The organism is Burkholderia sp. 572 (assembly GCF_040545135.1).
GTDB classification, from domain to species: domain Bacteria; phylum Pseudomonadota; class Gammaproteobacteria; order Burkholderiales; family Burkholderiaceae; genus Burkholderia; species Burkholderia cepacia.
The window spans coordinates 1-56206 of sequence record NZ_JBEPLH010000038.1; the positions used below are offsets into that span (position 1 = coordinate 1).

Genomic DNA, 56206 nt, shown 5'->3' on the forward strand with positions numbered 1-56206 from the left:
GCCCTCTTTTCAATTAAATTGGGGGGGCGCCTAAGCTGATCATACGCCCCCGGCCCCAACCCCCCCCCCCCCCCCCGCCCCAACGGGGGGGGGGGGGGCCCCCCGGGGGGCCCCCGCGCCCGCCAGCCCCGAAAACCTGAAACCCTGAAGTCGCGCTACCGCGCTTCGTCGTAAGTCGTTCTCCGCAGCACCCCCGCTCTTCGCTGTCCCTCGCTCTTCGCTGCCCCTCGCTCTTCGCTGCACCCCGCTCTTCGCAGCACCCCGTTCTTCGCAGCACCCCGTTCTTCGCAGCACCCCGTTCTTCGCAGTCCCTCGCTCTTTTCCCGCGCCACGCCGGCAAGCGCGCACCGATTCCTCCGATTCCCGCGGCATGCGGCCACGAACGGCCGTCGCCCGTCCGTCTTGTCTACAGGAGCCTCGCCATGTCGCTCGCCGTGGTGCGCAGTCGCGCGCCCGCCTCCGGCCGTGCGCCGGACGTCACCGTCGAAGTCCATCTCGCCAACGGGCTGCCGTCGTTCTCGATCGTCGGCCTGCCCGATCTCGAGGTCCGCGAAAGCCGCGAGCGCGTGCGTGCCGCGCTGCAGAACTGCGGTTTCGAATTCCCCGTACGCCGCATCACCGTCAACCTCGCGCCGGCCGACCTGCCGAAGGAGTCGGGTCGGTTCGACCTGCCGATCGCGCTCGGCATCCTCGCCGCGAACGGCCAGATCCCGGCCGACGCGCTGGCCGGCCGCGAATTCGCGGGCGAACTGTCGCTGACCGGCGCGCTGCGGCCGATGCGCGGCGCGTTCGCGATGGCGTGCGGGGTCGCGCGGGACTGGCAGGTCGCGGTAAGTGGCGTGGCTTCCGGTTCGGGCAACGGTAATCAACGGGCCGCCCCCGATCCGGCCGCCGTCGCGTCAAACGCTCCCGAGCTGTACCTGCCGCTCGCCAGCGCCGCCGAGGCGGCGCTCGTGCCGGGCGTCACCGTGTTCGGTGCGCCGGACCTGCCCGCGCTGTGCGCCCACCTCGCCGGGGCGCCCGACGCCCGGCTCGCACCGGTCGCGGCGCCATGCCTCGACGGCCTGCCGATGCCGGCCGCCCCCGATCTCGCCGACGTGGTCGGCCAGCGCGGTGCCCGCCGCGCGCTGGAAGTCGCGGCCGCGGGCGGCCATCACATGCTGATGATCGGGCCGCCGGGCGCCGGCAAGTCGATGCTGGCCGCACGGCTGCCGGGCCTCCTGCCGCCGCTGACCGACGACGAGGCGCTGACGTCGGCGGCGCTCCTCTCCGCGAGCCGCCTCGGCTTTTCACCGGCACAGTGGCGCCGGCGGCCGTTCCGTGCCCCGCATCATTCGTCGAGCGCCGCCGCGCTGGTCGGCGGCCGCAACCCACCGCAACCGGGCGAAATCACGCTCGCCCATCTCGGCGTGCTGTTTCTCGACGAGCTCCCGGAATTCGACCGGCACGTGCTCGAAATGCTGCGCGAGCCGCTGGAAGCCGGCCGCATCACGATCTCGCGCGCGGCGCAGCAGGTCGACTTCCCGGCCGCATGCCAGCTGATCGCCGCGATGAATCCCTGCCCGTGCGGCTGGCACGGCGATCCGTCCGGACGCTGCCGCTGCACGCCGGACGTCGCCGCCCGCTACCTGCGCAAGCTGTCGGGGCCGCTCGTCGATCGCATCGACATCCAGATCGACCTGCCCGCGCTGTCGCCGGCCGAACTCGCGTCGCGCGCGACGGCGCCCGGCGAGCCGAGTGCCGCGGTGGCCGCACGGGTCGCGCACGCGCGTGCGCTGCAGCTCGACCGGCAGGGCAAGACGAATCACATGCTGAGCGGCCGAGAAACCGACGACCTGTGCCGGCCGACCGACGAAGGCGAGCGGTTGCTGCGCGAGGCCGGCGAGCGTTTCGGCTGGTCGGCGCGCGCGTATTTCCGCGTGCTGAAGGTCGCACGGACGATCGCCGACCTGGCCGGCGACCCGCTGCCGACGGCCGCGCAGATCGCCGAGGCGATCCGCTACCGGCGCGCGCTCACGGCGCTGTGAGCGTCCTCGGAGGACAAAATCCGGCTGTCAAGACTTGACTTATGCACAATTCCACGAATCCGGCCCCGGATCGGGGCTCGGCGGGACCTTTGCAGCACGGAATCCGTATCTCGTTGTTTTGATTGACTTTTCACAAAACGCGAGTGAGCGACCAAACGGGCCGGAAGGCCGTCCCGCGCGGCTTGGCAGGAAATTCGGGCAACTTTTCAACAAAGTTATCCACATGCGCTGTGGATAGCCGAAAAAACCTCGCAAAATCCGGCGACTAGCGCCGAAAGTTGCGAACGAACTTTCAGTTGTCAGGAGGCGTCCCGGCGCCCTCGCCGAGGCCGTCAGTCGAGCTTGAACGACCCGAAAAACTGGTCGAGCTGCTCCTGGGCAAGCGGCTCGTCGGCAATCACGACGGCCTGGTACGCATGCCGGCCGCGCGCGACAAGCCGTGCGACGATCGTCTTGCGCGCGCGATCGCCGCCGGCGGCTGCGCCCGCGATGCGCAGCTCGAGCCCGTTCACCGCGCCGCCGGCCGCAAGCGGCACCGGCACCGCGGCCGTCTGCGGCGCGCCGTCGAGGTTGCGCGACAGCCCGGTGCGCAGGAACTCGAGCGCCGCGCGGCGCGTGTCGTCGCTGTCGTCCGGCAGCGTCAGCGTGCCGACCGCGAACACCGCGCCGTCCACGTGCGCGGCCTGCATCCGCATCGGCATCGACGCGCCGCCGATCGCCACCGGCTGCTGCTCGACGGTCGGCTTCGCCGGCAGGTCGACGGTGTAGCCGGCGTCGTTGTGCAGCGTGCGCCAGTCATACGACGGCGAGCACGCGGTCAGCGCGACGCTCATGCACGCGAGCGCGGCGAAGTGTCGCAGCGGATGAAAAAGGGGGCGCAACGAATCGGTGACTTCCTTCGGCATGGCGTGGAGCGGGCAGGCAAAACGGGCATTATCCGCCGAACGTGAATTCCGGGATGCGTGGCCGCCGTCGGTGCACATCCCGCATTCGCGCTAAAATGAGCGCCGAATTTCGATGTCCTTTGCTTCGATCCGCGTCATCGACCGACTCCGAGAGCTCCAGATGAACACCACGCCTCCCGCCCGGCGCAGCACCGGCCCCGTCCGCTACATCGTCGCCGCCGCCGTCGTCGCGGCGATCGCCGTGGCCGGCTTCTTCGCGTTCAACGGCAAGTCCACCGTGCCGGACGCCACGTTCACGCTGCTGTCGGGCCAGAAGGTCTCGACCGCAGGCGACCTGAAAGGCAAGGTCTATCTCGTGAACTTCTGGGCGACGAGCTGCGCGACCTGCATGCAGGAAATGCCGCAGATGGTCGATACCTATAATCGCTTCAAGGGTCAGGGGCTGGAATTCGTCGCGGTCGCGATGAACTACGATCCGCCGATGTACGTCGCGAACTACGCGCAGACGCGCCAGTTGCCGTTCAAGGTCGCGCTCGACGACGGCAGCGTCGCGAAGCAGTTCGGCAACGTGCAGCTCACGCCGACGACCTTCGTCGTCGACAAGGACGGCAAGATTCTGAAGCGCTACGTCGGCGCACCGCAGTTCGCGGAGCTCGACGCACTGCTCAAGAAGGCACTCGACAGCAACGCGGCCTGAGCGCCGCCCGATCCGGCTCGAAGGGCCGCGCGCCGCGCCCTTCTCCGCACGACGGACCGCACGACCGGGCAACCCGGTTCTGCGGTCCGTTCGCTTTTCAGCGCTCGGTTTCGCCTTTCGCCGACAGCCCGTAGCGTTTCATCTTCTCGTACAGCGTCGCCTTGCCGACATGCAGCCGGTCGGCCGTCGCGGCAACCGCGCCGCCCGTCTGGTTCAGCGCCTCGGCGATCACCGCACGCTCGAATTGCTCGATGCGCTCCTTCAGCGTCTGCTCGTTGTCGGCGTCGCCGCCGTTCGCGCCCGTCTCCTGCGGCATGTCGGCCACGCCGAGCACGAAGCGGTCGGCCGCGTTGCGCAGCTCGCGCACGTTGCCGGGCCAGTCGCGCTGCATCAGGCTCGCGCGCTGCCGGTCGGTCAGCACCGGCGCCGGCCGCGCGTAACGCACGGCCGCATCGAGCATGAAGTGCTCGAACAGCGGCACGATGTCCTCGCGGCGCTCGGCGAGCGGCGGCAGCGCGATCGTCACGACGTTGAGCCGGTACAGCAGGTCGCGCCGGAACGTGCCGGCAGCGACGAGCTCGCTCATGTCGCCCTTCGCGGCCGCGACGACGCGGCAGTTCACGCGAATCGGCTGGTTCGAGCCGAGCCGTTCCAGCACGCCGTCCTGCAGCACGCGCAGCAGCTTCACCTGCAGCGCGAGCGGCATGCTTTCGATTTCATCGAGGAACAAGGTGCCGCCGGATGCGTACTCGAGCTTGCCGACCCGGCGCTTCGCGGCGCCGGTGAACGCGCCGGGCTCATAGCCGAACATCTCCGATTCGAACATCGGCTCGGGCAGCGCGCCGCAGTTCACCGCGATGAACGGCTTGTCGCGACGCGGCGACAGCTCGTGCAGGCTGCGCGCGATCAGCTCCTTGCCGGCACCCGTGTCGCCGTTGATCAGCACCGACGCGTCGGTCGGCGCGACGTTCGCGATCAGCTTGCGCACCTGCTCGATCGCGGGGCTGCGGCCGATGATGCGCGGCGCGACCACGTTCTGCCCGGCGAGCTCGCGCCGCAGCGCGTGGTTCTCGAGCACGAGCTCGCGCCGCTCGAGCGCACGGCGCACCGTCTCGATCAGGCGCTCGGCCGCGAACGGTTTTTCGATGAAGTCGTACGCGCCGTCGCGCATCGCCTGCACGGCCATCGAGATGTCGCCGTGCCCCGTGACGAGAATCACGGGCACGTCGGGCACGCGCTCGCGGCACTGCGCGAGCACGTCGAGCCCGCTCGCGCCGGGCAGCCGGATGTCGCTGACGATCGCGCCGGCGGTATCCGCGACGATCGCCTTCTCGGCTGCCTCGGCCGACTCGAAGCCGGCGACGTCGAACCCCGCCAGCTGAAGGCTCTGCACGCTTGCCCGGCGAACGAGCGCATCGTCTTCGATATAGATCACTTGCAGGCGGTTGGCCATCGTACTCACTTGCTCCTGACGGGCCGCGCGGCGGCAGCGCGCGCGGCGGCGTTGATACCGATCGTGCACCGATCGGGCGGGCGGCATGGCGCGCCTAGCGCGAGCCCGCCGGCTCGGACACGGAGTCCGGATGATGCGTGCGGGCGCGCCGCAGCGTCAAGACGAACAGCGCGCCGCCCGACGGCGCGTTGCGCGCGGTCAGCGCACCGCCCGCGTCGCTCGCGATCGACGACGAGATCGCGAGCCCGAGCCCGAGCCCGCGCCCCATTTCCTTGGTCGTGAAGAACGGCTCGAACAGGCGCGGCAGCAGGTCGGGCGCAATGCCGCAGCCGTTGTCGCGCACCTCGATCGCGAGCGTCGCCGCCGACACCGCGATCGTCACCTCGATCGCCGGCGCCGCCACGCCGGCGACCGCGTCGAGCGCGTTGCCGAGCAGGTTGATCAGCACCTGTTCGAGGCGCAGGTCCTCGCAGCGCGCGACGAGCTCGGGATAGTCGCGCGCCAGGTCGAGCGGCGCATCGTGCGCGGGCGACACGGTCGCATCCTGCAACGTCAGCGTGAGCGCGACGCCGCGCAGGCGCTCGTCGAGCAACGACAGCACGCTGCGCAGCGCGCGCACGACGAGCGCCTGCTCGTTGCGCGGCTTCGCGCGGCCGACGAACAGCTTCAGCTGGTTCGTGATCTTGCCCATCCGCTCCGTGAGCGCGGCGATCGCCTCGAGGTTCTCGCGCGCGGCCGCCTGTTCGCCGCGATCGAGCAGCACACGCGTGTTGTCCGAGAAACTGCGCAGCGCCGCGAGCGGCTGGTTCAGTTCGTGCGTGATGCCGGCCGCCATCTGGCCAAGCGCGGCGAGCTTGCTCGCCTGGATCAGTTCGTCGTGCGCGGCGCGCAGTTCCTGTTCCGCGCGGATCCGGTCGCCGACCTCCTTCTGCAGTTGCTCGTTCGCTTCCGACAGGTCGGCCGTGCGCTCTTCGACGCGCCGGTTCAACTCCGCGTACGCCTGCTGCAGCAGCGCGCGGCCGCGAATCATTTCGCGCACGCGCGCGCGGCGCATCCGCCAGTAGAACGCGAGCAGCGCGACCGACACGAAGCCGAAGCCCGTGACGATCGTCGCGTTGCGCGCGTCGGCGTCGACGGGCGCGATCGGCGCCAGCGTGACGAGCAGCCAGTCGGGCTCGCCGATCCGGCGCTTGCTCGCGAGGTAGCGCGGCGCCCGCAGGCCCGCGCCGAGACGCACGATCTCCGCATCGGGGCCCAGCACCTGCTCGATGCGCAGCGGCAACGGCGTGACGGGCTGCTGCGCGTACTGGCGCGTCTCGTAGATCGATGCGGCGACGGGCCCCGTCAGCGGCCGCAGCGTGTGGTACTTCCAGGCGGGCACCGACGACAGGAACACGACGCCGTGGTCGTCCGCGACGACGAGCGGCTCGGACGCATCGGCGCCCTGGAACCACTCGAGGTTGAGCTTCACGACGACGACGCCCGCGATCCTGCCGTCGCGCCACACGGGCTGCGAGATGTAGTAGCCGGGATCGCGCGAGATCGTGCCGATCCCGAAGAAGCGGCCGACCTGGCCCTTCATCGCATCGAGGAAATACGGGCGGAAGCGGTATTCGATCCCGACGAAGCTGTCGGGTGCGCGCCAGTTGCTGGCGGCGACGCACAGGCCGTCCGCGCCGATCACGTAGGTGACGGTCGCGTGCGCGTGTTCGTTGAGGTCTTCGAGATAGCGGTTGACGCGTGCGGTGTAGTCGGTGCGCTTCGGCTCGGCGAGCAGGTCCTGCACGTACGGATGGCTGCCGAGCAGATAAGGCAGCGATTCGTAGCGGTCGAGCGTGCTCTTGAGCGCGTTGGTGGTGCGGTCGACGCGCACCGCGGCGTTGCGCTGCAACTCTGCGACGCCGCGCCGCCAGGTGATCGTCCACGTCAGCGTGCACGCCGCGGCGAGCGCGGCGGCAAGCACGACGAGAATGAGCAGGCGGCGCGTCACGGTCGAGGCTTCCTGGCGATGCGGATCGCCTATTGTGTCATAGGCCTCCACCTGCCCGCCCTGGCCGCCGCGGGCCGCACCGCCCGCGGGCGATGCCGCCGCCTGCTCCTTCATGACGTCAGACGCCGGCCGTCTCGGTCGGCGTGACTTCGCCGCCGCCCTTCAGCGCCTGGCGTAGCTTGTTGCGGTCGAGTTCCTTCTCCCATGCCGACACGACGACCGTCGCGACGCCGTTGCCGACGATGTTGGTCAGCGCACGGCATTCGCTCATGAAGCGGTCGATGCCGAGGATCAGCACCATGCCCGACAGCGGGATCGTCGGCACGACGGCGAGCGTCGCGGCGAGCGTGATGAAGCCCGCGCCCGTGACGCCGCTCGCGCCCTTCGACGTCAGCATCGCGACCGCGAGCAGCGTGAGCTGCTGCATCCACGTCAGTTCGATGTTGGTCGCCTGCGCGATGAACAGCACGGCCATCGTCATGTAGATGTTGGTGCCGTCGAGGTTGAACGAATAGCCGGTCGGCACGACGAGGCCGACGACCGAACGCGAGCAGCCGGCCTTCTCGAGCTTTTCCATCAGCTGCGGCAGCGCGGCTTCCGACGAGCTCGTGCCAAGCACGATCAGCAGCTCTTCCTTGATGTAGGACACGAAGCGGATGATCGAGAAGCCCGTGACGCGGGCGATCGTGCCGAGCACGACGAGCACGAACACGACCGACGTCAGGTAGAACGTGCCGATCAGCTTGAGCAGCGGCACCAGCGAGCCGACGCCGTACTTGCCGATCGTGAACGCCATCGCGCCGAACGCGCCGATCGGTGCCAGCTTCGTGACGATGTGCACGATGCCGAACAGCACGCGCGTGAGCCCGTCGATGAAGTCGGTGACGACCTTGCCGCGCTCGCCGAGGTGCGCGAGCACGCTGCCGAACAGCAGTGCGATCAGCAGGATCTGCAGGATCTCGCCCTGCGCGAACGCATCGACCATCGTGTTCGGGATGATGTGCATCAGGAAGTCGACCGTCGACTGCCCGTGCGCCTTCGCCGCGTACGACGCGACGGCCTTGCCGTCGAGCGTCGCCGGATCGATGTTGAAGCCGACGCCCGGACGCAGGATGTGCGTGGCCGCGAGGCCGAGCACCAGCGCGAAGGTCGACACGATCTCGAAGTACAGGAGTGCCTTGCCGCCGACGCGGCCCACCTTCTTCATGTCCTCCATGCCGGCGATGCCGGTGACGACCGTACAGAAGATGATCGGGCCGATGACCATCTTGATCAGCTTGATGAAGCCGTCGCCGAGCGGCTTCATGTCGGTGGCGATCGACGGGTAGAAATGGCCGAGGATCACGCCGACGATGATGGCGAAGATCACCTGCACATAGAGCACTTTGTAGAAGGGTTTCTTCTTCACGATGGTTCCTGCTGAAGTAGATGAGCCGATGGAAACGGCGTCACGCGCGCGGACGAATGTCAGGGGAAACAAATCGCCCGCGCGGCTGCCGTGCCGCAACAAGCGATGCCTCAGGACATCCGACAGGGGAGGAAGGCAGTGGTCATCGATTGTCTCCTTGCTTGCTGTAGTAGTTCGGCCGGGGGGTTGGCCGTGCGCTTTATATCGCAAGGTCGATGCCAGGTTTCCGCAACCCCTCAAACCGTTGTTTTCATTGTATTTCTCATAATGCGGCAGGCAAGGAAATCCGGCTTTCCGGATTTCCGGAAAATATCCGTCCGGGGATTCGGACGGGATTGGCGCATTCTTCCGATGAATCAGTGCTGCACGGCCTCGCCCGCCAGCACCCCCGTCTGCGCATAAAACTCCTGCTGCGCGAACGCAGCGCGCTCGCGTCGCGCACGCTCGCCGCGATCCACAAGCGAGCCGACGACGATCCCGACGAACGCGAGCGGCACCGACACGAGCGCGGGGTTGTCGAGGAACACCGCCGCGTGCGCGTGATGCAGCACGTCGACCCACACCGACTTCGACAGCACCGTGAGCGTGACCGCCGACACGAGGCCGAGGCCGCCGCCGAGCACCGCGCCGCGCGTCGTCATCCCGCGCCAGAAGATCGACATCGCGAGCACCGGGAAATTCGCGCTCGCGGCCACCGCCGCGACGAGGCCGACCATGAACGCGACGTTCACGTGCTCGAACAGGATCGACAGCCCGATCGCGACCGCCGACAACGCGATCGTCGCCGCGCGCGAGATGCGCATCTCGAGGCGCTCGTCGGGCTTGCCGCGCGCCCACATCTGCGCGTACAGGTCATGCGAGATCGTCGTCGCGCCGGCGAGCGTGAGGCCCGCGACCACCGCGAGGATCGTCGCGAACGTGACCGCCGCGATGAAGCCGTAGAACCAGTTCCCGCCGACCGCCTGCGCGAGCTTCACCGCGACCATGTTCGAGCCGCCGAGCAGGTCGTGCGTCAGGTTGAAGGAACCGTCGGCACCCAGCTTGAAGAATTCCGGATGCTGCGCGAGCAGCACGATCGCCGAGAAGCCGATCACGAAGGTCAGCAGGTAGAAGTAGCCGATGAAGCCGGTCGCATAGAGCACCGACTTGCGCGCCTCCTTCGCGTTCGGCACCGTGAAGAAGCGCATCAGGATGTGCGGGAAGCCGGCCGTGCCGAACATCAGCGCGATGCCGAGCGACAGCGCGTTGGCGGGATCGCGGATCAGCTTGCCAGGGCCCATGATCGACAGCGCGCCCGGATGCACGGCCACCGCGCGGCGGAACATCTCGTCGACGCTGAAGCCGAATTCGGCGAGCGCGAGCAGGACGAGCAGCGTCGCGCCGCACAGCAGCAGCACGGCCTTGATCACCTGCACCCAGGTGGTCGCGGTCATCCCGCCGAAGAACACGTAGACGACCATCAGCACGCCGACGATCAGCTCGGCCGTGCCGTACGACAGCCCGAACAGCAGCTGGATCAGCTTGCCCGCGCCGACCATCTGCACGACGAGGTACAGCACGACGATGGTCAGCGAATTCGCGGACGTCAGCAGCCGGATCGGCCGCTGTGCGAAGCGGTACGCAACGACGTCGACGAACGTGAACTTGCCGAGATTGCGCAGCGGTTCGGCGATCAGGAACATCACGAACGGCCAGCCGACGAGAAAGCCGATCGAGTAGATGAGCCCGTCGAAGCCGAACATGAACACCATCCCCGACAGCCCGAGGAACGACGCGGCCGACATATAGTCGCCCGCGATCGCGAGCCCGTTCTGCAGCCCGGTGATGCCGCCGCCGGCCGTGTAGAAGTCGCGCGTCGAGCGCGTGCGGCGCGCGGCCCAGCGCGTGAGCGCGAGCGTCGCGAACACGAAAGCAAAGAACATCCCGATCGCGACCGGGTTCAGTTCGACCTTGTCGGGCATCGGGCCCGCGACCGATACCGCATGCGCGGCGGAGGACACGAGGGTCGCGGGAACGGCAAGCGCGCGGAGCGCGATCGAGATGCGTCGCATGTCGGCCTCCTTCACGAACGCTGCAGGAGCGCGTCGACGCGGCGGTCGAACGCACGGTTCGCGCGCAGCACGTAACACGCGGTCAGCCCGATCGCGACCAGGATGATCGCGACGCCCGCGGCGATCCCGACCGTCGTCGTCGCGCCGCGATACAGCGGCGCCGCGAGCACGTGCGGCGCGAGCGCGACGAGCAGGATGAAGCCGTAGTACGTGGCGATCATCAGTGCCGTCAGCGTGAAGCTGAAACGGCGCCGCGCCCGCACGAGCTGCTGATAGTCGCGGCGCGCCGTGACCGATTCGATGAAGGAAAGCTCCATGGTGTCTCCTGTCGACCAGAGTTAGCGCTTTAGCGCTTACTCTGGTCCCATGCTTCGCGGTCGACCTGAGTTGGCGCTTCAGCGCCTACTCAGGCCCCCGCAGGGCAAACCAACTCGTCATTGCGAGGGTGTTGTGTGGAATGATCGGCGCGCGTCGACTCCCCCGCCCGCGCCGTGGCGGCAAATCGAATTACACGACGCGATCCGCACGCAGCCGCGCGACCTCGTCGGCCGACATCCCGAGCCAGCCGCCGAGCACATCGTCCGTATCGGCGCCGAGCACCGGCGGCGCGCCGCGCACCGGCAGCCGCGCGCCGTCGAACCGGTACGGCGGCGCCAGCACGTCGACGCCGCCCGCGACCGGATGCGGCTGCCGCGTCACGAGCCCCGCGCTCGTCGCACGTTCCGACTTCAGCGCTTCGTGCAGCCCGAGCACTTCGCCGCACGGAATGCCCGCGTCGGCCAGCGCCGCGAGCAAAGTCGCGCGCGAACGGCGCGCGAGTTCGCGACGAATCTCGGGCAGCAGGTCGGCGCGGTTCTCCGAGCGGCCGAGGTTGGTCTTGTAGCGTTCGTCCGCGGCGAGGTCGGGCCGCTCGATCGCGTCGCAAAAGCGCGCGAACTGCGTGTTGTTGCCGACCGTGATCACGAGCGGGCCGTCGGCCGCGTCGAACACGCCGTACGGCACGATCGACGGATGCGCGTTGCCGTAGCGCGGCGGGTCCTCGCCCATCAGCAGCGCGTCGAGCCCGTAGTACGCGGTGATCATCAGCCCGCAGTCGAACAGCGCCATCTCGATGCGCCGCCCGCGCCCCGTCGCATGACGTTCGTACAGCGCCGCGAGGATCGCCTGCGCCGAATACATGCCGGTGAACAGGTCGACCGCCGCGACGCCGAACTTCAGCGGCGGCTGGCCGGCTTCGCCGTTCAGCGCCATCAGCCCGGCCTCGCCCTGCACGACGAGGTCGTAGCCGGGCCGCGCGGCCTCGGCGCCCGAGCGGTCGTAGCCGGAGATCGCGCAGTGCACGAGGCGCGGGTTCAGTTCGGCCAGCGCGTCGTAGCCGAGTCCGAGCTTCTCCGCGCCGCCGAACTTGAAGTTGTGAAGCACCACGTCGGCCTGCGCGGCCAGCTCGCGCGCGAGCCGCTGCCCCTCGTCGGTCTGCAGGTCGAGACAGATCGAGCGCTTGCTGCGGTTCACGCTGTTGAAGTAGGTCGTTTCGGTGTCGCCGATCCTCAAGCCCCAGTCGCGCGTGTCGTCGCCGCGCGCCGGATGCTCGACCTTGATCACTTCCGCGCCGAAATCGGCGAGCACCATCGCGCACCACGGCCCCGCGAGCACGCGCGAGAAGTCGAGCACTTTCACGCCGGCCAGCGGCAAAACGCGCGATTCGTTCGTCATCCTTGTCTCCTCCATTCGCGTCGTTCGTCTTTACTGTTTCGACAGCGCGATGTAGCGCGCGAGATGGTGATCCTCGTCGCCGAGCTGGTGATCGATCATCACGAGGCGCTTCGCGTAGTGCGACAGCGGCAGCTCCCACGTCATCCCGATCCCGCCGTGCAACTGGATGCTCTCCTCCGCGACGAGCGTGCCGATCCGCCCGATGCTGAATTTCGCCGCGGCCAGCGCGCGTTCGCGCACCACGCGCGGCGCATCGAGCTGCGCGGCCGCGTTGATCACGGCCGAGCGCGCCTGCTCGACTTCGAGCAGCAGGTCGGCCATCCGGTGCTGCAGCGCCTGGAAACTGCCGATCGGCAGCCCGAACTGCTTGCGCGTGCGCAGGTACTCGAGCGTGTGCTCCTTCGCGACGTCCATCGCACCGAGCGCTTCCGCCGACAGCGCGAGCAGCCCGTAGCCGAGCACGCGTTCGAGCAACTCGGCGCCCGCTTCGCCGTCGTGCGCGCCGAGCGCCGCATCGGCCGGCAGCACGACGCGCTCGAAGCGCACTTCGGCCGCACGGCCGCCGTCGATCTTCCGGTAGTCGCGCAGCGACACGCCCGGTGCGTCGGCCGGCACGACGAACAGGCCGATGCCGGCCGCGTCGTCGTCCTGCCCGGACACGCGCGCGCTGACGACGAAGAACGCCGCCTGCGCGGCCTGGTCGACGACGCCCTTCGCGCCCGTGAGCACCCAGCCGTCGCCCGAGCGTTCGGCGCGCGTGCGCACGGTCGTCAGTTCGTAGTGCGAGCCCGGCTCGTCGTGCGCGAACGCGGCGCTCGCGCTGCCGTCGATCAGCGCGGCAAGCCTGTCGCGATGCGCGTCGCCGCCGGCGAGCGACAGCGCGCGGCCCGCGAGCAGCGCGCCGAGGAACGGCTCGACGACGAGCCCGCGCCCGAGGCATTCGAACACCACGGCGATGTCGAAGCCCGCGCCGCCGAAACCGCCGTCGGCTTCCGCGAACAATGCGCCGACCGTGCCGAGTTCGGCAAAGCGCTGCCACATCGCGCGATCGAAGCCCTCGGCCGACTGCGCGATGCGGTCTCGCACCGGGAACGCATACTGTTCGGCGATGAAGCGGTTCAACGTGTCCGCCAGCATCCGGCGGTCTTCTGTGTGCTGGAAATCCATCGTCGCGCTCCTCGTTACAGCCCGAGCATCATCTTCGCGATGATGTTCTTCTGGATCTCGTTCGAGCCGCCGAAGATCGACAGCTTCCGGTTGTTGAAATACTGCTGCGCGGCGCTCGCCGCTTCGTCCGGGCCGACCGGCTCGCCGTCGTAGTCGGCATCGAGCGCCTCCTCGACGAACGGCTGCGCGTACGGCCCCATCGCACGCCGCATCAGCGCGGTGATCTCCTGGCGGATCTGCGTGCCGCGAATCTTCAGCATCGAGCTTTCCGCGCCCGGCACCCCGCCGCCCGCGACCGCCGCCAGCACGCGCAGGTTGGTCGTGCGCATGTTCTCGAGTTCGATCTCGACGCGCGCGATGCGCGCCGCGAAGAACGGGTCGTCGGCGAGCGGCCGGCCGTTCTTCGTGACCTTCGCGGCAACCGCGCGCAGCCGGTCGAGCGCGGCCGTCGAAAAACCGATTCCGGCGATGTTGGTGCGCTCGTACGTGAGCAGGTATTTCGCGTAGGTCCAGCCGCGGTTCTCTTCGCCGACGAGGTTCTCCGCCGGCACGCGCACGTCGGTGAAGAACACCTCGTTTACTTCGTGCTCGCCGTCGAGCGTGATGATCGGGCGGACCTCGACGCCCGGCGTGTTCATGTCGATCAGCAGGAAGCTGATGCCTTCCTGCTTGCGCACGTCGGTCGCGGTGCGCACGAGGCAGAAGATCATGTTCGCGTAGTGGCCGAGCGTGGTCCACGTCTTCTGGCCGTTCACGATGTAGTGCTCGCCCTGCGCGTCGAGCCCGCGCACCGCGCTCGTCTTCACCGACGCGAGATCGGAGCCGGCGCCCGGCTCCGAATAACCCTGGCACCACCAGTCGGTGCCGTCGAGAATGCGCGGCAGCCAGCGGCGCTTCTGCGCTTCGTCGCCGTACTTGATCAGCACGGGGCCGAGCATGTTCACGCCGAACGGCACGATGCGCGGCGCACCCGCGAGCGCGCATTCGTTGTCGAACAGGAACTTCTGCGCGACGCTCCAGCCGGGGCCGCCGTACTCGCGCGGCCAGTGGCTCGCGAGCCAGCCGCGCGCGTTGAGTATCGCGTGCCATTCGCGCATGTCGTCGCGCGTGAGATGCAGGCCGCCCTTCACCTTGCGCGCGATGCGCTCGGGCAGTTCGGCTTGCAGGAAGCGCTGCACTTCCGTGCGGAAGGCTTCCTCTTCGAGAGTGAAATTGAGGTCCATCGTCAGTCCGTGGCGAATGCGGTTGGCGTTCAGTCGAGGCGGTTCAGGCTCGCGAAATCCGCGCCGCGCGCGACGAGATCGACGAGCAGCGGCGACGGCTTCCAGAACAGCGGATCTTCCTTCGCGAACGCGCGGATATCGGCGAGCACGTTCGCGAGGCCGACCGTGTCCGCGTAATGCATCGGGCCGCCGCGATAACGCGGGAAGCCGTAGCCGTACAGGAACACCGCGTCGACGTCGAGCGGGCGCAGCGCGATCTTCTCGTGCACGACGTTCGCGCCTTCGTTGATCATCGCCGCGAGGTAGCGGCGCATGATCTCGTCGTGGGTAAACGTGCGCGGCGCGATGCCCTTCTTCGCGCGCTCTTGCGCGACGATCGCCTCGACTTCCGGGTCCGGCGTGCCGACGCGCGCGCCGTCCGGATACAGGTAGTAGCCGCGCGCCGTCTTCTGCCCGAACCAGCCGCGCTCGCACAGCCGGTCGGAAATCTCCACGTAGCGCGCGCGCGGGTCGCGCGTCGCCGCGCGGCGCTTGCGGGTCGCCCAGCCGATGTCGCCGCCGGCGAGGTCGACGACCTGGAACGGCCCCATCGGGAAGCCGAATTCGCGCACCGCGCGGTCGATCTGGTACGGTGACGCGCCGTCTTCCATCAGGTAGTCGGCCGCCGTGCGATAGACGGCGAGGATCCGGTTGCCGATGAAGCCGTCGCACACGCCGGCGCGCACCGGCGTCTTCTTCAACTGCTTCGCGAGCGCGAACGCGGTCGCGACCACTTCAGCGCTCACGCGCGCCGGCACGACGATCTCGAGCAGCTTCATCACGTTGGCCGGCGAGAAGAAATGCAGGCCGATCACGTCGGCCGGCCGGTCGATGCTCGCGGCGATCTCGTCGATGTCGAGATACGACGTGTTGGTCGCGAGCACCGCACCCGGCTTGCACGCGCGCGCGAGTTCGGCGAACACGGCCTTTTTCACGGCCATGTCCTCGAACACGGCCTCGATCACGACGTCGGCCTGGGCGAGCGCGTCGTACGACGTGCTGCCCTTGAAACGCGCGAGCCGCGCGGCGTGCGCGGCCGGCGTCATCCGCCCTTTCGCGACGAGGCCGTCGTACACCTTCTCGACGTGCGCGCGGCCGCGCGCGAGCGACGCTTCGTCGCGTTCGATCATCGTCACCGGCAGCCCGGCATCGAGCGCCGCGACCGCGATGCCCGCGCCCATCGTGCCGCCGCCGACCACGCCGATTCGCTCGACCGGCCGCGCGCTCGCGCGACGTGCCTCGGGCACCTTCGCCGCTTCACGCTCCGCGAAGAAGGCGTGCACGAGGCCCGCGCGCTGCGGGCTGTCGATGCACTGCAGGAACAGGCTGCGTTCGAGCTTCATCCCCGCGTCGAACGACTGCGTGAGCGCGGCCTCGACCGCGTCGACGATCTTCGCGGGCGAGAAAAGGCCACGCGACTTCTTCGGCAGATCGGCCCGTGCCGCGTCGATCGCGGCCTGCGCGGCCGCGCGGTCGGCCAGCCCCTGCGCGTCGCGCGTGCGGCGCACCGGTGCGCCGAGCGACACGAGTTCCTGCGCGTAGGCGAGGCCTTCGGCGAGCGTGTCGTCGCTGTGTGCGACGCGGTCGACGAGGCCGAGCGCGAGCGCTTCGTCCGCGCTCGCGTGGCGGCCCGTCAGCATCAGGTCGAGCGCGGCCTTCGCGCCGATCAGGCGCGGTGCGCGCTGCGTGCCGCCCGCGCCGGGCAGCAGGCCGAGCGTGACTTCGGGCAGCCCGAGCTTCGCGCCGGGCACCGCGAGCCGGTAATGCGCGGCGAGCGCGACTTCGAGGCCGCCGCCGAGCGTCGCGCCGTGCAGCGCGACCACGACCGGCTTCGCGCTGGACTCGATCCGCTCGCACACGTCGGGCAGCGACGGCGGCACGGGCGGCTTGCCGAATTCGCGGATATCGGCGCCCGCGATGAAGTTGCGGCCGGCGCCGACGATCAGCACCGCGCGGATCGCGTCGTCGGCCTGCGCGGCGTCGAGCGCGTCGGCGAGGCCGCGCCGCACGTCGGCGGACAGCGCGTTGACGGGCGCATGGTCGATCGTGACGACGAGCACCTTGTCGCGCCGCTCGCGCGTGACGGTGCCGGCCGGGCCGGTGGGGGAAGCGGGTGAGTTCATCGTGTCTCCTTGACGCGGCGGCAGGCGCGTCGACGCCGGTTCGTGGCTCGCGGCCACGCGAGCGGCGCCGGGGCGCCTGCCCCGGTCCCGCACGAAGCGGGACAAGATCCGGCCGTACGCCGGGCATGACCCGATTCTCGATTGATCGAGATTCATTGACAATTCCCTCCCGCTTTTACAAGCTGTCAAGTCTGCCTTGACACTGAATGCTTTCCGACCGTTAAACGGGACGGATCAGGAGACGCGACGCATGGACCTGAACGCGCTGACGCTGCTCGTCGAGATCCTCGACGCCGGCAATCTCAGCAAGGCCGCGCAGCGGCTCAAGATGAGCCGCGCGAACGTCAGCTACCGGCTGAACCAGCTCGAGCGCTCGATCGGCCAGCAGCTCGTGCGGCGCACGACGCGGCGCATCGAGCCGACCGAAATCGGGCTGAAGCTGTACGAGCACGGGCGGCGCATCCGCAACGAACTGCTCGCCGCGCAGGAATCGGTGACGACGCTCGGCCAGGACCTCCAGGGCCGCGTGCGGCTGTCGGTGCCGAGCGGCTACGGGCAGATGGTGATGTCCGACTGGCTGCTCGCGTTCAAGCGGCTGCATCCGGGCATCGTGCTCGACGTCGTGTTCGAGAACCGCGTGGAAGACCTGATGCGCGACGAAATCGACATCGCGGTGCGCGTGATGCCCGAGCCGCCGCAGAACCTCGTCGCGCGCGACATGGGCGCGGTGCGCTACGTCGCGTGCGCATCGGCCGCGTTCGCGGCCGAGCACGGGATGCCGGCGAGCCTCGGCGCGTTGTCGGCCTCCCCCGTCGTCACCGCGACGGTGATGGGCCGGCAGCTCAGGATCGCCGCGTATCTCGGCGACGAGCGCCACGAGGTGCTGCTTGAGCCCACGCTGATTTCGGAGAACTTCCTGTTCCTGCGGCAGGCGATCCTCGGCGGGATCGGCGTCGGCATCGTGCCCGACTACGTGGTGCAGGACGACATCCAGCGCGGCACGGTCGTCACGTCGCTCGACGCGTACCGGCTCAGCATCTTCGGCACGCACATGTACATGCTCTACATGCCGAACCGGCACCACACGCGCGCGACGTCGACGTTCATAGAGTTCATCCTCGAACAGGCCGGAAAGACCGGCCGGGGCGGGCCCGGCGCGATGCGTCAGGGTTTCCTGTCGGGTGACAACCCGCCGGCCGCGCGGCGACAATAGCGCGCCGGGGCGGGCAGCCGCGTTGCGCCGGCATCGTCGCCTCCTTCGAATTCACTGCTGCCGAGGGTTCAATGTCCGACCGGATTCGTCCGCATTCGCGCTCCTGGACGCTGCTCGCCGCCGTCGCGCTCGTCGCGTTCAACGCCGGCTGCACGTCCCCGTCCACGCCGCCGTCGGGCGCGGTGGTGCCCGTCGCCGCCGCATCGGGCGCCGCCGTGCCGCTGCCCGGCGTCCATGCGCCCGAGCTGTCGTCCGGCTGGACCGACAAGCCGGGCTGGACCTCGCAGCACTTCATGATCGCGGCCGCGAATCCGCTCGCGACGCAGGCCGGCTACGACATGCTGAAGGCGGGCGGCACCGCGATCGACGCGGCGATCGCCACGCAGATGGTGCTCGCGCTCGTCGAGCCGCAATCGTCGGGAATCGGCGGCGGCGCATTCATGCTGTACTTCGACGGCAAGGCGACGCAGGCGTACGACGGCCGCGAAACCGCGCCGGCCGCCGCGACCGACCGCCTGTTCTACGGGCCGACCGGCCAGCCGATGAGCTTCTACGAAGGTGTCGTCGGCGGGCGCTCGGTCGGCACGCCGGGCGTGCTGCGCATGCTCGACGCCGCGCACCGCGCACACGGCAAGCTGCCGTGGCGCCGGCTGTTCCAGCCGGCGATCCGGCTCGCCGAGCGCGGCTTCACGATCAGCCCGCGGCTCGCGACGCTGATCGCCAACGACAAGTACCTGAAGAACGACCCGGCCGCGCGCGCGTACTTCTACAACCCGGACGGCACGCCGAAGGCGGCCGGCACGGTGCTGAAGAACCCCGCGCTCGCGACCGTGCTGCGGCAAGTCGCCGACCGCGGCGCGAACGCGTTCTACAGCGGCGCGATCGCGCGCGACATCGTCACGAAGGTGCGCAGGCACCCGACCAACCCGGGCCTGCTGTCGCTCCAGGATCTCGCGCGCTACAAGGCGAAGGTGCGCGCGCCGCTGTGCGCGGATTACCGGCGCTCGGTGGTGTGCGGGATGCCGCCGCCGTCGTCGGGCGGCCTCGCGATCGCGCAGATGCTCGGCATCCTCGAAGCGATGCCCGACTGGCAGCAGATCGGCGCGCAGAAGCCGGTGCGCAACGACGTTGGCTACGAGCCGACGCCGTTCGCCGCGCACCTGTTCAGCGAAGCCGGGCGGCTCGCGTATGCGGACCGCGCGCGCTATGTCGCCGATCCCGATTTCGTGCCGCTGCCGGGCGGCAGCTGGGCGAGCCTCACCGACAAGACCTATCTCGCGCAGCGCGCGCACCTGATCGGCGACAGCAGCATGGGCGTCGCGCAGGCCGGCACGCCGCAGGGCGCGACGCTCGCGATGGCCGACGACCGCAGCCCCGAGTTGCCGTCGACGTCCGACATCGCGATCGTCGACCGCTACGGCCAGGCGCTGTCGATGACGACGAGCATCGAGGATGCGTTCGGATCGCGGCTGATGGTGCGCGGCTTCATGCTGAACAACCAGCTCACCGATTTCTCGTTCGTGTCGAACGACAACGGCCGGCCGGTCGCGAACCGCGTGCAGCCCGGCAAGCGGCCGCGCTCGGCGATGTCGCCGGAGCTCGTGTTCGACAAGAAGACGAAGCAGGTGACGATGATCGTCGGCTCGGCCGGCGGCCCCGCGATCATCAATCACGTCGCGAAGACGCTGGTCGGCGTGCTCGACTGGGGGATGACGATGCAGCAGGCGATCGCGCTGCCGAACTTCGGGTCGATGAACGGGCCGACGCAACTCGAACGCGGCCGCGTGTCCGATGCGCTCGCCGACGGGCTGAAGGGCCGCGGGCACGACGTGCGGGTGGTCGAGATGAACTCGGGGCTGCAGGGAATCCAGCGGCTGAACGTGCAGGGGCAGACGGTGTGGTTCGGCGGGGCGGATCCGCGGCGGGAAGGGATCGCGATGGGAGAGTGAGGGTGGCGGGCCGTGGCGGCACGCGGACGTCGCCCGCGCGCCTGCGTGGCGTCAGCCCCTTCCCTTCCACGGCACGATCCGCCGCTCGACCCACCGCATCGCGAGGTCGAACAGCCAAGCGATCGCGCCGATGATCAGGATGCCCATCACGACGATATCGGTGCGCAGGAAGCTCGATGCGTTGAGCACCATCTGCCCGAGCCCGGCTGTCGCGGCGACCATCTCGGCCGCGACGAGCGTCGTCCAGCCGAAGCCGATCGCGATCCGCAGCCCGGTGAGGATCTCCGGCAGCGCGGCCGGCAGCACCACGTGGCGCACGATCTGCGCGAAGCTGCCGCCGAGCGAATACGCGGCGTTGATCTGCTCGACCGTCGCCGCGCGCACGCCGGCGCGGGCCGCCATCGCGATCGGCGCGAAGCACGCGAGGAAGATCACGACGAGCTTCGCCGTTTCGTCGATGCCGAACCAGATCACGACGAGCGGCAGGTACGCGAGCGGCGGCAGCGGCCGGTAGAACTCCAGCAGCGGATCGAGCACGCCGCGCGCGATGCGGCTCACGCCCATCAGGATGCCGGCCGGCACGCCGATCGCGGTCGCGAGCAGGAACGCGCCGAACACGCGCGCGGCGCTCCACAACAAATGCTCGGACAACGGCAGGCCGCCCTGGATGCGGCCGTGCCATGCGTCGACGAATGCCGTCCACACGGCTTCCGGCGCGGGCAGGAACAGCGGCGGCAGCCACTGGCGATGGGTCGCGACCCACCACAGCAGTGCCAGTGCCGCGACCGTCGCCGCGCTCAGCCCGGCCGTCTTCCCCTGCCCCGGCAGCCGGTAGCGCTGCGATGCGCGAGCCGGACGCGCCGCGTGACGCCGTTGCGTCGCGCGTTGATCCTGCCCGGGCTTCGCGGCCGTGCGATCGGCCGCCCAAGAATCCTGCGTGCTCATGCTGTCCTGCCTGTGCAAGGTGCTGATCCGACCGCGTCCGACCGACGCGCCCTGTCGCGCGAGTTCGTGCATCACGCCGCCGCCTCGGCGGCCTCGTCGCGATGCAGGTACGCGATCAGCCGTTCGCGCCATGCGATGAAATCCGGTGAAGACTTCACCGCGCGCGCATCGCGCGATTCGACGTAGCGGCGCGCGAACGGCAGTTCGAAGGTTTCCGCGATCCGGCCGGGGCCGGGCGTCATGACGACGAGGCGCGTCGCGAGAAACAGCGCCTCCTCGACATCGTGCGTAATGAAGAACACCGTCTTGCCGGTGCGTGCCCATACGTCGAGCACGAGCGCCTGCATCGTGCCGCGCGTCATCGCGTCGAGCGCGCCCATCGGCTCGTCCATCAGCAGCACGCGCGGGTCGCTCGCGAGCGCGCGCGCGATGCCGACGCGCTGCTGCATCCCGCCCGACAGCTCGTACACGCGCGCATGCGCATGCCTGTCGAGCCCGACGAGCGCGAGCATCTCCCGCGCCCGCGCTTCGCGTTCGGCCTTCGACACGCGTGCGAAGCGCAGCCCGAGCGCGACGTTGTCGAGCACGTCGAGCCACGGCAGCAGCGCGTATTTCTGGAACACGACACCGCGATCGGCGCCGGGGCCCGTGACCGGGACGCCGTCGACGCGCACGTCGCCCGTCGTCGGCGCGACGAAGCCGGCCATGCAGTTCAGCAGCGTCGTCTTGCCGCAACCGGACGCGCCGAGCGCGACGACGAATTCACCGGCCTCGATGCGCAGGTCGACGCGCGCGAGCGCCTGCGTCGTCGGCCGGCCGCGTTCGCCCGGATAGTCGACCGATACCTGACGGACTTCCAGCGTGCTCATGTTCAGGACTCCGCGACGGGTGGGCTGAGTGGCCGCGCTCAGCGCGCCGCCTTCTGCACGAACTGCGGATCGACGCCGGCCGAGTAGTCGGCGAGCACCGTCTGGATCGTGCCCTGCGATTTGAGGAACGTGGCCGTGGCCGCGAGCGATTTCGCGGCGCCCGATTGCGCGCCGCCGCCGAGCCACGTCGGCGACGCCTGCTCGGCCGGCGTCGGGAACGCGTAGAGCGCGAGGCTGGCCGGTACGTCCTGCGCGTTCGCGCCCGACACCTTCGCGACCGCCGCGACCTGCGGCGAGCCGACCTTCCATGCGGCAGCGTGCGCGCGATAGTCGGCATCGGCGGCCGCGAGCACCTTCACGAAGCGCGTGACGAACTCGGGGTTCTCGCGCGCGAACTTGCGGCTCACGACGAAGCCGTCGAAGGTCGCCTTGCCGCTTTCCTTCGCAACCTGGCCCGACGTCGTGAGCACGGTGCCCGACTGCTTGACCTTCGCGAGCACCGGATCCCAGATGTAGGTCGCGTCGATGTCGCCGCGCGCCCACGCAGCCGCGACTTCGGGCGGACGCAGGTTGACGATCTTCACGTCGTTCGGATTGACGCCCGCGGCCTGCAGCGCGACGAGCGTATGGAAATGCGACGTCGACACGAACGGCACGCCGATCTTCTTGCCCTTCAGCGCGGCGATGTTGGTGACGCCCGAACCGTTGCGCGCGACGAGCGCCTCGGCGTCGTTGATGTTGTCGAGCACCCAGAACAGCGAGATGTCGAGCCCCTGCGACAGCCCGGCCGCGATCGGGCTCGAGCCGGCTTCGCCGAGCTGCACGGAGCCCGATGCGAGCGCACGGATCACGTCGGCGCCGCTGTCGAGCTTGCGGAATGTGACCTTGTAGCCGGTCGCCTTTTCGACTTCACCGCTCGCCTGCGCATAGCGCCACGGCACGACCATGTCCTGGTACGCGATCACGACTTCGCGCGATTCGGCGTGCGCCGCGCCCAGCGCGACAAAGGCGGTCAGCGCGACGACGGCGCGGCGGATGAAGCTGAAACGGGACATGCGGCTCTCCTTCGAATGCGGGCATTGCTGCGGGAGAGCCGACTATAGGAGCTTTGCGCGCGGCGGGAGCGAACTTATCCTGCGAAGCTATCGATGCTGTTTCAGCTTTGCTTTCCATGCTCGAGTGAATGGAGGTGACGATCGAGCAGCAATTGGCGCATGAAAACATGCCCTCACCGTTCTCCCTTGACCACCCGCTGGAATCCTGCACGCTCCTTCAAGCGTGCAACATTTCATACAAGTCCCATATCAATTCGCCAAAGAGAACGTTAGTTTTCCATATCGAACCGGGAGGATCGCCTCCTCAATTACCATCCAATAGAGCTCCATGAATACCAAGTACGGCTTACTGGAAATGAGGGATGTCTGGATCGATGCCTACGTGAACGGCGACATTGATCAACTAAATTTTGTAGAGAGCCCTCATTTCTTCGTCAAGCGAGGAAACCGGATACTAACCAGGCTCCAACAAATATCGTCTATACAACGGCACCTGTCCGAAAAAACTTGGCGCGGTTTTGCGTTGCATGTTCGTGATGAGATCACGGAATTCGAAGAAGGCCGGCTTTGGGCATCGATTTCAGGAACTGGCTCGATGCAACGTGGCGGAAGGATACTTAGCCGGTTTGATTTCCTGGAGCTATGGATAATCAGCGACGATCGGTGGCAGATTGCCGCGCTTTGTTATGAAGAGAAGAAATGCCAAGGCTGGGTGACGACGGATCAATTAGAGCCCGGATAAACATAGGCGGACGCATGTTTCGATCGCTTGATTCGAAAACCGCGGCTTCGCCATATCTCCGGACAAAAAGCAAAAAAGCCCGCATCGCTGCGGGCTTTTTTCGACTGCATGAGACTGCCGCGCGAACGCGACGCTCAGACCACCCCCGCCCCATGCGCCTGCAGGTCGGCGTGATAGCTCGACCGCACCATCGCGCCGACGGCCGCGTGCGTGAAGCCCATCTTGTACGCCTCTTCCTCGTACATCTTGAACGTATCGGGATGCACATACGCGCGCACCGGCAGGTGGTGCTCCGACGGCTGCAGGTACTGGCCGATCGTCAGCATGTCGACGTCGTGCGCGCGCAGGTCGCGCATCACCTGCAGGATTTCCTCTTCGGTCTCGCCGAGGCCGACCATCAGGCCCGACTTCGTCGCGACGTCCGGATGCAGCGCCTTGAAGTCCTTCAGGAGCTTCAGCGAGTGCGCGTAGTCCGAACCCGGGCGCGCTTCCTTGTACAGGCGCGGCACCGTTTCGAGGTTGTGGTTCATCACGTCCGGCGGCGCGGCGTTCAGGATCGAGATCGCGCGGTCGAGACGGCCGCGGAAGTCCGGCGTCAGGATCTCGATGCGCGTGTCCGGCGACTGCGCGCGCGTTTCGCGGATGCACTCGACGAAGTGGGCGGCGCCGCCGTCGCGCAGGTCGTCGCGGTCGACGCTCGTGATCACCACGTACTTGAGCTTCAGCGCGGCGATCGTGCGCGCGAGGTTCTTCGGTTCATCCGCGTCGAGCGGATCGGGACGGCCGTGGCCGACGTCGCAGAACGGGCAGCGGCGCGTGCACTTGTCGCCCATGATCATGAACGTCGCGGTGCCCTTGCCGAAGCATTCGCCGATGTTCGGGCAGCTCGCTTCCTCGCACACCGTATGCAGGTTGTGCTCGCGCAGGATCGTCTTGATCTCGTTGAAGCGCGAGCTGCCGGTAGCCGCCTTCACGCGGATCCACTCGGGCTTCTTCAGCTTTTCGATCGGAATGACCTTGATCGGGATGCGCGCCGTCTTCGCCTGCGCCTTCTGCTTGGCGGTCGGATCGTAGGCAGGGGTCGCGGCCGGATCGGCCGGTGCGGGGGAAGCGGTAACGTCAGTCATTCGAATGTTGTTCCAGTGCCTGCGGCTTGTCGGCGGCCGCGGATGCGCCGTCGAGGTTGGCGATCAGACGGCGCACCAGCGTATGGGCGACGTCGTTCCAGTCGGCGGCAACCTCGAGGCTCGCCATGTCGACAGTTTCCAGTCCGGCATAGCCGCACGGGTTGATCGCAAGAAACGGGCGCAGATCCATCTTCACGTTCAGGCTCAGCCCGTGATAGCTGCAGCCGTTGCGGATCTTCAGGCCGAGGGCCGCGATTTTCGCGCCCTCGTGCACGCCGGACGCCACGTAGATCCCGGGCGCGCCCGCCTTGCGGACCGAAGCGAGATTATACGCCGCGAGGGTTTCGATCACGGCCTCCTCGATCTTCGTCACGAGCGTGCGCACCATCAGCTTGCGCCGGCGCAGGTCCAGCAGCAGGTAGGCGACGATCTGGCCGGGGCCGTGGTAGGTGATCTGCCCGCCGCGGTCGACCTTCACGAGCGGCACGCCGCTGTCGGCCACCAGCAGGTGGGCCGGGTCGCCGGCCTGGCCGAGCGTGTAGACGGGCGGATGCTCGACCAGCCAGATCTCGTCGCCGGTATCGGCCGTGCGCGTGTCGGTGAACGCGCGCATCGCGTCGAAGCTCGTCTCGTAAGTCTCGACGCCCCGCCACCGCACGGTGACCGGCGGGGCCGGCTGATCCGGGGACCCGGCGGGCGATGCGGAAACGGCAACAGGCGTGGACACGATGGAAACCGGCGAAACGGACATGGGCGGTAGTTTACCGAAAACCCGTCGGTCTCGCCGGCCTCGGAGGAGGGACGGATCGCCGGTATCCGTCGGAGGAAATGATGGTCAGACGGTGCGCCATCCGTCGTGGAGCAGCGCGCTCACGCGTTCGCGCAGCCGTGCCAGCCCGCCGAGCGCGACTTCCCGGGGCGGCCGCGACACCGAGAACGCCACGCGCGCGCCCTCCCGGCCTTCCGCGCTGAGCCACAGCCGCTCGCCGCGGCGCAGCTTCAGCGTCTCGCCGTCGACCAGGAAGTAATCGTCGACGTCGTTGCTGCGTGTCGCCCACACCGGCCCGCACTGCACCACCAGCCGCGTGCTGCGTTGTACCTTCAACGGCACGGTTTCGCCCACCGGGATTTCGAACGTGATGCTTGAAGAAATTTCTTGCATGATCGACTCCGCCAATAAGTGCTTCGATGGCTACAATCGTAGTCACTTCAAGGCGTCCGACAAAACGACCAATTTTCACGTCGATGTGAGGAAAATTAGCAAATGGACCTCCGCCAGCTGCCTGCGCTGAACGCGATTCGCGCGTTCGAAGCCGCCGCCCGTCACGAGAATTTCTCGCGCGCCGCCGACGAGCTGTACGTCACGCACGGCGCGGTCAGCCACCAGGTGCGCGCGCTCGAGGAAGAGCTCGGCGTGCAGCTGTTCACGCGCAACGGCAAGCGGCTGTGCCTGACCGACGCCGGCATGCGCTACGCGCAGCAGATCCGCACCGCGCTGATGGTCATCGCCGACGCGACGCGCGACGTGCGCGCGAGCGACCGCGACCGGCGGCTCGTGGTGTCGATGCTGTCGTCGTTCGCCGCGCGCTTCATCACGCCACGCATCGGCTCGTTCATCGAACGGCATCCGGAAATCGACGTCGAGCTCCAGTCGACCAACTCGCTCACCGATTTCGCGCGCGACGACGTCGATCTCGCGATCCGCTTCGGCCACGGCAGTTATCCGGGGCTGCATGTCGAGCCGCTGTTCGACGAAGTGTTCTTTCCGGCATGCGCGCCGACGCTGAACGGCGGCAAGCTGCCGCAAACGCCCGCCGATCTCGCGCACTACAACCTGCTGCGCTCGGACGACGAGCTGTGGCGGCCGTGGTTCGACGCGGCCGGACTCAAGACGCTGACCGAGCCGAAACGGGGGATTCTGTACCAGGATTCGTCGAACCTGCTGCTGGCCGCGATCGACGGCCAGGGCATCGCGCTCGTGCGCCGCTCGCTCGCGGTGCACGACCTGCTCGACGGGCGCATCGTGCGCCTGTTCGACATCGACGGGCCGAGCCCGTGGCACTATTTTTTCGTGTGTCCGCCGCCGCTGCTGAACGCGCCGCGCGTGCAGGCGTTCAGGACCTGGCTGCTTGAGGAAGTCGCCGAATACAAGCGGCTGTGCGACGAGCTGGACGCGCGGCGCGCGGCGGGGAAGACCCCCGCCGAGTGCGCGCAGGAAGGAGGATGGAAGGCGCTTAAAGTACGACCTTGACCATCGGATGGCCGGTCAGTGCGCGGTAGATGTTGTCGAGCTGTTCCTGGCTGGTCGCCCGCACGGTGATCGTGAGGCCCGTGTAATTGCCGCCGCTCGACGCGCGCTCCTCGATCTTCTCGACGTCGATCTCGTTGTCGTGAACGGCCACGACCTTGAAGATCGTGTCCTTGAACTCGGGGTGCGCCTTGCCCATGATCTTGATCGGGAAATCGCACGGAAACTCCAGCAGCGACTCCTTCCGGGTATCGATCGCGCCGGTCACCTCGATGGTTTTGGTCGGTTCGCTCATCATTTTCTCCGGGTTAGGTCAAACTGTTCAAACTCGCGTGCCTTCGCACGCTGGTACGCGTCATACAACGCCGCGAATACGGGGCCCGGCTTGCCGCCATGGACGGGCAGATCGTCGAGCGACGTGACGGGCAGCACTTCCTTCGTGGCCGACGTGATCATGATCTCGTCGGCCGCGCGCAATTCGACTTCGCTGATCTCGCGCGCGACGAACGGGATCTTGCATTCGTCGGCCAGCTCCTCGATCAGCGCGTAGCGGATCCCTTCGAGGATCTTGTTGCTGCGCGGCGGCGCGAGCAGCTCGCCGTTCTTCACGATCCACACGTTCGACGACGAACCTTCCGTCAGGTTGCCGTCGCGCAGTTGCAGCGTCTCGAACGCATCGCGTTCGGCCGCATGCTGCGCCATCAGCACGTTGCCGAGCAGCGAGATCGACTTGATGTCGCAATGCAGCCAGCGGCGATCCTCGGCCGTCACGCAGCGCACGCCCTGCGCGCGTTCGTCGGCGGACGGCAGGCGCAGCGGGCTCGTCATCACGAACACCGTCGGCACCGCGTTCGCCGGGAACGCGTGGCCGCGCTTCGCGACGCCGCGCGTCACCTGCAGGTAAACGAGCGCGTTGCCGTCGCCGAGCCCTTCGGCATTCGCCGCGACGACGCGCTCGATCAGCGCGCGCCAGCCCGCGTCGTCGTGCGGGCTGGCGATGCCGATCTTCTTCAGGCTGCGCTCGAGCCGCGCCAGATGCTGCTCGATCCGGAACGGCACGTGCGCGCCGTCGTGCGCATAAACGGGGACAACCTCATACACGCCATCGCCGAAGATGAACCCGCGGTCGAGCACCGGTACACGGGCTTCCGACAGCGGCACCATTTCCTCCTGCGACGACACGCTGAGGTAGACGATCGGTTCGAATTCGGCTTGGCTCATGGCTATGACAGATGGGGATGAAGTCGTGAAAACAAAGGCCCGTCGTGCTTACTTCTTCTTGCTGAACATCAGCAGGATCGAGTCCCAGATACGCCCGAAGATACCCGCTTCCGGCACGGCCTGCAGTGCGACGACCGGGAATTCGGACAGCGTCTTGCCGTCGGCGACGATCTTCACGGTGCCGACCTGCTGGCCTGCCGCGAGCGGCGCGATCAGCGGCGCGTTGACGTCGACTTCCGTCTTGACCTTGTCGCCGAGGCCGCGCGGCACGGTCGCCCACTGGTCGCCCTTCACGCCCACCTGCACGGTGTTTTCCTTGCCCTTGTAGATGCGCGGCGTCGACATCGCCTGGCCGCCCTTGAACAGGCGCACCGAATCGAACGCGCTGTAGCCGTAGTTCAGCATCTTCATGCTGTCCTGCGTGCGCTCGCTTTCCTTCTGCTCGCCCATCATCACCGACACCAGGCGGCGCTGGCCGTCCACACCCGGGATCGCGCGCTTCGCCGACGCGATCAGGCAGTAGCCGGCCGCCTGCGTATGGCCCGTCTTCAGGCCGTCGACCGTCGGATCCAGCCACAGCAGGCGGTTGCGGTTGCCCTGGCGGATGTTGTTGTACTTGAATTCCTTCTCCGAGAAGATGCTGTAGTACTGCGGAAAATCGCGGATCAGGTGGGCGGACAGCTTCGCGAGGTCGCCGGCCGTCGTGTAGTGGTTCGGGTCGGGCATGCCGTTCACGTCGGCGAAGTGCGTGCCCTTCATGCCGAGGCGCGCCGCCTCGTCGTTCATCATCGTAACGAACTGCCCTTCGCTGCCGCCGACCAGTTCGGCCAGCGCGATCGCGGCGTCGTTGCCCGACTGGATGATCATCCCGTACACGAGGTCGTGCACCGACACCGGCTTGTTCGCCTCGATGAACATGCGCGACTCGTCGCGGCCGACGCGGCGCACGGCTTCGCTCGGCGTGACGATCTGCTCCATCGAGATCTTCTTCTTGTCGAGCGCCTCGAACACGAGGTACGCCGTCATCAGCTTCGTCAGCGATGCGGGCTCGACGCGTTCATCGGCATTGCCCGATGCGAGCACCGTGTTGCTGGTCGCATCGACGAGCACCCACGAGCGCGCATTCACGCCCGGCGGCGGCACCGCGCCCGGCATGTAGGTCGCGGGCGCGCCGGTGAACTGCTCGGCGGCCGGCGCCGCATGCGCGGCCTTGGCCTTGGCGGCCGGCTTGGCCTCGGCAACGACGATCGTCGACGCGAGCGCGACAGGCAGCATCACGCCGAGCGCGACGTTGCGCGCGGCGGTGCCGAAGGCGATGGAGGAAGCGAGGGACTTGAGGCCTTGGGAAGACAGACGCATGATCGATTCAGGCTGATGGCAGAAAGTGCGGTGCGAAACGCGCAGGGTTGAACGGCAAGGCGGCGGGCGTTTCGGGCACTCGCCCGAAATCGTCGGGCGACGCGAAACGCGCCGGTTGGACTCGTGCGGACGCGTTCGGTTCGCGGCCGTCGCGAGCGGGCGGACAGGCGGCGAAACGAGCGCCGCATGGGCCCAGCCGGGCCGCGGGCGACGCGGAATCCGGCCATTATACGTGGCCGCGCAGCGCGTTTTCGCGAACCTGGCGCAGGATCGCCGTCCATCTTCATCGGGCGCGGGGTGCCGGCAAGCTGCGCGTCATCGCACGCGAAGGTGTGCGAAAGGTGTGCGCAGGCGAAGGAGAAGTCGGGTCGCGCCGCACGCCGCGGCGCGATGTCGCGAGAAGGGAAACGCGCATCCGGCGCCGGCCGGAGCGCGTGCATGCAACACCGTGCGGGCCGCCGGCGTCACGCCGGCCGCCCGCGCGCCGGCTAGCGCCAGGCGTCGACGATGATGCGTTTCAGCACGTGCAGCTTGCGATGCAGGAAATGCTCGGCGCCGGGGATCACGACGACCGGCAGTTCCTGCGGCCGCGCCCAGTCGTACACCGACGCGATCGGCACCGTGTCGTCGGTTTCGCCGTGGATCACGAGCGTGTTCTCGGGCACGTCGGCCACCTGCCAGCGGCTCGCTGCCGTGCCGACGAACACCATCCGTTCGATCGTCTCGCCCGCGTCGCGCAGCCGCTTCGCGACGTGCGACAGCACGAAGGTGCCGAACGAGAAGCCCGCGAGCACGAGCGGCAGGTCCGCGTACGCGGGCTGCGCGCGCATGTGCGCGAGCACCGCGAGCAGGTCGTCGGCCTCGCCGGTGCCGTTGTCGTGCACGCCCTCGGTCGCGCCGACGCCGCGGAAGTTCGACCGAAACACCACGTAGTTCAACTGCACGAGCGTGCGCGCGAGCGTTTGTGCGACCTTGTTGTCCATCGTGCCGCCGAACAGCGGATGCGGATGCGCGACGAGCGCGATGCCGCGCGGCGCGGCGCCGCCTTCGCGCACGGCATCGGGGAGGTCGACCGCGATTTCGATCTGCCCGACCGGGCCCGCGATCAGCGATTTCTGCGTATGAACGTTCATTCGGCCGGCCCGCTCAGATCTTCAGGCGGTCGACGACCTTGCCGTCGCGCAGGTGCGATTCGACGATCTCGTCGATGTCGGCCTGGTCGACGTACGTGTACCACGTGCCTTCCGGATACACGACCATCACCGGCCCTTCCTCGCAGCGGTCGAGGCAGCCGGCCTTGTTGATGCGAACCTTGCCGGGCCCCGCGAGGCCGAGCTCCTTCACGCGCTTTTTCGCGTATTCCTGCATGGTCTGCGCGTCGCATTGCGCGCAGCTCGGGCGTTCGGCGCCCGGTTCGCGCTGGTTCAGGCAGAAGAAGACGTGGTGCTGGTAGTAGGAATCCATGGTGGTGGCGAGCTGCCCGGCGCGAGGCCGTGCGGAAAGAGGAGCGGTTGCCGCTGCGCGGGGCAACGGGCGTGTAGTGTTCGGTGCCAGGCGGCGCTTGCGTGCCGGCGGATTCGTGCTCGCGGCAACGCGCAAACCGCAGCGATACCTGGCGGCATCGCGAGGATTTGCAACGCGGCCACGGGGGCGAAGGCGCCGCACACAAGTGCCGATTGGTGCCGAACACTGCACTCGTGCGGACGATTATAACGAGGGGCGCACGCCGCTGCCCGCGGTACCGCCGCGGCCATCGCGGCGTAACCGCCGCAGCCTTCGCGTCAGCGGCGCAGCACGGCCGGCAGCCACGCGTGCTCGACGCGCTGGCCGAGCCAGATCAGCGCCGCGTAGGGCCAGATCCACGCGAGCCAGCGTGCGAGGCTGTTGAAGTGCACGTAGCGGCCCTGCCGCCAGCCCGACAGCGTGAAGTCGAAGAACGGGTTGACGGGCAGCAGGTTCACGAGCGCCACGCCGGCCAGCAGCGCGAGCGCCGCCAGCGTCGCGCGCCACGTCGCCGGCACGTGCAGCGCGACGAGCGCGGCCGCGAAGCCGAGCTCGATCCCGAGCCGCGCGCCGGGCGTCGCCCACACGACGACGAGGCCGGTGGCCGACTGCATGAAGGTCGCGGCCGCCTTCAGCACGAGCGTCGCGGCGACGAGCGCGATCAGCAGCCGGATGCGCGGTGCGCGCGGCCGCATCGCGAGCGACGCGATCGCCAGCGCGGCGAACAGCATCAGGCCGCCGAGCGCGGCCTCCCACCCGGAGTCGGACAGCCAGCCGTCGACGCGCTCGGGCCATTCGCCCACGCGCCACGTGGCCGGCAGCCACGCGAGCAGCGCATCCTGCATCGACGCGTCGGCACGCTCCCACAGCGCGGCCGGCCAGTCGCCGATGCCGAACAGGAATGGCGACGGGAACAGGATCGCGAACGGCCACAGCCCGGCGAGCAGCAGCGGCGTCGCACCGTCGTCCTCGAACCACGCGAAGCGCAGCCGGCGCAGCGCGCCGCGATCGAGCAGCGCACCGGTGGCCGGCGCGACGAGCGCCGCCCCCAGCAGCGCGCCGAGCGCGTTGGCCGCGAGATCGAGATTCGACGCGACGCGCGCCGGCAGGTAGGTTTGCAGCGCTTCCATCGCGCCCGACAGCAGCACGCCGAGCCCGGCCACGATCAGCGTCGCGGCCACGCCGCGCCAGCGCGGGTGCAGCGCGAGCACGCCGAGCGCGCCGAACGGCAGGTAGCCGAGCACGTTCGTGACGACGTCGAATGCGGTCACGTAGCGCTGCATCGGCGCGAACAGGTAGTCGAACGGCCCGATGCCGAGCGACACCCAGCCTGCGAACGGATACAGAGACGCATAGACGATGAGCGCCGCGTAAGCGGCAAAGGCCTGTCGCGCGAGCGGCGATGCGCGAGGCGTGCCGGTCGCGCTCATCGCGGCTGCGCGGCACGCGTCACGGCGTGCCCGCGTACGCCTGGACGCCGACCCATGCGGCGATCTGCGACACGAGCTCGTTGCTCGCCGCCGCGAGCGCGCGGGCGCCGCCCGCCGCGTCGGGCGTGCTAGACGGCGCGCGCGCGACGAACGTGCGCTGGCCGAGCACCTTGCCGTCCAGCATCAGCGTCGCGCGCGCGGTGACGGCGCCGTAGCTCTGCGACTGGCCGTCGAACACCTGCTCGAATTCGTTCAGGTCGACCTTGAGGGTCGGCGCGCGCACGCCGTCGGCCCCTTCGAGCACCGTGCCGCGCGACGACAGCGCGCCGCGCAGCCGCTGCGTGAGCAGTTGTGCGGGCGGTGCCGTCCAGCGGCTGTCGCGATAGACGGCCACGTGCTGCGCGTCCACGTACGCGAGGCGGTACGCGAATTTGTCGGAGTCGAGCGCATCGGGCACGACGACGTCGAGCACCTTCAGCGCGGGGGCCGAGCCCGCGGTCGCGACCTGCGTGGCCGGCCCGAGGTCGTAGCGGACATTCGACAGCGCCGCGCTGTTGCCGGCGCAGCCGGCCGCGAGCGTCAGCGTCAGCACGGCAAGCGCGGCCGCGGCCGGACGCAGCGCGCGGTCAAGGATTCGTGGCATGGCGTGTTCCTGCATGATGTTTCCGGTTTCGATGGGTGTCACTGCCCGGCCGTCGCGCCCGGCCAGACGAAGCCCGGCTCGCCGGGCCCCGGCGCCGCGCCGGGCGAACCGAACAACAGACTGCGCGGGTTGCGGCCAAGTTCACCGGCCACGTCCTTCAATTGCCGCGACGCATCGCCGACGCTGCCGGCCAGCGCGTTGAAGCGCGGCAGCGTGTCGTACTGCACGCGCGCGTTGAGATCGTTCAGCGCGACGCCGACCTGCTCGGCGGCCGTGCCGGCCTTGTTCAGGTTCGACACGAGCGGCCCGTTCGGCTGCAGCAGCGTGTTTGCCGACGCCATCGCGCGATTCACCTCGTGCATCGTTTCCGGCAGCGCGGTGACCGCCGGGCCGAGCTGCTTCGTCAGCGTGGCGGCACCGTCGGCCGCGTGCTGCAGGCTTTCGGCGGTCGCGCGCAACTGCTCGCGCATCTCGGGCGACATCAGCGCATTCGCGCTCTTCGCGGCCAGTTCGAGCTGCCGCAGCAGCACGTCGCCGCGCTCCTGGATCTGGTCGAACAGGCTCGGCCGCATCGGGATCTGCGCGATCGCCTTCGGCGACGACGGCAGCGGCGCCAGGTCGCGCCCCGTGTCCTCGAGCTGCACGAACGCGATCCCCGTCACGCCCTGGAAGCCGAGGCTGCCGTAGGTCGACTGCGTGATCGGCGCGTCGTGGTCGACGAGGATCCGGATCCGGATCTGCCCCGGGTGCGCGCGGTCGAAGCCGATCGACTGCACCTTGCCGACGTCGAGGCCGCGAAAGCGCACGGCCGCGTCCGGGAACAGCCCCGTCACGTTGGTGCGCGCGAGCAGGTCGTACGGCACGCGCACGGTGCGGTCGACGTTGAACCAGAACACGGTGCCCGCGATCGCGAGCGTCAGCGCGATCGTGAACAGGCCGGCCCAGAACGCATGTGATTTGTTTTCCATTCGCGGATTCCTTCGTTCCTACAGCTCGACGCTCGACAGCGCCGGTTCGAGGGCCGCCTTCGGCAGCTTCGCGCGCCGCTCGGGCGGCAGCGCCTGCAATGCGCGGCGCCCGCGCAGCCCCAGGAAATATTCGTGGATGAACGGATGGTCGACGTTCGCGGCCTCCTCCACCGGCGCGGCGACCAGCACCTTGCGGTCGGCCAGCACCGCGACGCGCGTCGACAGCGCGACCATCGTGTCGAGATCGTGCGTCACCATCACGACGGTCAGCCCGAGCGTGCGGTGGAGCGTCGCGATCAGCTCGACGAATTCGTCCGACGCCTGCGGATCGAGGCCGGCCGTCGGCTCGTCGAGGAACAGCAGCTCGGGCTCGAGCGCGATCGCGCGCGCGATGCCGACCCGCTTGACCATCCCGCCCGACAGCGCGGCCGGCATCTTCGACGCGTGCTTGCACGGCAGCCCGACCATCTCGAGCTTGAGCATCACGATGTCGTGCAGCAGGTCCGGCGGCACGCGGCCGAGCTCGCGCAGCGGCTGCGCGACGTTGTCGAACACCGTCATCGACGAGAACAGCGCGCCCTGCTGGAACAGCATCCCGGAGCGCGTGCGCATCATCCGCGCGCTCGCGTCGTCGATCGTCGCCGTATCCTCGCCGAACACCTTGATCGTGCCCGACGTCGGCCGCTCGAGGCCGAGGATCTGCCGCACGAGCGTGGTCTTGCCGGAGCCCGAGCCGCCGACGATCGACACGATCTCGCCGCGCCGCACGTCGAAGTCGAGCTTCTGGTGAATGATGTTGCGCCCGTAGCGCTTGGTCAGGTTGCGCACCTCGATCACGAGATCGCCGGGATCGGCCGCCGCGGCCGGCCGCTCGCCGACCGACCCGGCACCGATGGCCGCGGCGTGCGCGGTCGTTTCGTTCGATGCGTTCATCCGAGCCCCACGTTCTGGAACAGGATCGCGAACACCGCGTCGGCGAGGATCACGACCGTGATCGACGTCACGACCGACGTGGTCGTGCCTTCGCCGAGACTCTGCGAGTTCGCCTTGATCCGGAAGCCGAAATGGCAGGCGACCAGCGCGATCAGCATGCCGAACACGACGCCCTTGCCGACCCCGATGTACAGGTTCGCGATCGGCACGACGCCCGGCAGCGAGCGCACGAAATAGTTGACGTCGATCCCGAGCACGAGCTTCGCGGCGAGCGCGCCGCCCGTCAGCGCGATGATGTTGGTCCACATCACGAGCAGCGGCATCGCGACGCCGAGCGCGAGCACGCGCGGCAGGATCAGCCGCAGCCCGTGCGGGATGCCCATCACGCGCATCGCGTCGAGCTCCTCGGTCACGCGCATCACGCCGATCTGCGCGGTGATCGCCGAGCCGGAGCGGCCCGCGACGAGAATCGCCGACAGCACCGGGCCGAGCTCGCGGATCACCGACAGCCCGAGGATGTTCACGATGTAGCGGTTCGCGCCGAACATCTGCAGCTGCTGCGCGGACAGGTAGCTGAGCACGATGCCGATCAGGAACGCGACGAGCGCGGTGATCGGCAGCGCCTGGGCGCCCGCGCTGTAGATGTTCGCGGAGGTCTCCTTCCACGGCATCGTCTGCGGACGGCGCAACACCGACAGCGCATCGAGGATCACGAGGCCGAACAGCGCGATGCCGCCCTGCAGATGCTCGCCGAACCGGAAGATCGCCTGGCCGAGCCGCGTGACGGGATCGACGCGCACGACGCGCTCGGGCGCCTCGCGCTCGCTGTCTAGCCGCTCGATGCGCTCGAAGATCGTGCGCTGCGTGGCGCTCAATGCGACGCCGTCCGGCAGCTTGCGGCCCCACACGCGCCACAGCGCCTGGCCGCCGACGTGGTCGAGCCGCTCGATGCCGGACAGATCCCATTCGCTCACGCGCCCGGACGCGATGCTCGCGACCCGGCGCGCCACCGCGCCGCGATTGCGTGCAAGCGAGAGCGCGGTCCACTGGCCGGTCAGGCGCACCGTCTGGCCCTGGCCGCCGGCGTCGACCGACAGGCCGGGAGGAGTCTCGAAGTCCAAGGGCGGGTTGTTTGCAAAAAGGTGACAGCGGCCATTGTAGCGAACCGCCCGGCGCCGCGACGTGAGGATTTCCGTGCGGGCGGCGAGCTCGGGGCGCGCAGCCGGGGGCGGCCGGGCGCCCGCCCCCGCGTGCGCGGGGAAGCCGCCGCTCGCCGCCCGATGCCGACGTCACCACCTTTCATTCTTCCGTCACGTTTCCTTTCGATACTCTCTCGCGCCGCACATCAGGCCGTCGGCGCCCCGCGCCGCCAATCGTTGCGCACCTCGCGTTTCATAAAACAGAACACCGAACAGGACAACCGATGCGTCTCCCCCTGCTTTCCCGCCGTCGCGTGCCGGCCATCGCCGCGCTCGCCAGCCTCGCCTTCATCCTCGCCGCCTGCGGCGGCGACGACGTCACCTCGCCGCCGTCGACGCCGCCGGCAGCCCAGGCGCCCGTCGGCACGACGGCCACGCTCGCCCTGCTCGAGACGACCGACCTGCACACCAACGTGCTGTCGTACGACTATTTCAAGCTCGCCGCCGACAATTCGCTCGGCTTCGAACGCGTGTCGACGCTGATCGCGCAGGCGCGCAAGCAGTACCCGAACACGCTGCTGCTCGACAACGGCGACACGATCCAGGGCACCGCGCTGTCCGACTACCAGGCGCTCGTGAAACCGGTCGGCTGCGACCAGACGCTCGCGATCTACAAGGTGATGAACGCCGCGAAATTCGACGGCGGCGGGATCGGCAACCACGAATTCAACTACGGGCTGCCGTACCTGTCGCAGGTGACCGGCAACACGTTCGAGGTCGACGGCCTGCCGGCGCCGGCCCAGCAGAAGAAATGCGCGGGCCCGAACTTCCCGCAGGTGCTCGCGAACGTGATCAGCGCGAAGACCAACGCGCCGCTGTTCACGCCGTACACGATCCTGACCCGCACCGTGACCGCCACGACGCCGGACGGCAAGACGGTCAGCGCGCCCGTGAAGATCGGCATCATCGGCTTCACGCCGCCGGCGATCATGAACTGGGACAAGCGCTGGCTCGACGGCAAGGTCTACACGACCGGCCTGAAGGAAGCGGCCGAGAAGTACATTCCGGAGATGCGCGCGAAGGGCGCCGATCTCGTCGTCGCGATCTCGCACGGCGGCCTCGACAATTCCGCGTATTCGCCGACGATGGAGAACGGCAGCTGGTGGCTGTCGAAGGTGACCGGCATCGACGCGATGCTGATCGGCCACTCGCACCAGGTGTTCCCGGACGCGAACAGCACCGTGTCGCAGTTCAACCTGCCGGGCGTCGACAAGGTCAAGGGCACCGTCAACGGCGTGCCGACCGTGATGGCCAACTACTGGGGCAAGCACCTCGGCGTGATCAAGCTCGGCCTGAAGTTCGACGGCAAGACGTGGAGCGTCGACAAGTCGCAGACGACCGTCGAGGCGCGGCCGATCCAGAACGCCGACAAGAGCTACGTGGCGGCCGATCCGTCGGTTTCCGCCGCGATCGCCGCCGAGCACCAGGCGACGATCGACTACGTGAAGACGCCGATCGGCTCGACCGACTACCGGATGAACTCGTACTTCGCCGATGTCGGCGATCCGGGTGCGATCCAGATCGTCAACGAGGCGCAGGCCGACTACGTGAAGACCTACGTGCAGGCGAACCTGCCGCAATACGCGTCGCTGCCGGTGCTGTCGGTCAGCGCGCCGTTCAAGAGCGGCTTCGGCGGCGGCACCGACTACACCGACGTCGCACCGGGCGCGCTCGCGATCAACAACGCGGCCGACCTGTACCTGTATCCGAACACCGTCTATGCGGTGAAGGTCAGCGGCGCCGACGTGAAGAACTGGCTCGAAACCGCCGCGAAGCGCTTCAACCGGATCGACCCGACCAAGGCGACCGTGCAGCCGCTCGTCGGCACCTTCCCCGGCTACAACTTCGACATGTTCACGTCGGCCGATCTCGCCTATGAAATCGACGTCACGCAGCCGGTCGGCAGCCGGATCAGGAACCTGACGTACAAGGGCGCGCCGATCGACCCGAACGCGCAGTTCATCGTCGCGACCAACAACTACCGCGCAAGCGGCGGCGGCAACTTCCCGGGCCTCGACGGCAGCAAGACGATCTTCGCGTCGCCCGATGCGAACCGCGACGTGCTGATCGCGTTCATCAAGAAGCGCGGCGCGATCACGCGCACGGCGGACGGCGCGCAGCGCAGCTGGCGCTTCACGAAGCTCGCGAGCTCGGTCGCGCACGTGCAGTTCGCGTCCGCACCGAACCGCCTCGGCGACGCGGCGGCGGCCGGCCTGACCGGCATCACGCAGGTCGCGGCCGACGACGGCTCGGGCAAGAACCTCGCCACCTACGAGATCGACCTCACGCAATGAGACACGCGACGCAACCGATCCGGACGATGCGGCCGGCCGAATCCGGCCTCGCCGCTGCCGCGCGGCGCGTGCTGCGCGCGAAACTTCCGCCGGCCGCGCTGCTCGCGGCGGCGGCCGTGACCGTCGCGGCCGTCGTCGCCGCGACCGGCCTGCGCGGCGCCGGCTCCACGCCGAGCGCCGCGCAGCTCGACGAGTGGCAGGCAATGGTCACGCAGGCCACCGAGCCGCACGCGCTCGCGCAGTTGCGCACGCTGGCGCGCCGCGGCTCGGGCGACGCGCAGGCGGCGCTCGGCATCGCGCTCGTCGACGCGCGCGAACCGGGGCTGCGCGACGAGGGGCGCGGCTGGCTGGAAACGGCCGCGACGGCGAACGGCAAGGCCGACGCGCCGGCCGCCCGGCGGGCGCAGCTCGCGCTCGGCAAGGCGTTGCTGCTCGGCAGCAGCGACATGCCGAAGGACTATGCACGCGCCCGCACGCTGCTCGGCGAAGCGGCCGCGCAAGGCGACCCGGCCGCCGCGTATTACCTCGGGCTGATCTATCGCAGCGGCTACGGGATCGCCGCCGATCCCGTGCAGGCCGCGCACTGGTTCGAGGTCGCGTCGCGCGCGGACATCCCGGCCGCGGACTTCATGCTCGCGAACGCGTACCGCGACGGCAGCGGCGTGCCGCGCGACGACGCACGCGCGCTCGCGCTGTATCGCCGGGCCGCCGAGCACGAGTTGCCGGAGGCCGTGCAGACGCTCGCGATGGCCTATCGCAACGGCGAGCTCGGGCTCAAGCCCGACGCGGACGAATTCCACGCGCAGTGGATCGAGACCGCGCATGCGCTGAAGCATCCGGTCGTCGCGCCGTAACGCGAACCCGCATCGCACCGGCTGCCTGACGGGCAAGCCCCGACGCTCCGCGCATCGATCATCCGGCAACGGAATCGATCGCGGCGCGCGGGTGCGGGCCTGTTGCATTGCCGCCACCCGGCCGCTCCCCGTCGATCGGCCGGCGTGCGGCGATGCATTAACATGCAGCCTCACAATAAAACCTGAGAGAACTGCATTCATGTCCCTTCGCCTGTCCGGGCGTCGCACCGCTGCCGTCGGCGCCGCCGCCATTGCCATTGCCCTCTCCGCCGCGCCGCTCGCTGCATTCGCCGCGCCGCCCGCCCAACCCGACATCTTCAACGCCGCGATCTGCAATCCGCCGTTCACGTCGGACCTGATGGACTCGATCTACAACACCGTCAAGGCCACCGATCCGAAGCCGGACGAATCGATGCTGGGCGCCGCGGTCTTCCGTCTGCCGGAGCCGATCCACCGGGACGGCTTCACGACGCAGCATGTCGTGTTCACCAGCACCGGGATCGGCGTGCTCGTGGACGGCGAAGTCGCCGGCCAGCTCGCGCAACGCTACACGCTCGCGCCTGAAAAGGGGCACCTGCTGGGCGCGTCGTCGGCAGGCTATTCGCGCCGCCTGACGGTGCGCGGCCCGGGCGGCGCGCTGATCCTCGTGTCGGCCCGCCAGGGCCCGGCGCTGAAGGGCAAGACGCTGCTCGCGTGCGAAATGACGTCCGAAGAAGACATCAAGGCGCTGGAGCAGATGGAAAAGCATTGAGTCGTGCGGCGGCACGCCGACGCCGCGCGTATGCGGGCGGCCGTGCGCCGCCTTGGTGGTGGATGCTGGTCGGTCACCGCCGATTGGTCACTGCCGGTTCGTCGCTACCGGTCGGTCGCTGCCGATTGGTCATTGCCGGTTGGTCATTGCCGATCGGTCGCCGCCGGTCAGTCGCCGCCGGTCAATCACTGCCGATCGATCACTGCCGATCGATCACTGCCGGTGGCGCGCGCCGCTCGACGCGCGCCACCGCCCCCTGTCGCTACAATAGGCGCCATGAACGCCCCCACCTCCTCCGACACGCCCGATTCCGGCGACGCGCACATCGCGCGCAACCGGCTCGAGGCGCACCTGGACGCCGCGCCGCGTGCGTGGCCGCTCGACATCGTCGCCGCCACCGGCTCGACCAACGCCGACGTCGCCACCCGGCTCAAGGCGCTGCCGCGCCACGCGAACGCGCTGCCCGCCCCGCTCGTGCGCGTGGCGTTCGAGCAGACGGCCGGCCGCGGCCGGCAAGGCCGCCCGTGGTTCGCACAGCCCGGCAACGCGCTCCTGTGCTCGGTCGGCTGCATCGTGCCGCGCCCCGTCGACGCGCTCGGCGGCCTCAGCATCGCGATCGGCGTCGCGCTTGCGGAAGGGCTGGCCACGCTGCCGCTCGACGCCCGCTCGCGCGTTGCGCTCAAGTGGCCGAACGACCTGCTGCTGACCGCCACCGACGACGGCACGCCGCGCATCGTCGGCAAGCTCGCCGGGATCCTGATCGAAACCGCCTGGGCCAGCGCCGACGCGACCGCCGTCGTGATCGGTTTCGGCATCAACGTCCGCGGCGCGGAAGCCGTCGCCGCGCAGGTCGACGCGCTGCGCGCGCGCGAAGCGACGCTCGCGAGCGGGCTGCCGCCTGCTGCGCTGTCGATCGCGTGCGCATCGGCCAACCTCACCGATACGCTCGCCGCGTCGCTGAACGCGCTCACGCCCGCGCTCGCGCAGTTCGGCGCCGAAGGGCTCGCGCCGTTCGTGCCGCGCTGGCATGCGTTGCACGCGTATGCGGGGCGCGAAGTCGTTCTGCTCGAACAGGGCGTCGAACGCGCGCGCGGCATCGCGACGGGCATCGACGCGACCGGCCAGCTGCTGCTCGACACGCCGGACGGCATCCAGGCGATCGCGGCCGGCGACGTGTCGCTGCGCGAAGCGCAATGAACGAGCCGCACCTGCTGATCGACGCCGGCAACAGCCGGATCAAGTGGGCGCTCGCCGATGCGCAGCGCGCGCTCGTCGAGACGGGCGCCTTCGGCCACACGCGCGACGGCGGCGCCGATCCCGACTGGTCGAACCTGCCGCATCCGCGCGGTGCGTGGATCTCGAACGTCGCGGGCGCCGATGTGGCCGCCCGGCTCGACACGCTGCTCGACGCGCGCTGGCCGGGCCTGCCGCGCACGACGATACGCTCGCGTCACACGCAATGCGGCGTGACGAACGGCTATACGACACCCGAACAGCTCGGCAGCGACCGCTGGGCCGGCCTGATCGGCGCGCACGCGGCGTTTCCGGGCGAGCACCTGCTGATCGCGACGTTCGGCACCGCGACGACACTCGAGGCACTGCGCGCGGACGGCCGCTTCACCGGCGGGCTGATCGCACCGGGCTGGGCGCTGATGATGCGTGCGCTCGGCACGCACACCGCGCAGCTGCCGACGCTGACCACCGATATCGCGAGCGGCCTGCTCGCGGGTGCGCAGGCCGATCCGTTCCAGGTCGATACGCCGCGCTCGCTGTCGGCCGGCTGCCTGTACGCGCAGGCCGGGCTGATCGAGCGCGCGTGGCGCGACCTTGCCGACGCGTGGCACGCACCCGTGCGGCTCGTGCTGGCCGGCGGCGCGGCGGACGACGTCGCGCGCGCGCTGACGGTGCCGCATACGCGGCACGATGCACTGATCCTGTCCGGGCTCGCGCTGATTGCGGCCGAATCCGCGCAGGATTGACGAAACCGGCGCCGGCATCGCGCCGGCGTGCGGCGACGCGGGTCCGCACGGACCTGCGGCACGCTGACGAAGCGGTACGCGCGGGGCGGCGGCAACGGCCCGTGCACTCGACCGGCGGAAGCCATGAAAAAGCCGGCCATGCGGCCGGCTCGACTGAATGACGTGAACGACGTCGATGACGACAAGGAGGTTCGACGATGCTGCGCTGGCTGATCGCTGTTCTCTTTCTCGCCAACATGCTCGCGTTCGTGGTGGCGCGCGGCGTGTTCGGGCCGCTGCCGTCGGCCGGCCCGCGCGAACCCGGCGTGCTGTCGCGGCAGGTCCGGCCCGATGCGCTGCGCGTGACGCCGCTCGCGCAGGCGACCGACCAACCCGTCGTCGGTGGCCCGATCGCGCCGCCGGCCGTCACGACGGCCCCGCTCGCGGCATCCGCGCCCTGACGGCGCCGGGCCGTACTCAGGACTGCTGCGCGCGCACCTTCTTCAGCAGCGCGGTGGTCGAGCGGTCGTGCTCGAACGGAATCGCCAGCGCACGGCCGCCCCAGCCGCGCACGAGCGCCGATTCCGGCAGCGCGTCCATGTCGTAGTCGCCACCCTTCACGAGGATGTCCGGACGGACGGCCTCGATCAGCGACACCGGCGTCTTTTCCCCGAACGTCACGACCCAGTCGACGCTTTCCAGCGCCGCGAGCAGTGCCGCGCGGTCTTCCTCGCGATTGATCGGCCGGTCGTCGCCCTTGCCGAGCATGCGCACCGACGCATCACTGTTCACGCCGACGATGAGGCACGCGCCGAGCGCTTTCGCGTCGGCGAGATACGTGACGTGGCCGCGGTGCAGGATGTCGAATACGCCGTTGGTGAACACGACGGGCGACGGCAGCGACGCGCGCAGCGCGACGAGGGCATCACGGGTGATCAGCTTGCGTTCGAAGGTGGCGGACATGGTGAAGGTCGGACGGAATGAGCAACGGCGCGCGCGACGGCGGCGCCAGATAAAAAGCCCGCCGGGCTGGCCAGGCGGGCTTCATGCAACGGATACGGCACGGCGGCGCTACCGGCCGGCGCGATTCACGCCGGCGGCGGCGCCTGCCGGCCTCAGGCCGGCTGCGCGGCCGACGACGGGCCGCTTTCGGCCTGCAGGCGGCCGGTGACTTCCTTGCGGTAGCGGTTCAGCTCCTGCGCGGTCGCGAACGTGCGCTCGAACAGGATCGACAGGTTGTGCAGGATCCGCTCGACGACCTTCTTTTCCCACTCGCCGTCGAACCGGATCTGTTCGTCGAGCCAGCGCTCGAGCCATTCCGGATCGGGCAGGCGCGACTGCACGGTATCGCGCGGAAACAGCGCCTGATTCACGTGCAGGTTGGTCGGGTGCAGCGGCTTCTCGGTGCGGCGCGCCGACGCCATCAGCACGCCGATCTTCGCGAACGCCGCGCGCGCGACGTCGCCGCAGTTGTTCAGCGCCTTCTTCATGTAGCGCAGGTAGGCGCCGCCATGGCGCGCTTCATCGCGCGAAATCGTTTCGTAGATCTGCTTGATGACCGGTTCGGTATGCCAGTCGGCCGCGCAGCGGTACCAGTGGTTCAGGCGGATCTCGCCGCAGAAGTGCAGCATCAGCGTCTCGAGCGGCGGCGCCGGGTCGAATTCGAAGCGCACCGCGTGCAGTTCCTCTTCGGTCGGCACCATCTCCGGCCGGAAGCGGCGCAGGTATTCCATCAGCACGAGCGAATGCTTCTGCTCCTCGAAGAACCACACGCTCATGAACGCGGAAAAGTCGCTGTCGTGCTGGTTGTCGCGCAGGAACATCTCCGTCGCGGGCAGCGCCGACCATTCGGTGATCGCGTTCATCTTGATCGTCTTCGCCTGCTCGTCGGTGAGCAGCGAAGCGTCGAACTTGTCCCACGGAATGTCCTTCTCCATGTCCCAGCGGACAGCTTCGAGCGACCTGTAAAGTTCCGGATAAAGCATGGTGTTCATGATGGTCCCACCCCTGTTCTGCGCAATGCGACTTCTCTAAACGTGACTGTTGCCGCAAAGGCGCGCCAAGCGCGCTTTTTGCGGCCAAGACTGTAATTTTACGCGTGAAACCGACCGGCCGGACGCCGATTGCTCGTCCGGCAGCCGGGCGGCCGCGCCGCCGTTGCGGCATGCCGCAGCCACGCTCCGTGCGAACGGAACCGGCTACGCGCTTGCCTGAGTGGGGGCCGGCGCTGGCCGGCTCGCTGACGAGCCCGTCCCCTGCCCCAGGCGGGTTCCCCGTAGGGCCCCGTGCGGATGCCGGATCGGCGGGCTGTTCGATATGGTGTATACGGCGGCGGCCATGATAGCACGCGTGCATGACGGTTCCGAGACGCCTGCCCGGTCGCGCGCCGCCAATCGCGGTGCGGCGATCGGTCGCGGCCGGCCGTCGCGAAAATGCAACCCCGCCCCCCTCCCGGCGCATCAGACCCGTATTTCGCCGGTCGCGAGACCGTCGTCCCGCGGCAGGCCCATGCCGGCAGCCGGCGCGCTGCCGCCGTCCGCCAGCGCGATCCAGCCGGCCAGCGTGTCGCGCTGCGCACGCCCGTCGCGGTAGCCGAGCTCGATCAGTTCGCGCGTGAACGCCTCCTCGAACAGCAGGTAGCTTGCAAACGACGCGCCGGCCGGCTGGCTGCCGCCGATCGCGCCGAGCAGCCCGCGCATCGTCGCCGGCATCTGCTTCAGGTGTTTCGCGGCGATCAGCTCGATACGCTCGGACGGCGCGATCGCGAGCACGTCGACGTGCCGCCAGCCGCTGTCCACCTCGACCTGATGCGGCAGGTGCTCGATCATCCGGTTGATGTGCTCGATGCGCTCGATGTCCGAGCCGATCGAGTCGAGGAACACGCTCGCGAGCACCTGCTGGCCGATCTGCGCGAGCGTCGGGTAGCCGCGTACCAGCCCCGTGCCGTTCGCGGCCGGAATCTCGGGCCGCGGGTCGGCCGCACCGACCACGACGATCCGGTGCGCGCCGAAGTGGATCGCCGGCGACAGCGGCGCGATCTGCCGGATCGACCCGTCGCCGAAGTACTCGATCTGCCCGTCGAGCACGAGCGGCACGGCCGGGAACACGAACGGAATCGCCGACGACGCGAGCAGGTGCGACGCCGACAGGTCGACGAGCCGCGCGGTGCGCTGCGCGCGCCGCCACGCCTGGATCGGCTCGGCCGCCTGGTAGAACGTGAGGTGCCGGCCGCTCGAATAGCTGAGCGCCGTGATCGACAGCGCGTGCAGCAGGCGCGCCTCGAGCATCTGCTCGATCCGGTGGAAGCTCAGCTCGCGCTGCAGCAGGTGCGCGAGCGGCGCGTTGTCGAGCAGCCCGCGCGGCGAGCGGCGGGCCGCCCAGCCGAACGTCATCGTCGCGAGCCAGCGTGCACCGGCAGCCGCGATGCCGAGCCAGTCGGTGCGATACACGTAGTCGGCACGCAACGGCTCCCAGAATTCGAGCAGGCGCCGCACGCCATGGGAAAAGTCGTCCGCGTGGCTCGCGATCGACGTCGCGTTGATCGCGCCGGCCGACGAGCCGCACACGACCGCGAACGGCAGCGTATGCCGCTGCGGATCGGCCTCGCGCGCGATCTCGGCCAGCGCCTTGAGCACGCCGACCTGATAGGCGGCACGTGCACCGCCTCCCATCAGAACGAGCGCGAGCCGCATGATCGACCTGCTACCTGCGCCGCGTCACGTCGAACGCTTCGGCGGACGGGTTTCGGGCGACGATGCGGCCGCCGCGCGCGCCGCGGCCGAACCGGTCGCGTCGGCCGCGCCGGTCGCGCCGGTCGATTTGGCACGCTTCGCGGCAGGCTTGCGCGGCGCGGCGGCGGCGGCCGGTGCCGGCTTCGCGGCCTGCTCCGGCGCAGCGGCCGCGTCCGGCGGCGCATCGCCCGGCGCGGCGGGCTGCATGCCCGGCTGCGCCATCGCGAGGCTCGCGAGCTGGTTGAACTGCGACTGCAGCAGGTTCCACCAGCCTGCGGGATCGAAGGCCTGCGCGGCGTCGCCCGCGGCTGCATCCGCGGCGGAAGCATCGGCATCCTCCGCCGGCGGCGCATCGCCCGGCGCGGCCGACGCGGATTTCGCCGCATGCGCCGCCGCGACGGCCGCTTCCTCGGCCGCCGACATCGAGCTCTGCGCGAACGCGCCGAACGCACGCAGCGTCGCGAGCGTCGCGCGCTGCACCTCGAGCGCCTGGATCGCCGACTGCAGCATCCCGAGATTGAGCTTCAGCCACTGCTCGACCGCGCGCAGGTCGGTGATGCGCTTGTCGAGTTCCTCGACGCTCGTGAGCGGCGCCATCATGTCGGACATGCTCGACAGCGACGGCGGCAGCCCATGCGCGCCGCCCGGAAACGGCGTCATCGCGCCGAACGGCGACATCCGCATCATGTCCCACATCCGGTCCATCATGTCGGCGGGCTTGAAGCCGGCAAAGCCGGCGAAAGGATTGGAGCCGGGGGCATCGGTCGTCATACGGGCATCCTGGTTGACTGGGTGAGGACGAGGCGGCCGCCATGGGTCGCGCGAGCCGCGCCTGGATCGATCATAGCGCCGGCGCGTGTCAGAACGGGGCGTCGCCGGGGAACTCGGGTGGGCGCCGCTCGCGCAACGACCGGAGGCCTTCCTGCACGTCGGGCCCGGCAAACCCCATGAATTCGAGCGCAAGCGACGTATCGAAGGTCGGCCCGGCCGAGCGCAGCCAGTTGTTCAATGCGTACTTGGTCCAGCGGATCGCCGACTGCGAACCGTGCGCGAGCCGCTCGGCCACTTCGTACGCCTTCGGCAGCAGGTCGGCCGGCTCGACCGCGAGCGACACCAGCCCGATCCGCTCGGCCTCCTCGCCGCTCACCGGTTCGCACAGCAGCAGGTAGTACTTCGCCTTCGCCATCCCGCACAGCAGCGGCCACACGATCGCCGCGTGGTCGCCGGCCGCGACGCCGAGGCGCGTGTGGCCGTCGATGATGCGCGCGTCCTTCGCGGCGATCGAGATGTCGGCGAGCAGCCCGGCGACGAGCCCCGCGCCGACGGCCGGGCCATGCATCGCCGACACGATCGGCTTGCTGCAGTTGATCACGTTGTAGACGAGGTCGCGCGCCTCGCGCCACACGCGGGAGCGCACGTCGAAGTCGTTCGCCATGTCCTCGACGAGCGCGAGATCGCCGCCCGCCGAGAAGCCCTTGCCTTCGCCGCGGATCACCGCGACGCGCGTGTCGGGATCGCGGTCGACGTCGCGCCAGATGTCGGCGAGCTCGCGATGCATGCGCGCGTTCGCGGTCGCGAGGCCGCTGCGGTTCGCCCCCTCGCCGCTCATCACGATGTCGAGCACGCCATGGTCGCGGCGCGTCACCTTCAGTGCTTCGTAACCGCCGTATGCGGCGAGATCGGCCATGTGCCGCTCCTTCGAGTCGAGGCTCTTGAATCGAGTGTAGCCAAGCCCGCGCGGGCAAACATCAGGCGAAACCCGGCGCGCAGGCCGAAGCCGGGTTTCGCGCAAGCGCCGCGCCGCTTACGCCGCGCCGTCGGGCGGTGCGACCGACTGCTCGATCGCACCGAAGATCGACTTGCCGGCCGCGTCGAACATCTCGATGCGCACGGTATCGCCGTAGCGCATGAATTCGGTCTGCGGCGCGCCGTGCTCGATCGTCTCGAGGCAGCGCTTCTCGGCGATGCAGCAGTAGCCGCGCTTCGCGTCCTTGTTCGACACCGTGCCCGAGCCGACGATCGACCCGGCGCGCAGGTTGCGCGTCTTCGCCGCGTGCGCGACCAGCTGGCCGAAGTGAAACACCATGTCGGTGCCCGCATCGGGCTGGCCGACCTTCCTGCCGTTCCAGTGGACGATCATCGGCCGGTGCACGCGGCCTTCGCGCCATTCGTCACCGAGCTCGTCGGGCGTCACGGCGACCGGCGCAAATGCGGTGGCCGGCTTGCTCTGGAAGAAGCCGAAGCCCTTCGCGAGCTCGGCCGGAATCAGGTTGCGCAGCGACACGTCGTTCACCAGCGTGACGAGCCGGACGGCCTTCAGCGCTTCGTCGGGCGACGCGCTCATCCGCACGTCGCCGGTGATCACCGCGACTTCCGCCTCGAAATCGATGCCCCACTCCTCCGACGGGCACACGACGTCGTCGCGCGCGCCGAGGAAATCGTCGCTGCCGCCCTGGTACATCAGCGGGTCGGTCCAGAATTCGGGCGGCATCTCGGCGCCGCGCGCGCGGCGCACGAGCTCGACGTGGTTCACGTACGCGGAGCCGTCGGCCCACTGGAACGCGCGCGGCAGCGGCGCCATGCAGTTGGCCGGATCGAATGCGAACGCATTGCGCGCGCGGCCGTGGTTCAGCGCGTCGTACAGGTCGCGCAGCTGCGGCGCGTAGAACGCCCAGTCGTCGAGGACACGCTGCAACGTCGGCGCGATCGCGTCGGCGATCGCCGCGGTGTGCAGGTCGCGCGACACGACGATCAGCTGGCCGTCGCGCGTGCCGTCCTTCAGCGAAGCAAGTTTCATAAGGGGGACTCTGCCGTTGTAGTGACGATGGAGGGAATCTATTTTACGATGGTGAATCCCGGCGGCGCGCCACGATCGTGCACGCCGTTTTCGCCCCGATTTTTCGCCCCCGATTTTTCACCCCCATACCTGCCGCATTTTCGCGCACCCGCCGCCCATGCCCGCCAGCCCGCTTCCCGATGACGATCTCGCCGACTCCGACACCGACGACGCCGCTTCCGGCGAGCACGGCGAAAACAGCGAGAAAGTCCGTTCCGGCATCCAGTCGATCGAGGTCGGCTTCCGCCTGCTCGACGTGCTGACGAGCGAGCCGCGCGCGATGATGCTGCGCGACCTCGCGCAGCGCGCGGGCATGAGTCCTGCGAAGGCGCACCGCTACCTGGTCAGCTTCTCGCGTCTCGGCGTGGTGTCGCAGGATCCCGTCTCGGGCCGCTACGAGCTCGGCGGCTTCGCGCTGCAGATGGGGCTCGCGCGGCTCGCGCGCGTCGACGGCGTGAAGCTCGCGCGGATCGCGCTGACCGAATTCCGCGACCGCCTCGACCAGACGGTCGGCATCGCGGTGTGGGGCAACCAGGGGCCGACGATCGTGCACTGGATGGAATCGAGCCACCCGGCGAAGGCGTCGCTGAAGCTCGGCGACGTGATGCCGCTGCTCGGCTCCGCGACGGGCCTGCTGTTCGCCGCGTACCTGCCGCGCAGCAAGACCGCCGCGATGCTCGAGCGCGAACTCGCCGATACGCGCCGTTCGCCGCACCATGGCGGCCCGCGCACGCTCGACGAGGTCGAGGCGGTGCTCGCCGACGTGCGCAAGCACGAGGCCGCGCGCGTCGAGGGGATGCTGCTGCCGACGATCCACGCGTTCTGCATGCCCGTGTTCGATGCGGTCGGCGAACTCGCGCTCGCCATCGTCGCACTCGGCCAGGAAGGCTCGTTCGACATTGCATGGGGCGGCGAGATCGACACGGCGTTGCGCGCATGCGCGCAGAAACTGTCTTACGAACTCGGCTATAGTCCCGACGCGCGCGACGCCTGACGCATTCCGCCCCCGTCACGGCACGCGGCGCGAACGCGCGGCGCATTCGACAGTCCGATTCCTGTGGCGCGCGCCGCGCGCCCGACATCACGCGAGCGCCCCGATCCTGTTCCGATGCCCATGCAGCCTGCCGACATCCGCCCGAGTCACGCCTTGCCCCGCCGCTGGCTGCGCGTGGGCATCGCGCTCGTCGTCGTGCTGGTGCTGCACGCGCTCGCCGCGTTCTGGCTGATGCGCAACCGCGACGCGTTCACGCCGCCCGCGCCCGCCGAAGTCCCCGTGCAGATCGAGCTGCTGAAACCGCAGCCGATCGAGCGCCAGCCCGCGCCACCTGCGCCGAAGCCGGTCGAGCATCCGGCCGCGCCCGCCCCGGCGGCCCCCAGGGCCGCCGCGCCGAAACCCGCGCCGGAGCCGGTCCTCACGTCGACGCAAACGGCCGAACACGGCGAGCCGCCGGCCGCCGCGTCCGCGGCGAGTGGCGTACCGGGCGCCTCGGGCGCGCTCGCCGCGTCGGCCGCGGGTGCCGCCAGCGCCGCCGGCGCCACGACACCGGGCCCCGCGACGAGCGGCGTGAAGTTCATCGCGCCGCCCTCCGGCGACCTGCAGTACGACACGTTCTACAACGGCATGCAGAACATGATCGGCACGATCCACTGGCGTACCGACGGGCGCACCTACGACCTGTCGGTGTCGATGCCCGTGCCGTTCGTCGGCCCGTTCGCCTATCGCAGCGAAGGCCGCATCGACGCGTTCGGCGTCGCGCCCGACCGTTACGTCGAGAAGCGCGGCAAGCGTCCGGAAGACATCGCGATCTTCAATCGCGAGATCCGGCAGGTCGTGTTCACGCGCACGCCGAACAACGCACCGTTGCCCGACGGCATACAGGACCGCTTCAGCATGCTGATGCAGCTGTCGGGGCTCGTGCGCGGCAATCCGTCTGCGTACAAGCCGGGCGTCACGCAGCAGTTCTTCGTGATCGACAACAACAGCGGCGAGACCTGGCCGATCACCGTGATCGGCGACGAGCAGGTGCAGACGCAGGCCGGCATCATCGGCGCGCGGCACTTCATGCGCCTGCCGCGGCGCGACGGCGACACGCGCCGCATCGACATGTGGCTCGCACCGTCGCTCGGCTGGCTGCCCGCGCGGCTCGTGCAGACCGAACCGAACGGCGCGCAGATCGAACTGTTGTGGCACGGCCCGCTCGCGGCGCCGGGCGCGCCGTCCGACGAGACACCGGCAGGCGGCGCCATGCATGCGCCCGCCGCTGCACCGGCGCCCGAACCGTCGGCCGCACCGGCCGCCGAACCGGCACAACCCGCGCCGCCCGCCGCCGTGCAACCGCCGACTGCACAACCGGCTGCACCGCCCGCATCTTCGCCTGTCACATCGCCTGTCACACAGTGAACTCGCGCGCGAATGCGCGTGATTCGGCAATTTCGACCGATTACAGATTTCCGTGAAATCGCCGATGACACTCTTTAACAACTATTTCAGTCCACCGGTCGACAATGGGAAACGTTTCATAGACATCGGCTTCTAACCGATACACCCCACGCAAACGGGAACGGGGTGTGCAGCGCAAGCCCCTTGAAACCGGCAAGGCTCGCCCCACCTAGGGGACAACAAGGCCAGATGCCACTGCGAAGAGGAGTGCCGCCATGCAAATGATCTACAACAGCCCCAACTACTGCGTCGTCGAATTCGCGCCGCAGGCCGGCCACCACCTGATGAATGCCGGCGGATACGAAATCGTCGACAAGAACGCACAGCGCGAGATCTTCATCGACGGCGAACTTGCCGAACGATTCCGCGCACACGTGAAGCAGCTGATCGAAGATGAACCGTCGCTCGATGAAGTCGACGAATTCCTCGGACAATTCGACAGCCTGATGATGATGCCCGTCGTACTGCACTGACGACCCGCGGCCCGGCGCCTCGCGCGGCCGGGCCATTCGCCGCGCATCGACGCGGCGCCGCGAGCACTCCGATCATGCCCCTGCCCGGTTCGCCGGGCGGGGGTTTTCATTTGGCGGCCCGGCCGGCGCCGCGCAAGGCCGGGCGGCGCCCATGCGCACCGGCTACAATGACGGTTTTCCCGTCTTCGCCGGTCTTTCGCCCATGTCTGCGACTCCTCTCGCCGCTTCCGTCCCGCTCGACGCGCACTACACGCGCGGCGCCGCTCTGCCTGCGCTGCTGAAATCGCGCATCCTGATCCTCGACGGCGCGATGGGCACGATGATCCAGCGCTACAAACTCGACGAAGCCGCGTATCGCGGCGAGCGCTTCAAGGATTTCCCGCGCGACATCAAGGGCAACAACGAGCTGCTGTCGATCACGCAGCCGCAGATCATCCGCGAGATCCACGACCAGTACTTCGCGGCCGGCGCCGACATCGTCGAGACCAACACGTTCGGCGCGACGACCGTCGCGCAGGCCGACTACGAGATGGAAGATCTCGTCGTCGAGATGAACATCGAATCGGCGAAGCTCGCGCGCGAGGCGGCCGCGAAATATGCGACGCCGGACAAGCCGCGCTTCGTCGCGGGCGCGATCGGGCCGACGCCGAAAACGGCCAGCATCTCGCCGGACGTCAACGACCCGGGCGCCCGCAACGTCACGTTCGACGAGCTGCGCGCGTCGTACTACCAGCAGGCGAAAGCACTGCTCGACGGCGGCGTCGACCTGTTCCTCGTCGAGACGATCTTCGACACGCTGAACGCGAAGGCCGCACTGTTCGCGCTCGACGAACTGTTCGAGGACACCGGCGAGCGCCTGCCGATCATGATCTCGGGCACCGTCACCGATGCGTCGGGCCGGATCCTGTCGGGCCAGACCGTCGAGGCGTTCTGGAACTCGCTGCGTCACGCGAAGCCGCTGACGTTCGGCCTGAACTGCGCGCTCGGCGCGGCGCTGATGCGCCCGTACATCGCCGAGCTCGCGAAACTGTGCGACACCTACGTGTCGTGCTACCCGAACGCGGGCCTGCCGAACCCGATGGCCGAGACCGGCTTCGACGAGACGCCGGACGTCACGTCGGGGCTCCTGAAGGAATTCGCGCAAGCCGGGCTCGTGAACCTCGCGGGCGGCTGCTGCGGCACGACGCCCGAACACATCGCCGAGATCGCGAAGGCGCTCGCCGACGTGAAGCCGCGCCGCTGGCCGAACCAGTACAGCGACAACGCCTGACCCGACCGCCCCACGCCCTTCATCACCAGAATTCGCACCGCCATGACCGATCACATGATGCGCCTCGCCGGCCTCGAGCCGTTCAACGTCACGTCCGGAACGCTCTTCATCAACGTCGGTGAGCGCACCAACGTCACCGGCTCGAAGGCGTTCGCACGCATGATCCTCAACGGCCAGTTCGACGAGGCGCTCGCCGTCGCGCGCCAGCAGGTCGAGAACGGCGCGCAGGTGATCGACATCAACATGGACGAGGCGATGCTCGATTCGAAGGCGGCGATGGTGCGCTTCCTGAACCTGATCGCGTCGGAACCGGACATCGCGCGCGTGCCGATCATGATCGACTCGTCGAAGTGGGAAGTCATCGAGGCGGGCCTGAAGTGCGTGCAGGGCAAGGCGATCGTGAACTCGATCTCGCTGAAGGAAGGCGAGGAGGCGTTCGTCCATCATGCGAAGCTGATCCGCCGCTACGGCGCCGCGGCCGTCGTGATGGCGTTCGACGAGCAGGGCCAGGCCGACACGTTCGCGCGCAAGACCGAGATCTGCAAGCGCTCGTACGATGTGCTCGTGAACCAGTGCGGCTTCCCGCCGGAAGACATCATCTTCGACCCGAACATCTTCGCGGTCGCCACCGGCATCGAGGAGCACAACAACTACGCGGTCGACTTCATCGAGGCGACCCGCTGGATCAAGCAGAACCTGCCGTACGCAAAGGTGAGCGGCGGCGTGTCGAACGTGTCGTTCTCGTTCCGCGGCAACGACCCGGTGCGCGAGGCGATCCACACCGTGTTCCTGTACCACGCGATCCAGGCGGGGATGGACATGGGCATCGTGAACGCGGGCCAGCTCGGCGTGTACGCCGAGCTCGACGCGGAGCTGCGCGAGCGCGTCGAGGACGTGATCCTGAACCGCCGCGACGACTCGACCGACCGCCTGCTCGAAATCGCCGACAAGTTCAAGGCGGGCGGCGCGAAGAAGGAAGAGAACCTCGAGTGGCGCAACCAGCCGGTCGAGAAGCGGCTCTCGCATGCGCTCGTGCACGGCATCACGAACTTCATCGTCGAGGATACGGAAGAAGTCCGCGCGAAGATCGCCGCGGCCGGCGGCCGCCCGATCAACGTGATCGAAGGCCCGCTGATGGACGGGATGAACATCGTCGGCGACTTGTTCGGCCAGGGCAAGATGTTCCTGCCGCAGGTCGTGAAATCGGCGCGCGTGATGAAGCAGGCGGTCGCGCACCTGATCCCGTTCATCGAGGAAGAAAAGCGCCTGCTCGCGGAAGCGGGCGGCGACGTGCGCGCGAAGGGCAAGATCGTCATCGCGACCGTGAAGGGCGACGTGCACGACATCGGCAAGAACATCGTGTCGGTCGTGCTCCAGTGCAACAACTTCGAAGTCGTCAACATGGGCGTGATGGTCCCGTGCAACGAGATTCTCGCGAAGGCGAAGGTCGAGGGTGCGGACATCATCGGGCTGTCGGGCCTCATCACGCCGAGCCTCGAGGAAATGGCGTACGTCGCGTCGGAAATGCAGCGCGACGACTACTTCCGCGTGAAGAAGATCCCGCTGCTGATCGGCGGCGCGACGACCTCGCGCGTGCACACGGCCGTCAAGATCGCGCCGCACTACGAAGGCCCGGTGGTCTACGTGCCCGACGCGTCGCGCTCGGTGTCGGTCGCATCGAGCCTGCTGTCCGACGAAGGCGCGGCGAAGTACCTCGACGAACTGAAGTCCGACTACGAACGCATCCGCGACCAGCACGCGAACCGCAAGGCGCAGCCGATGGTCACGCTCGCCGAGGCGCGCGCGAACAAGACCCGGGTCGACTGGGCGAGCTACCGGCCGGTGAAGCCGAAGTTCATCGGCCGCCGCGTGTTCAAGAACTACGACCTGAACGAGCTCGCGAACTATATCGACTGGGGCCCGTTCTTCCAGACCTGGGACCTCGCGGGCCCGTACCCGGCGATCCTGAACGACGAGATCGTCGGCGAATCGGCGCGCCGCGTGTTCTCCGACGCGAAATCGATGCTCGCGCGCCTGATCCAGGGACGCTGGCTGACCGCGAGCGGCGTGATCTCGCTGCTGCCGGCAAATACCGTCAACGACGACGACATCGAGATCTACAGCGACGAGTCGCGCAGCGAGGTGCTGCTCACGTGGCGCAACCTGCGCCAGCAGAGCGTGCGTCCGGTGGTCGACGGCGTGATGCGGCCGAACCGCTCGCTCGCCGACTTCATCGCGCCGAAGGAATCGGGCGTCGCCGACTACATCGGGATGTTCGCGGTGACGGCCGGCCTGGGTGTCGACGTGAAGGAAAAGCAGTTCGAAGCCGACCACGACGACTACAGCGCGATCATGCTGAAGGCGCTCGCCGACCGCTTCGCGGAAGCGTTCGCGGAAGCGATGCACGCGCGCGTGCGGCGCGAGCTGTGGGGTTATGCGAGCGGCGAGACGCTCGACAACGATGCGCTGATCGCGGAAAAGTACGCGGGCATCCGCCCGGCACCCGGCTATCCGGCCTGCCCCGACCACCTCGTGAAGCGCGACATGTTCGACGTGCTGCACGCGGACGAGATCGGCATGAGCGTGACCGACTCGCTGGCGATGCTGCCGGCCGCGAGCGTGTCGGGCTTCTATCTCGCGCATCCGGACAGCACGTATTTCTCGGTCGGGAAAATCGGACAGGATCAGCTCGAGGACTACGCGCAGCGCATGGCGCTGTCGCTCGACGACGCGCGCCGCGCGCTTGCGCCGCAGCTCTGACCGGCCCTTCGGCGGACGCAGCGCCGCCCGCTATCGTCAGACAAAAGAAAAAGCCCGCTCGGAAGCGGGCTTTTTTCTGCCTTTCGATCCTTTCGGACCGCCGGGCAAGGACGCTCAGAAGCCCCAGTGCACGTCGGCTTCGCCGGCTTTCGCTTCGCGCAGCATCGTGAGGAACGGCGCGACGCGCTGGGCCAGGCTCGGCGGCACTTCGTGGTGCGCGTGGTCGGCTTCGTCCTCGTGGAAATGGCCGGCATGCTCGGCGCGCTCCTGCTTCGCCTGCGCAACGGCGCCTTCCAGCTTGGCGATCGCGTGGTCCAGTTCGTCGTGCGTAATCACGCCGCGCTCGCCCAGCTGCTTGCCGACGAGACCCAGCACATACACGGCGAAATCCTTCAGCACGTCGAGATCCTGTGCCGCCTTGCTCTTGAACGTAATCATGACAATTCCCTTTTCATCTTGTTGTGCCTGCGCGGCGAGGTTGGGGAACGCCGGCAGACCGGCGTCCGGCCTCGCGGACGCGGGCCGCCTGAGCGGCATATTAGCACCTGTTAAAATTCTGCGATCCCTGAAACGCGCGCTTAAAAAGCGCGCCGGCGGGCCGGCGTTTCCGGCCGCCACCAACGAAGCCTTCTACCAGCA

At 68.8% G+C, this 56206-nt stretch carries 51 protein-coding genes (1 of these 51 cut by a window edge); 18 read left to right on the plus strand and 33 right to left on the minus strand.

Features of this window, described 5'->3' with window-relative positions; translation table 11 throughout:
* Window positions 1–422 precede the first annotated feature (422 nt).
* Window positions 423–2027, plus strand: coding sequence for a YifB family Mg chelatase-like AAA ATPase (locus tag ABIC51_RS38465; protein WP_175898154.1), 1605 nt, complete (start codon window positions 423–425; stop codon window positions 2025–2027).
* Between the two features lie 332 nt (window positions 2028–2359).
* Here the strand turns inward: ABIC51_RS38465 and ABIC51_RS38470 are convergent, their stop codons facing one another.
* Window positions 2360–2932, minus strand: coding sequence for a hypothetical protein (locus ABIC51_RS38470; RefSeq protein WP_175898153.1), 573 nt, complete (start codon window positions 2930–2932; stop codon window positions 2360–2362).
* Between the two features lie 160 nt (window positions 2933–3092).
* Here ABIC51_RS38470 and ABIC51_RS38475 point away from each other — a divergent pair, with 160 nt between their 5' ends.
* The gene (locus tag ABIC51_RS38475) at window positions 3093–3629 is read left to right on the plus strand and encodes a TlpA disulfide reductase family protein (RefSeq protein ID WP_175861915.1); all 537 of its coding nucleotides are present in this window, start codon (window positions 3093–3095) and stop codon (window positions 3627–3629) included.
* A gap of 97 nt (window positions 3630–3726) precedes the next feature.
* Here ABIC51_RS38475 and ABIC51_RS38480 read toward each other — a convergent pair whose 3' ends face one another.
* From ABIC51_RS38480 to ABIC51_RS38520, 9 genes are all read right to left on the minus strand, one after another.
* A complete protein-coding gene (locus ABIC51_RS38480) occupies window positions 3727–5082 on the minus strand; it encodes a sigma-54-dependent transcriptional regulator (RefSeq protein ID WP_027789045.1) in 1356 nt (451 codons plus the stop codon).
* A 94-nt stretch (window positions 5083–5176) separates the two neighbouring features.
* Entirely contained in the window at window positions 5177–7186 is a 2010-nt protein-coding gene (locus tag ABIC51_RS38485; protein WP_175898152.1) for a sensor histidine kinase, read from the minus strand.
* 4 nt (window positions 7187–7190) lie between these two features.
* Entirely contained in the window at window positions 7191–8480 is a 1290-nt protein-coding gene (locus ABIC51_RS38490) for a dicarboxylate/amino acid:cation symporter (protein ID WP_059489813.1), read from the minus strand.
* A gap of 356 nt (window positions 8481–8836) precedes the next feature.
* Entirely contained in the window at window positions 8837–10531 is a 1695-nt protein-coding gene (locus ABIC51_RS38495; RefSeq protein ID WP_226127810.1) for a cation acetate symporter, read from the minus strand.
* 11 nt (window positions 10532–10542) lie between these two features.
* Window positions 10543–10848 carry a DUF485 domain-containing protein gene (locus ABIC51_RS38500; protein WP_021157047.1) on the minus strand — a complete coding sequence of 102 codons (306 nt, stop codon included), beginning with the start codon at window positions 10846–10848 and terminating at the stop codon, window positions 10543–10545.
* A 190-nt stretch (window positions 10849–11038) separates the two neighbouring features.
* The gene (locus tag ABIC51_RS38505) at window positions 11039–12244 is read right to left on the minus strand and encodes a CaiB/BaiF CoA transferase family protein (RefSeq protein WP_175861919.1); all 1206 of its coding nucleotides are present in this window, start codon (window positions 12242–12244) and stop codon (window positions 11039–11041) included.
* 30 nt (window positions 12245–12274) lie between these two features.
* Window positions 12275–13411 carry an acyl-CoA dehydrogenase family protein gene (locus tag ABIC51_RS38510; protein WP_091923773.1) on the minus strand — a complete coding sequence of 379 codons (1137 nt, stop codon included), beginning with the start codon at window positions 13409–13411 and terminating at the stop codon, window positions 12275–12277.
* Between the two features lie 14 nt (window positions 13412–13425).
* Window positions 13426–14634, minus strand: a complete 1209-nt coding sequence (locus ABIC51_RS38515) for an acyl-CoA dehydrogenase family protein (RefSeq protein WP_146253646.1) — start codon at window positions 14632–14634, stop codon at window positions 13426–13428.
* Between the two features lie 29 nt (window positions 14635–14663).
* Entirely contained in the window at window positions 14664–16796 is a 2133-nt protein-coding gene (locus tag ABIC51_RS38520; RefSeq protein ID WP_060318561.1) for a 3-hydroxyacyl-CoA dehydrogenase NAD-binding domain-containing protein, read from the minus strand.
* A gap of 250 nt (window positions 16797–17046) precedes the next feature.
* Between ABIC51_RS38520 and ABIC51_RS38525 the strand changes: the two genes are divergently transcribed.
* Both ABIC51_RS38525 and ggt read left to right on the plus strand, forming a co-directional pair.
* On the plus strand, window positions 17047–18009 hold the full coding sequence (locus tag ABIC51_RS38525) for a LysR family transcriptional regulator (RefSeq protein WP_226127804.1): 963 nt from the start codon (window positions 17047–17049) through the stop codon (window positions 18007–18009).
* Window positions 18010–18080: 71 nt separating this feature from the next.
* Window positions 18081–19958 carry a gamma-glutamyltransferase gene (ggt, locus tag ABIC51_RS38530; protein ID WP_226127802.1) on the plus strand — a complete coding sequence of 626 codons (1878 nt, stop codon included), beginning with the start codon at window positions 18081–18083 and terminating at the stop codon, window positions 19956–19958.
* Window positions 19959–20009: 51 nt separating this feature from the next.
* Here the strand turns inward: ggt and ABIC51_RS38535 are convergent, their stop codons facing one another.
* From ABIC51_RS38535 to tauA, 3 genes are read right to left on the minus strand one after another with little or no spacing between them, the layout of a single operon-like run.
* The gene (locus ABIC51_RS38535) at window positions 20010–20975 is read right to left on the minus strand and encodes an ABC transporter permease subunit (RefSeq protein ID WP_175898302.1); all 966 of its coding nucleotides are present in this window, start codon (window positions 20973–20975) and stop codon (window positions 20010–20012) included.
* Window positions 20975–21772 (minus strand): taurine ABC transporter ATP-binding protein, encoded by a 798-nt coding sequence (locus ABIC51_RS38540; protein WP_048023884.1) that lies wholly within the window; start codon window positions 21770–21772, stop codon window positions 20975–20977. The genes ABIC51_RS38535 and ABIC51_RS38540 overlap by 1 nt, the downstream gene beginning before the upstream one ends.
* 38 nt (window positions 21773–21810) lie before the next feature.
* A complete protein-coding gene (tauA, locus tag ABIC51_RS38545) occupies window positions 21811–22827 on the minus strand; it encodes a taurine ABC transporter substrate-binding protein (protein ID WP_175852408.1) in 1017 nt (338 codons plus the stop codon).
* Window positions 22828–23155: 328 nt separating this feature from the next.
* Here tauA and ABIC51_RS38550 point away from each other — a divergent pair, with 328 nt between their 5' ends.
* Window positions 23156–23569, plus strand: a complete 414-nt coding sequence (locus ABIC51_RS38550) for a hypothetical protein (protein ID WP_080982185.1) — start codon at window positions 23156–23158, stop codon at window positions 23567–23569.
* Between the two features lie 134 nt (window positions 23570–23703).
* Here the strand turns inward: ABIC51_RS38550 and lipA are convergent, their stop codons facing one another.
* The 3 genes from lipA to ABIC51_RS38565 all read right to left on the minus strand — a co-directional run bounded on the left by lipA (window position 23704) and on the right by ABIC51_RS38565 (window position 25858).
* Entirely contained in the window at window positions 23704–24696 is a 993-nt protein-coding gene (gene lipA, locus ABIC51_RS38555) for a lipoyl synthase (RefSeq protein ID WP_011886137.1), read from the minus strand.
* Window positions 24689–25447: a lipoyl(octanoyl) transferase LipB gene (gene lipB / locus ABIC51_RS38560; protein ID WP_021157036.1), complete on the minus strand. Its 759-nt coding sequence runs from the start codon at window positions 25445–25447 to the stop codon at window positions 24689–24691. The genes lipA and lipB overlap by 8 nt, the downstream gene beginning before the upstream one ends.
* Before the next feature lie 84 nt (window positions 25448–25531).
* Complete coding sequence (locus tag ABIC51_RS38565) at window positions 25532–25858, minus strand: DUF2917 domain-containing protein (protein ID WP_021157035.1); 327 nt, start codon at window positions 25856–25858, stop codon at window positions 25532–25534.
* A gap of 102 nt (window positions 25859–25960) precedes the next feature.
* On the opposite strand from ABIC51_RS38565, the gene ABIC51_RS38570 reads away from it, so the two are divergent.
* On the plus strand, window positions 25961–26947 hold the full coding sequence (locus ABIC51_RS38570; RefSeq protein WP_027789030.1) for a transcriptional regulator GcvA: 987 nt from the start codon (window positions 25961–25963) through the stop codon (window positions 26945–26947).
* Here the strand turns inward: ABIC51_RS38570 and ABIC51_RS38575 are convergent.
* The 10 genes from ABIC51_RS38575 to ABIC51_RS38620 all read right to left on the minus strand — a co-directional run bounded on the left by ABIC51_RS38575 (window position 26931) and on the right by ABIC51_RS38620 (window position 36122).
* On the minus strand, window positions 26931–27239 hold the full coding sequence (locus tag ABIC51_RS38575; RefSeq protein WP_011353335.1) for an HP0495 family protein: 309 nt from the start codon (window positions 27237–27239) through the stop codon (window positions 26931–26933). The two genes, ABIC51_RS38570 and ABIC51_RS38575, sit on opposite strands and share 17 nt — an antisense overlap.
* Window positions 27239–28165, minus strand: a complete 927-nt coding sequence (locus ABIC51_RS38580; RefSeq protein WP_027789029.1) for a D-amino acid aminotransferase — start codon at window positions 28163–28165, stop codon at window positions 27239–27241. Before ABIC51_RS38580 ends, ABIC51_RS38575 begins: the two co-directional genes overlap by 1 nt.
* 48 nt (window positions 28166–28213) lie before the next feature.
* Window positions 28214–29524: a D-alanyl-D-alanine carboxypeptidase family protein gene (locus tag ABIC51_RS38585; RefSeq protein WP_021157031.1), complete on the minus strand. Its 1311-nt coding sequence runs from the start codon at window positions 29522–29524 to the stop codon at window positions 28214–28216.
* 488 nt (window positions 29525–30012) lie between these two features.
* Complete coding sequence (locus ABIC51_RS38590; protein WP_021157030.1) at window positions 30013–30657, minus strand: alpha/beta hydrolase; 645 nt, start codon at window positions 30655–30657, stop codon at window positions 30013–30015.
* A 13-nt stretch (window positions 30658–30670) separates the two neighbouring features.
* Window positions 30671–30988 carry a (2Fe-2S) ferredoxin domain-containing protein gene (locus ABIC51_RS38595; protein ID WP_011694422.1) on the minus strand — a complete coding sequence of 106 codons (318 nt, stop codon included), beginning with the start codon at window positions 30986–30988 and terminating at the stop codon, window positions 30671–30673.
* 317 nt (window positions 30989–31305) lie between these two features.
* Complete coding sequence (locus ABIC51_RS38600; protein ID WP_060199480.1) at window positions 31306–32457, minus strand: VanZ family protein; 1152 nt, start codon at window positions 32455–32457, stop codon at window positions 31306–31308.
* A gap of 19 nt (window positions 32458–32476) precedes the next feature.
* Window positions 32477–33100: an ABC-type transport auxiliary lipoprotein family protein gene (locus tag ABIC51_RS38605; RefSeq protein WP_146253641.1), complete on the minus strand. Its 624-nt coding sequence runs from the start codon at window positions 33098–33100 to the stop codon at window positions 32477–32479.
* Between the two features lie 38 nt (window positions 33101–33138).
* Window positions 33139–34068, minus strand: coding sequence for an MlaD family protein (locus ABIC51_RS38610; RefSeq protein WP_059687446.1), 930 nt, complete (start codon window positions 34066–34068; stop codon window positions 33139–33141).
* Window positions 34069–34086: 18 nt separating this feature from the next.
* Entirely contained in the window at window positions 34087–35001 is a 915-nt protein-coding gene (locus ABIC51_RS38615) for an ABC transporter ATP-binding protein (RefSeq protein ID WP_060083211.1), read from the minus strand.
* On the minus strand, window positions 34998–36122 hold the full coding sequence (locus ABIC51_RS38620; RefSeq protein ID WP_027789023.1) for an MlaE family ABC transporter permease: 1125 nt from the start codon (window positions 36120–36122) through the stop codon (window positions 34998–35000). The genes ABIC51_RS38615 and ABIC51_RS38620 overlap by 4 nt, the downstream gene beginning before the upstream one ends.
* Before the next feature lie 302 nt (window positions 36123–36424).
* Between ABIC51_RS38620 and ABIC51_RS38625 the strand changes: the two genes are divergently transcribed.
* The 6 genes from ABIC51_RS38625 (at window position 36425) to ABIC51_RS38650 (ending at window position 42518) form a co-directional block, all read left to right on the plus strand.
* Window positions 36425–38494: a bifunctional 2',3'-cyclic-nucleotide 2'-phosphodiesterase/3'-nucleotidase gene (locus ABIC51_RS38625; protein WP_060199478.1), complete on the plus strand. Its 2070-nt coding sequence runs from the start codon at window positions 36425–36427 to the stop codon at window positions 38492–38494.
* Window positions 38491–39348 carry a tetratricopeptide repeat protein gene (locus tag ABIC51_RS38630; protein WP_175852406.1) on the plus strand — a complete coding sequence of 286 codons (858 nt, stop codon included), beginning with the start codon at window positions 38491–38493 and terminating at the stop codon, window positions 39346–39348. Before ABIC51_RS38625 ends, ABIC51_RS38630 begins: the two co-directional genes overlap by 4 nt.
* 199 nt (window positions 39349–39547) lie before the next feature.
* Entirely contained in the window at window positions 39548–40099 is a 552-nt protein-coding gene (locus tag ABIC51_RS38635; protein ID WP_175861924.1) for a hypothetical protein, read from the plus strand.
* A 276-nt stretch (window positions 40100–40375) separates the two neighbouring features.
* Entirely contained in the window at window positions 40376–41296 is a 921-nt protein-coding gene (locus ABIC51_RS38640) for a biotin--[acetyl-CoA-carboxylase] ligase (protein ID WP_048023870.1), read from the plus strand.
* Entirely contained in the window at window positions 41293–42078 is a 786-nt protein-coding gene (locus ABIC51_RS38645; RefSeq protein ID WP_175898149.1) for a type III pantothenate kinase, read from the plus strand. Before ABIC51_RS38640 ends, ABIC51_RS38645 begins: the two co-directional genes overlap by 4 nt.
* Before the next feature lie 197 nt (window positions 42079–42275).
* Window positions 42276–42518, plus strand: coding sequence for a hypothetical protein (locus tag ABIC51_RS38650; RefSeq protein ID WP_027789017.1), 243 nt, complete (start codon window positions 42276–42278; stop codon window positions 42516–42518).
* Between the two features lie 16 nt (window positions 42519–42534).
* On the opposite strand, the gene rfaE2 is transcribed toward ABIC51_RS38650, so the two are convergent.
* From rfaE2 to ABIC51_RS38680, 6 genes are all read right to left on the minus strand, one after another.
* Window positions 42535–43020, minus strand: a complete 486-nt coding sequence (gene rfaE2 / locus ABIC51_RS38655) for a D-glycero-beta-D-manno-heptose 1-phosphate adenylyltransferase (protein ID WP_012329309.1) — start codon at window positions 43018–43020, stop codon at window positions 42535–42537.
* Window positions 43021–43172: 152 nt separating this feature from the next.
* The gene (locus tag ABIC51_RS38660; protein ID WP_034195849.1) at window positions 43173–44051 is read right to left on the minus strand and encodes a ferritin family protein; all 879 of its coding nucleotides are present in this window, start codon (window positions 44049–44051) and stop codon (window positions 43173–43175) included.
* Window positions 44052–44516: 465 nt separating this feature from the next.
* Window positions 44517–45749 (minus strand): patatin-like phospholipase family protein, encoded by a 1233-nt coding sequence (locus ABIC51_RS38665; RefSeq protein WP_175898148.1) that lies wholly within the window; start codon window positions 45747–45749, stop codon window positions 44517–44519.
* A 24-nt stretch (window positions 45750–45773) separates the two neighbouring features.
* Entirely contained in the window at window positions 45774–46559 is a 786-nt protein-coding gene (locus tag ABIC51_RS38670) for a PhaM family polyhydroxyalkanoate granule multifunctional regulatory protein (RefSeq protein WP_027789014.1), read from the minus strand.
* Window positions 46560–46647: 88 nt separating this feature from the next.
* Window positions 46648–47475 (minus strand): enoyl-CoA hydratase/isomerase family protein, encoded by an 828-nt coding sequence (locus ABIC51_RS38675; RefSeq protein WP_027789013.1) that lies wholly within the window; start codon window positions 47473–47475, stop codon window positions 46648–46650.
* A gap of 117 nt (window positions 47476–47592) precedes the next feature.
* Complete coding sequence (locus tag ABIC51_RS38680; protein ID WP_027789012.1) at window positions 47593–48585, minus strand: fumarylacetoacetate hydrolase family protein; 993 nt, start codon at window positions 48583–48585, stop codon at window positions 47593–47595.
* Window positions 48586–48742: 157 nt separating this feature from the next.
* Between ABIC51_RS38680 and ABIC51_RS38685 the strand changes: the two genes are divergently transcribed.
* The 5 genes from ABIC51_RS38685 (at window position 48743) to metH (ending at window position 55567) form a co-directional block, all read left to right on the plus strand.
* Window positions 48743–49618 (plus strand): IclR family transcriptional regulator, encoded by an 876-nt coding sequence (locus ABIC51_RS38685; protein ID WP_027789011.1) that lies wholly within the window; start codon window positions 48743–48745, stop codon window positions 49616–49618.
* 114 nt (window positions 49619–49732) lie between these two features.
* Window positions 49733–51025: a DUF3108 domain-containing protein gene (locus tag ABIC51_RS38690; protein ID WP_175898146.1), complete on the plus strand. Its 1293-nt coding sequence runs from the start codon at window positions 49733–49735 to the stop codon at window positions 51023–51025.
* Window positions 51026–51279: 254 nt separating this feature from the next.
* Entirely contained in the window at window positions 51280–51537 is a 258-nt protein-coding gene (locus ABIC51_RS38695; RefSeq protein ID WP_006477667.1) for a BTH_I0359 family protein, read from the plus strand.
* A 202-nt stretch (window positions 51538–51739) separates the two neighbouring features.
* Complete coding sequence (locus ABIC51_RS38700) at window positions 51740–52807, plus strand: homocysteine S-methyltransferase family protein (RefSeq protein WP_027789009.1); 1068 nt, start codon at window positions 51740–51742, stop codon at window positions 52805–52807.
* A gap of 42 nt (window positions 52808–52849) precedes the next feature.
* Window positions 52850–55567: a methionine synthase gene (gene metH, locus ABIC51_RS38705; RefSeq protein ID WP_175898145.1), complete on the plus strand. Its 2718-nt coding sequence runs from the start codon at window positions 52850–52852 to the stop codon at window positions 55565–55567.
* A 114-nt stretch (window positions 55568–55681) separates the two neighbouring features.
* Here the strand turns inward: metH and ABIC51_RS38710 are convergent, their stop codons facing one another.
* Entirely contained in the window at window positions 55682–56005 is a 324-nt protein-coding gene (locus tag ABIC51_RS38710) for a DUF1840 domain-containing protein (RefSeq protein ID WP_011353361.1), read from the minus strand.
* 200 nt (window positions 56006–56205) lie between these two features.
* Here ABIC51_RS38710 and argS point away from each other — a divergent pair, with 200 nt between their 5' ends.
* Window position 56206: a 1-nt sliver of an arginine--tRNA ligase gene (gene argS, locus ABIC51_RS38715; protein WP_027789007.1), read on the plus strand. 1781 nt of this gene lie beyond the right edge of the window; only 1 of the gene's 1782 nt is visible here; its start codon straddles the right edge of the window (only 1 of its three bases is visible, at window position 56206); its stop codon lies off the right edge, out of view.

Bases quoted from the DNA above. Each gene is read 5' to 3' on its own strand.
- ABIC51_RS38505 (WP_175861919.1), bottom strand. From the start codon at position 12,244: ATGACGAACGAATCGCGCGTTTTGCCGCTGGCCGGCGTGAAAGTGCTC.
- metH (WP_175898145.1), top strand. From the start codon at position 52,850: ATGACCGATCACATGATGCGCCTCGCCGGCCTCGAGCCGTTCAACGTC.
- ABIC51_RS38580 (WP_027789029.1), bottom strand. From the start codon at position 28,165: ATGAGCCAAGCCGAATTCGAACCGATCGTCTACCTCAGCGTGTCGTCG.
- ABIC51_RS38610 (WP_059687446.1), bottom strand. From the start codon at position 34,068: ATGGAAAACAAATCACATGCGTTCTGGGCCGGCCTGTTCACGATCGCG.
- ABIC51_RS38650 (WP_027789017.1), top strand. From the start codon at position 42,276: ATGCTGCGCTGGCTGATCGCTGTTCTCTTTCTCGCCAACATGCTCGCG.
- ABIC51_RS38515 (WP_146253646.1), bottom strand. From the start codon at position 14,634: ATGGACCTCAATTTCACTCTCGAAGAGGAAGCCTTCCGCACGGAAGTG.
- ABIC51_RS38565 (WP_021157035.1), bottom strand. From the start codon at position 25,858: ATGCAAGAAATTTCTTCAAGCATCACGTTCGAAATCCCGGTGGGCGAA.
- ABIC51_RS38695 (WP_006477667.1), top strand. From the start codon at position 51,280: ATGCAAATGATCTACAACAGCCCCAACTACTGCGTCGTCGAATTCGCG.
- ABIC51_RS38595 (WP_011694422.1), bottom strand. From the start codon at position 30,988: ATGGATTCCTACTACCAGCACCACGTCTTCTTCTGCCTGAACCAGCGC.
- ABIC51_RS38590 (WP_021157030.1), bottom strand. From the start codon at position 30,657: ATGAACGTTCATACGCAGAAATCGCTGATCGCGGGCCCGGTCGGGCAG.
- ABIC51_RS38495 (WP_226127810.1), bottom strand. From the start codon at position 10,531: ATGCGACGCATCTCGATCGCGCTCCGCGCGCTTGCCGTTCCCGCGACC.
- ABIC51_RS38510 (WP_091923773.1), bottom strand. From the start codon at position 13,411: ATGGATTTCCAGCACACAGAAGACCGCCGGATGCTGGCGGACACGTTG.
- ABIC51_RS38550 (WP_080982185.1), top strand. From the start codon at position 23,156: ATGAATACCAAGTACGGCTTACTGGAAATGAGGGATGTCTGGATCGAT.
- ABIC51_RS38710 (WP_011353361.1), bottom strand. From the start codon at position 56,005: ATGATTACGTTCAAGAGCAAGGCGGCACAGGATCTCGACGTGCTGAAG.
- ABIC51_RS38475 (WP_175861915.1), top strand. From the start codon at position 3,093: ATGAACACCACGCCTCCCGCCCGGCGCAGCACCGGCCCCGTCCGCTAC.
- ABIC51_RS38685 (WP_027789011.1), top strand. From the start codon at position 48,743: ATGCCCGCCAGCCCGCTTCCCGATGACGATCTCGCCGACTCCGACACC.
- ABIC51_RS38660 (WP_034195849.1), bottom strand. From the start codon at position 44,051: ATGAACACCATGCTTTATCCGGAACTTTACAGGTCGCTCGAAGCTGTC.
- ABIC51_RS38585 (WP_021157031.1), bottom strand. From the start codon at position 29,524: ATGCGTCTGTCTTCCCAAGGCCTCAAGTCCCTCGCTTCCTCCATCGCC.
- ABIC51_RS38615 (WP_060083211.1), bottom strand. From the start codon at position 35,001: ATGAACGCATCGAACGAAACGACCGCGCACGCCGCGGCCATCGGTGCC.
- ABIC51_RS38665 (WP_175898148.1), bottom strand. From the start codon at position 45,749: ATGCGGCTCGCGCTCGTTCTGATGGGAGGCGGTGCACGTGCCGCCTAT.
- ABIC51_RS38625 (WP_060199478.1), top strand. From the start codon at position 36,425: ATGCGTCTCCCCCTGCTTTCCCGCCGTCGCGTGCCGGCCATCGCCGCG.
- ABIC51_RS38535 (WP_175898302.1), bottom strand. From the start codon at position 20,975: ATGCACGAACTCGCGCGACAGGGCGCGTCGGTCGGACGCGGTCGGATC.
- ABIC51_RS38520 (WP_060318561.1), bottom strand. From the start codon at position 16,796: ATGAACTCACCCGCTTCCCCCACCGGCCCGGCCGGCACCGTCACGCGC.
- ABIC51_RS38465 (WP_175898154.1), top strand. From the start codon at position 423: ATGTCGCTCGCCGTGGTGCGCAGTCGCGCGCCCGCCTCCGGCCGTGCG.
- ABIC51_RS38645 (WP_175898149.1), top strand. From the start codon at position 41,293: ATGAACGAGCCGCACCTGCTGATCGACGCCGGCAACAGCCGGATCAAG.
- ABIC51_RS38575 (WP_011353335.1), bottom strand. From the start codon at position 27,239: ATGAGCGAACCGACCAAAACCATCGAGGTGACCGGCGCGATCGATACC.
- ABIC51_RS38480 (WP_027789045.1), bottom strand. From the start codon at position 5,082: ATGGCCAACCGCCTGCAAGTGATCTATATCGAAGACGATGCGCTCGTT.
- ABIC51_RS38700 (WP_027789009.1), top strand. From the start codon at position 51,740: ATGTCTGCGACTCCTCTCGCCGCTTCCGTCCCGCTCGACGCGCACTAC.
- ABIC51_RS38670 (WP_027789014.1), bottom strand. From the start codon at position 46,559: ATGACGACCGATGCCCCCGGCTCCAATCCTTTCGCCGGCTTTGCCGGC.
- ABIC51_RS38675 (WP_027789013.1), bottom strand. From the start codon at position 47,475: ATGGCCGATCTCGCCGCATACGGCGGTTACGAAGCACTGAAGGTGACG.
- ABIC51_RS38605 (WP_146253641.1), bottom strand. From the start codon at position 33,100: ATGCCACGAATCCTTGACCGCGCGCTGCGTCCGGCCGCGGCCGCGCTT.
- ggt (WP_226127802.1), top strand. From the start codon at position 18,081: ATGTCCGACCGGATTCGTCCGCATTCGCGCTCCTGGACGCTGCTCGCC.
- tauA (WP_175852408.1), bottom strand. From the start codon at position 22,827: ATGTCCCGTTTCAGCTTCATCCGCCGCGCCGTCGTCGCGCTGACCGCC.
- ABIC51_RS38630 (WP_175852406.1), top strand. From the start codon at position 38,491: ATGAGACACGCGACGCAACCGATCCGGACGATGCGGCCGGCCGAATCC.
- lipB (WP_021157036.1), bottom strand. From the start codon at position 25,447: ATGTCCGTTTCGCCGGTTTCCATCGTGTCCACGCCTGTTGCCGTTTCC.
- ABIC51_RS38485 (WP_175898152.1), bottom strand. From the start codon at position 7,186: ATGAAGGAGCAGGCGGCGGCATCGCCCGCGGGCGGTGCGGCCCGCGGC.
- ABIC51_RS38635 (WP_175861924.1), top strand. From the start codon at position 39,548: ATGTCCCTTCGCCTGTCCGGGCGTCGCACCGCTGCCGTCGGCGCCGCC.
- ABIC51_RS38570 (WP_027789030.1), top strand. From the start codon at position 25,961: ATGGACCTCCGCCAGCTGCCTGCGCTGAACGCGATTCGCGCGTTCGAA.
- ABIC51_RS38680 (WP_027789012.1), bottom strand. From the start codon at position 48,585: ATGAAACTTGCTTCGCTGAAGGACGGCACGCGCGACGGCCAGCTGATC.
- ABIC51_RS38690 (WP_175898146.1), top strand. From the start codon at position 49,733: ATGCCCATGCAGCCTGCCGACATCCGCCCGAGTCACGCCTTGCCCCGC.
- rfaE2 (WP_012329309.1), bottom strand. From the start codon at position 43,020: ATGTCCGCCACCTTCGAACGCAAGCTGATCACCCGTGATGCCCTCGTC.
- ABIC51_RS38640 (WP_048023870.1), top strand. From the start codon at position 40,376: ATGAACGCCCCCACCTCCTCCGACACGCCCGATTCCGGCGACGCGCAC.
- ABIC51_RS38470 (WP_175898153.1), bottom strand. From the start codon at position 2,932: ATGCCGAAGGAAGTCACCGATTCGTTGCGCCCCCTTTTTCATCCGCTG.
- ABIC51_RS38540 (WP_048023884.1), bottom strand. From the start codon at position 21,772: ATGAGCACGCTGGAAGTCCGTCAGGTATCGGTCGACTATCCGGGCGAA.
- lipA (WP_011886137.1), bottom strand. From the start codon at position 24,696: ATGACTGACGTTACCGCTTCCCCCGCACCGGCCGATCCGGCCGCGACC.
- ABIC51_RS38525 (WP_226127804.1), top strand. From the start codon at position 17,047: ATGGACCTGAACGCGCTGACGCTGCTCGTCGAGATCCTCGACGCCGGC.
- ABIC51_RS38600 (WP_060199480.1), bottom strand. From the start codon at position 32,457: ATGAGCGCGACCGGCACGCCTCGCGCATCGCCGCTCGCGCGACAGGCC.
- ABIC51_RS38500 (WP_021157047.1), bottom strand. From the start codon at position 10,848: ATGGAGCTTTCCTTCATCGAATCGGTCACGGCGCGCCGCGACTATCAG.